General features: G+C 37.7%; 56 protein-coding genes (1 of these 56 only partly in view). 35 read left to right on the forward strand and 21 right to left on the reverse strand.

Going from position 1 to position 57671, the window contains the following annotated elements:
* Window positions 1-291 precede the first annotated feature (291 nt).
* Window positions 292-3099, forward strand: coding sequence for a bifunctional aconitate hydratase 2/2-methylisocitrate dehydratase (locus KO505_RS01205; protein WP_216053614.1), 2808 nt, complete (start codon window positions 292-294; stop codon window positions 3097-3099).
* A gap of 134 nt (window positions 3100-3233) precedes the next feature.
* Here the strand turns inward: KO505_RS01205 and KO505_RS01210 are convergent, their stop codons facing one another.
* Both KO505_RS01210 and KO505_RS01215 read right to left on the reverse strand, forming a co-directional pair.
* Window positions 3234-3701 (reverse strand): hypothetical protein, encoded by a 468-nt coding sequence (locus tag KO505_RS01210; protein ID WP_216053615.1) that lies wholly within the window; start codon window positions 3699-3701, stop codon window positions 3234-3236.
* A gap of 49 nt (window positions 3702-3750) precedes the next feature.
* The gene (locus tag KO505_RS01215; protein ID WP_216053616.1) at window positions 3751-4917 is read right to left on the reverse strand and encodes a lipopolysaccharide assembly protein LapB; all 1167 of its coding nucleotides are present in this window, start codon (window positions 4915-4917) and stop codon (window positions 3751-3753) included.
* A gap of 110 nt (window positions 4918-5027) precedes the next feature.
* On the opposite strand from KO505_RS01215, the gene KO505_RS01220 reads away from it, so the two are divergent.
* From KO505_RS01220 to KO505_RS01265, 10 genes are all read left to right on the forward strand, one after another.
* Window positions 5028-5393 carry a VOC family protein gene (locus KO505_RS01220; RefSeq protein ID WP_216053617.1) on the forward strand — a complete coding sequence of 122 codons (366 nt, stop codon included), beginning with the start codon at window positions 5028-5030 and terminating at the stop codon, window positions 5391-5393.
* Between the two features lie 96 nt (window positions 5394-5489).
* Window positions 5490-6050 (forward strand): LPP20 family lipoprotein, encoded by a 561-nt coding sequence (locus KO505_RS01225; protein WP_216053618.1) that lies wholly within the window; start codon window positions 5490-5492, stop codon window positions 6048-6050.
* A gap of 17 nt (window positions 6051-6067) precedes the next feature.
* Window positions 6068-7504, forward strand: coding sequence for an SUMF1/EgtB/PvdO family nonheme iron enzyme (locus KO505_RS01230; RefSeq protein WP_216053619.1), 1437 nt, complete (start codon window positions 6068-6070; stop codon window positions 7502-7504).
* Window positions 7505-7678: 174 nt separating this feature from the next.
* Window positions 7679-7927, forward strand: a complete 249-nt coding sequence (rpsP, locus tag KO505_RS01235) for a 30S ribosomal protein S16 (RefSeq protein WP_216053620.1) — start codon at window positions 7679-7681, stop codon at window positions 7925-7927.
* Window positions 7928-7953: 26 nt separating this feature from the next.
* The gene (gene rimM, locus KO505_RS01240; RefSeq protein ID WP_216053621.1) at window positions 7954-8493 is read left to right on the forward strand and encodes a ribosome maturation factor RimM; all 540 of its coding nucleotides are present in this window, start codon (window positions 7954-7956) and stop codon (window positions 8491-8493) included.
* A 5-nt stretch (window positions 8494-8498) separates the two neighbouring features.
* Entirely contained in the window at window positions 8499-9248 is a 750-nt protein-coding gene (gene trmD / locus KO505_RS01245) for a tRNA (guanosine(37)-N1)-methyltransferase TrmD (RefSeq protein ID WP_216053622.1), read from the forward strand.
* A 51-nt stretch (window positions 9249-9299) separates the two neighbouring features.
* Window positions 9300-9668: a 50S ribosomal protein L19 gene (gene rplS / locus KO505_RS01250; protein ID WP_216053623.1), complete on the forward strand. Its 369-nt coding sequence runs from the start codon at window positions 9300-9302 to the stop codon at window positions 9666-9668.
* Between the two features lie 242 nt (window positions 9669-9910).
* Window positions 9911-10993, forward strand: coding sequence for a 3-deoxy-7-phosphoheptulonate synthase (locus KO505_RS01255; protein WP_216053624.1), 1083 nt, complete (start codon window positions 9911-9913; stop codon window positions 10991-10993).
* Window positions 10994-11004: 11 nt separating this feature from the next.
* Entirely contained in the window at window positions 11005-12123 is a 1119-nt protein-coding gene (tyrA, locus tag KO505_RS01260; RefSeq protein WP_252731582.1) for a bifunctional chorismate mutase/prephenate dehydrogenase, read from the forward strand.
* 143 nt (window positions 12124-12266) lie between these two features.
* On the forward strand, window positions 12267-13109 hold the full coding sequence (locus KO505_RS01265) for an HDOD domain-containing protein (RefSeq protein WP_216053625.1): 843 nt from the start codon (window positions 12267-12269) through the stop codon (window positions 13107-13109).
* 85 nt (window positions 13110-13194) lie between these two features.
* On the opposite strand, the gene nadE is transcribed toward KO505_RS01265, so the two are convergent.
* Entirely contained in the window at window positions 13195-14028 is an 834-nt protein-coding gene (gene nadE / locus KO505_RS01270) for an ammonia-dependent NAD(+) synthetase (RefSeq protein ID WP_216053626.1), read from the reverse strand.
* 86 nt (window positions 14029-14114) lie between these two features.
* Here nadE and KO505_RS01275 point away from each other — a divergent pair, with 86 nt between their 5' ends.
* Window positions 14115-14453, forward strand: a complete 339-nt coding sequence (locus KO505_RS01275) for a P-II family nitrogen regulator (RefSeq protein WP_216053627.1) — start codon at window positions 14115-14117, stop codon at window positions 14451-14453.
* A 75-nt stretch (window positions 14454-14528) separates the two neighbouring features.
* On the opposite strand, the gene KO505_RS01280 is transcribed toward KO505_RS01275, so the two are convergent.
* Together KO505_RS01280 and tpx are read right to left on the reverse strand one after the other, a co-directional pair.
* Window positions 14529-14966, reverse strand: a complete 438-nt coding sequence (locus KO505_RS01280; protein WP_216053628.1) for an Hsp20 family protein — start codon at window positions 14964-14966, stop codon at window positions 14529-14531.
* Between the two features lie 250 nt (window positions 14967-15216).
* Window positions 15217-15852: a thiol peroxidase gene (gene tpx, locus KO505_RS01285; RefSeq protein WP_216053629.1), complete on the reverse strand. Its 636-nt coding sequence runs from the start codon at window positions 15850-15852 to the stop codon at window positions 15217-15219.
* Window positions 15853-16001: 149 nt separating this feature from the next.
* Between tpx and KO505_RS01290 the strand changes: the two genes are divergently transcribed.
* Both KO505_RS01290 and KO505_RS01295 read left to right on the forward strand, forming a co-directional pair.
* Window positions 16002-17006: a response regulator gene (locus tag KO505_RS01290; protein ID WP_216053630.1), complete on the forward strand. Its 1005-nt coding sequence runs from the start codon at window positions 16002-16004 to the stop codon at window positions 17004-17006.
* Window positions 17007-17008: 2 nt separating this feature from the next.
* Window positions 17009-17998 (forward strand): sensor domain-containing diguanylate cyclase, encoded by a 990-nt coding sequence (locus tag KO505_RS01295; RefSeq protein WP_216053631.1) that lies wholly within the window; start codon window positions 17009-17011, stop codon window positions 17996-17998.
* An 89-nt stretch (window positions 17999-18087) separates the two neighbouring features.
* On the opposite strand, the gene KO505_RS01300 is transcribed toward KO505_RS01295, so the two are convergent.
* On the reverse strand, window positions 18088-18822 hold the full coding sequence (locus KO505_RS01300) for a TIGR04211 family SH3 domain-containing protein (RefSeq protein ID WP_216053632.1): 735 nt from the start codon (window positions 18820-18822) through the stop codon (window positions 18088-18090).
* A gap of 211 nt (window positions 18823-19033) precedes the next feature.
* Here KO505_RS01300 and KO505_RS01305 point away from each other — a divergent pair, with 211 nt between their 5' ends.
* Together KO505_RS01305 and glnE are read left to right on the forward strand one after the other, a co-directional pair.
* Window positions 19034-20593, forward strand: coding sequence for an inorganic triphosphatase (locus KO505_RS01305; protein WP_216053633.1), 1560 nt, complete (start codon window positions 19034-19036; stop codon window positions 20591-20593).
* 42 nt (window positions 20594-20635) lie between these two features.
* Window positions 20636-23458, forward strand: coding sequence for a bifunctional [glutamate--ammonia ligase]-adenylyl-L-tyrosine phosphorylase/[glutamate--ammonia-ligase] adenylyltransferase (gene glnE, locus KO505_RS01310; RefSeq protein ID WP_216053634.1), 2823 nt, complete (start codon window positions 20636-20638; stop codon window positions 23456-23458).
* Here glnE and KO505_RS01315 read toward each other — a convergent pair.
* Window positions 23450-24640 carry a GGDEF domain-containing protein gene (locus tag KO505_RS01315; protein ID WP_216053635.1) on the reverse strand — a complete coding sequence of 397 codons (1191 nt, stop codon included), beginning with the start codon at window positions 24638-24640 and terminating at the stop codon, window positions 23450-23452. The genes glnE and KO505_RS01315 overlap by 9 nt on opposite strands.
* A gap of 23 nt (window positions 24641-24663) precedes the next feature.
* Window positions 24664-25629, reverse strand: coding sequence for a hypothetical protein (locus KO505_RS01320; protein ID WP_216053636.1), 966 nt, complete (start codon window positions 25627-25629; stop codon window positions 24664-24666).
* Window positions 25630-25893: 264 nt separating this feature from the next.
* Between KO505_RS01320 and dnaK the strand changes: the two genes are divergently transcribed.
* Window positions 25894-27819: a molecular chaperone DnaK gene (gene dnaK / locus KO505_RS01325; protein WP_216053637.1), complete on the forward strand. Its 1926-nt coding sequence runs from the start codon at window positions 25894-25896 to the stop codon at window positions 27817-27819.
* 206 nt (window positions 27820-28025) lie between these two features.
* Window positions 28026-29168, forward strand: a complete 1143-nt coding sequence (dnaJ, locus tag KO505_RS01330) for a molecular chaperone DnaJ (protein WP_216053638.1) — start codon at window positions 28026-28028, stop codon at window positions 29166-29168.
* A 74-nt stretch (window positions 29169-29242) separates the two neighbouring features.
* Here dnaJ and KO505_RS01335 read toward each other — a convergent pair whose 3' ends face one another.
* From KO505_RS01335 to KO505_RS01345, 3 genes are read right to left on the reverse strand one after another with little or no spacing between them, the layout of a single operon-like run.
* Entirely contained in the window at window positions 29243-30130 is an 888-nt protein-coding gene (locus KO505_RS01335; RefSeq protein WP_216053639.1) for an FAD:protein FMN transferase, read from the reverse strand.
* Between the two features lie 16 nt (window positions 30131-30146).
* Window positions 30147-31451 carry a DUF3570 domain-containing protein gene (locus tag KO505_RS01340; RefSeq protein ID WP_216053640.1) on the reverse strand — a complete coding sequence of 435 codons (1305 nt, stop codon included), beginning with the start codon at window positions 31449-31451 and terminating at the stop codon, window positions 30147-30149.
* Entirely contained in the window at window positions 31442-31654 is a 213-nt protein-coding gene (locus KO505_RS01345; protein WP_216053641.1) for a DUF4266 domain-containing protein, read from the reverse strand. The genes KO505_RS01340 and KO505_RS01345 overlap by 10 nt, the downstream gene beginning before the upstream one ends.
* 232 nt (window positions 31655-31886) lie before the next feature.
* Here KO505_RS01345 and KO505_RS01350 point away from each other — a divergent pair, with 232 nt between their 5' ends.
* Together KO505_RS01350 and KO505_RS01355 are read left to right on the forward strand one after the other, a co-directional pair.
* Window positions 31887-34433, forward strand: a complete 2547-nt coding sequence (locus KO505_RS01350; protein ID WP_216053642.1) for a DUF748 domain-containing protein — start codon at window positions 31887-31889, stop codon at window positions 34431-34433.
* 68 nt (window positions 34434-34501) lie between these two features.
* On the forward strand, window positions 34502-35464 hold the full coding sequence (locus KO505_RS01355; RefSeq protein WP_216053643.1) for a zinc transporter ZntB: 963 nt from the start codon (window positions 34502-34504) through the stop codon (window positions 35462-35464).
* Between the two features lie 53 nt (window positions 35465-35517).
* Here the strand turns inward: KO505_RS01355 and KO505_RS01360 are convergent, their stop codons facing one another.
* Window positions 35518-35847 (reverse strand): DUF2149 domain-containing protein, encoded by a 330-nt coding sequence (locus KO505_RS01360; RefSeq protein WP_216053644.1) that lies wholly within the window; start codon window positions 35845-35847, stop codon window positions 35518-35520.
* The gene (locus KO505_RS01365) at window positions 35847-36422 is read right to left on the reverse strand and encodes a MotA/TolQ/ExbB proton channel family protein (protein ID WP_252731583.1); all 576 of its coding nucleotides are present in this window, start codon (window positions 36420-36422) and stop codon (window positions 35847-35849) included. Before KO505_RS01365 ends, KO505_RS01360 begins: the two co-directional genes overlap by 1 nt.
* Window positions 36423-36613: 191 nt before the next feature.
* On the opposite strand from KO505_RS01365, the gene KO505_RS01370 reads away from it, so the two are divergent.
* The gene (locus tag KO505_RS01370) at window positions 36614-36973 is read left to right on the forward strand and encodes a MerC domain-containing protein (protein WP_216053645.1); all 360 of its coding nucleotides are present in this window, start codon (window positions 36614-36616) and stop codon (window positions 36971-36973) included.
* Between the two features lie 13 nt (window positions 36974-36986).
* Here KO505_RS01370 and KO505_RS01375 read toward each other — a convergent pair whose 3' ends face one another.
* The 5 genes from KO505_RS01375 to KO505_RS01395 form a co-directional block, all read right to left on the reverse strand.
* Window positions 36987-37508 (reverse strand): DUF6702 family protein, encoded by a 522-nt coding sequence (locus tag KO505_RS01375; RefSeq protein WP_252731584.1) that lies wholly within the window; start codon window positions 37506-37508, stop codon window positions 36987-36989.
* An 83-nt stretch (window positions 37509-37591) separates the two neighbouring features.
* The gene (locus tag KO505_RS01380) at window positions 37592-40075 is read right to left on the reverse strand and encodes a M1 family metallopeptidase (RefSeq protein ID WP_216053646.1); all 2484 of its coding nucleotides are present in this window, start codon (window positions 40073-40075) and stop codon (window positions 37592-37594) included.
* Between the two features lie 239 nt (window positions 40076-40314).
* A complete protein-coding gene (locus KO505_RS01385; RefSeq protein ID WP_216053647.1) occupies window positions 40315-40875 on the reverse strand; it encodes a hypothetical protein in 561 nt (186 codons plus the stop codon).
* Between the two features lie 76 nt (window positions 40876-40951).
* Entirely contained in the window at window positions 40952-43372 is a 2421-nt protein-coding gene (locus KO505_RS01390; RefSeq protein WP_216053648.1) for a TonB-dependent receptor, read from the reverse strand.
* 28 nt (window positions 43373-43400) lie between these two features.
* The gene (locus KO505_RS01395) at window positions 43401-44630 is read right to left on the reverse strand and encodes a sterol desaturase family protein (protein WP_216053649.1); all 1230 of its coding nucleotides are present in this window, start codon (window positions 44628-44630) and stop codon (window positions 43401-43403) included.
* Window positions 44631-44803: 173 nt separating this feature from the next.
* Here KO505_RS01395 and KO505_RS01400 point away from each other — a divergent pair, with 173 nt between their 5' ends.
* The 14 genes from KO505_RS01400 (at window position 44804) to KO505_RS01465 (ending at window position 55668) form a co-directional block, all read left to right on the forward strand.
* On the forward strand, window positions 44804-46159 hold the full coding sequence (locus KO505_RS01400) for a serine hydrolase (RefSeq protein ID WP_216053650.1): 1356 nt from the start codon (window positions 44804-44806) through the stop codon (window positions 46157-46159).
* Between the two features lie 238 nt (window positions 46160-46397).
* Window positions 46398-47117, forward strand: a complete 720-nt coding sequence (trmJ, locus tag KO505_RS01405) for a tRNA (cytosine(32)/uridine(32)-2'-O)-methyltransferase TrmJ (RefSeq protein ID WP_216053651.1) — start codon at window positions 46398-46400, stop codon at window positions 47115-47117.
* Between the two features lie 12 nt (window positions 47118-47129).
* On the forward strand, window positions 47130-47945 hold the full coding sequence (gene cysE, locus KO505_RS01410) for a serine O-acetyltransferase (RefSeq protein WP_216053652.1): 816 nt from the start codon (window positions 47130-47132) through the stop codon (window positions 47943-47945).
* Window positions 47946-48084: 139 nt separating this feature from the next.
* The gene (gene iscR / locus KO505_RS01415; protein WP_216053653.1) at window positions 48085-48558 is read left to right on the forward strand and encodes a Fe-S cluster assembly transcriptional regulator IscR; all 474 of its coding nucleotides are present in this window, start codon (window positions 48085-48087) and stop codon (window positions 48556-48558) included.
* Between the two features lie 64 nt (window positions 48559-48622).
* The gene (locus tag KO505_RS01420) at window positions 48623-49837 is read left to right on the forward strand and encodes an IscS subfamily cysteine desulfurase (protein ID WP_216053654.1); all 1215 of its coding nucleotides are present in this window, start codon (window positions 48623-48625) and stop codon (window positions 49835-49837) included.
* A gap of 90 nt (window positions 49838-49927) precedes the next feature.
* A complete protein-coding gene (gene iscU / locus KO505_RS01425) occupies window positions 49928-50305 on the forward strand; it encodes a Fe-S cluster assembly scaffold IscU (RefSeq protein WP_216053655.1) in 378 nt (125 codons plus the stop codon).
* A 34-nt stretch (window positions 50306-50339) separates the two neighbouring features.
* Window positions 50340-50663, forward strand: coding sequence for an iron-sulfur cluster assembly protein IscA (gene iscA / locus KO505_RS01430; protein ID WP_216053656.1), 324 nt, complete (start codon window positions 50340-50342; stop codon window positions 50661-50663).
* Window positions 50664-50765: 102 nt separating this feature from the next.
* A complete protein-coding gene (gene hscB / locus KO505_RS01435) occupies window positions 50766-51284 on the forward strand; it encodes a co-chaperone HscB (RefSeq protein WP_216053657.1) in 519 nt (172 codons plus the stop codon).
* 90 nt (window positions 51285-51374) lie between these two features.
* Complete coding sequence (gene hscA, locus KO505_RS01440) at window positions 51375-53237, forward strand: Fe-S protein assembly chaperone HscA (protein WP_216053658.1); 1863 nt, start codon at window positions 51375-51377, stop codon at window positions 53235-53237.
* A gap of 43 nt (window positions 53238-53280) precedes the next feature.
* Entirely contained in the window at window positions 53281-53619 is a 339-nt protein-coding gene (fdx, locus tag KO505_RS01445) for an ISC system 2Fe-2S type ferredoxin (RefSeq protein ID WP_105053455.1), read from the forward strand.
* Window positions 53620-53709: 90 nt separating this feature from the next.
* Window positions 53710-54105 carry a DUF2750 domain-containing protein gene (locus KO505_RS01450; RefSeq protein ID WP_216053659.1) on the forward strand — a complete coding sequence of 132 codons (396 nt, stop codon included), beginning with the start codon at window positions 53710-53712 and terminating at the stop codon, window positions 54103-54105.
* 86 nt (window positions 54106-54191) lie between these two features.
* Window positions 54192-54665, forward strand: a complete 474-nt coding sequence (locus KO505_RS01455) for an NYN domain-containing protein (RefSeq protein WP_216053672.1) — start codon at window positions 54192-54194, stop codon at window positions 54663-54665.
* Between the two features lie 36 nt (window positions 54666-54701).
* Complete coding sequence (locus KO505_RS01460) at window positions 54702-55115, forward strand: DUF1801 domain-containing protein (protein WP_216053660.1); 414 nt, start codon at window positions 54702-54704, stop codon at window positions 55113-55115.
* A 43-nt stretch (window positions 55116-55158) separates the two neighbouring features.
* Window positions 55159-55668 (forward strand): GNAT family N-acetyltransferase, encoded by a 510-nt coding sequence (locus tag KO505_RS01465; RefSeq protein WP_216053661.1) that lies wholly within the window; start codon window positions 55159-55161, stop codon window positions 55666-55668.
* Here KO505_RS01465 and KO505_RS01470 read toward each other — a convergent pair.
* The 3 genes from KO505_RS01470 to KO505_RS01480 form a co-directional block, all read right to left on the reverse strand.
* Complete coding sequence (locus tag KO505_RS01470) at window positions 55665-56357, reverse strand: hypothetical protein (protein ID WP_216053662.1); 693 nt, start codon at window positions 56355-56357, stop codon at window positions 55665-55667. The two genes, KO505_RS01465 and KO505_RS01470, sit on opposite strands and share 4 nt — an antisense overlap.
* A 49-nt stretch (window positions 56358-56406) precedes the next feature.
* Complete coding sequence (locus KO505_RS01475) at window positions 56407-56928, reverse strand: peroxiredoxin (RefSeq protein WP_216053663.1); 522 nt, start codon at window positions 56926-56928, stop codon at window positions 56407-56409.
* Between the two features lie 181 nt (window positions 56929-57109).
* A protein-coding gene (locus KO505_RS01480) for a putative RNA methyltransferase (protein ID WP_216053664.1) crosses the window boundary here: on the reverse strand, window positions 57110-57671 show its 3' portion. It continues 254 nt past the right edge of the window; the window shows 562 of its 816 coding nt (coding positions 255-816); its start codon lies beyond the right edge, outside the window — the gene reads right to left on this strand; its stop codon occupies window positions 57110-57112.

The following is a 57671-nucleotide window of genomic DNA, read 5'->3' on the forward strand; positions in this document are numbered from 1 at the left end:
AAGTGTGGCGAAGGCAAATGTGGCGCTGATAAAAAAGCAAAAAAAGAAGGTAAGTGCGGCGAAGGTAAATGTGGCGCTGACAAGAAAACAACTGAAGCAACTTGTGGTGGAATGATCTAATTTAACACTACCCCTCTATTATAAATCACATGAATAGCATCTATTCATGTGATTTATAACATTTATACCGCAAAGCATTCCCTTTATTCTGTATGACATCTATAATAACTATCCAATTTACCTATGGTAATGACATTATCAATAGCATTTTAAGATCATAGAGAGTATCGAATGAGCCTGTATTTAGATTATTTAGCTGAAATTGAAAGTCGTAAAAATGACTTGGGACTAGCACCTAAGCCAATTGATAGCGCAGAATTGTTATCAGAAATTATTGCCCAAATCAAAGACACAGGAAACGAATATCGTGAAGATTCATTAAAATTCTTCATTTACAATACGCTTCCAGGGACAACAAGCGCGGCAGGCGTTAAAGCTAAATTCCTAAAAGAAATCATTTTAGGTGAGTCTGTTTTAGCGGAAATAACACCTGAATTTGCATTTGAATTACTTTCTCACATGAAAGGTGGTCCATCAATTGAAGTGTTACTTGACCTTGCATTAAGTGATGACACTGCATTATCAGTACCGGCTTCTGACGTATTAAAAACACAAGTTTTCTTATATGACGCAGATACAACTCGTCTTTTAGAAGCTTATAAAGCAGGCAACGCGGTAGCTAAAGATTTATTAGAAAGTTACGCAAAAGCAGAGTTCTTTACAAAACTACCAGACATTGAAGAGAAAATTGAAGTGGTCACTTATATTGCCGGTGAAGGTGATATATCAACTGACTTACTTTCTCCAGGTAACCAAGCGCATTCTCGTGCAGACCGTGAATTACACGGAAAATGCATGATCTCCCCTGAAGCTCAAGACGAGATCCAAGCTTTACAAGCAAAACATCCAAATGCGAAAGTGATGCTTATTGCTGAAAAAGGCACTATGGGTGTTGGTTCTTCACGTATGTCTGGTGTGAATAACGTTGCGCTTTGGGCTGGTAAACAAGCTAGTCCATATGTACCATTTATAAATATTGCACCAGTAGTTGCTGGTACTAATGGTATTTCACCAATCTTCCTAACAACGGTTGACGTAACTGGTGGTATCGGTCTTGACCTTAAAAACTGGGTTAAGAAAGTAGATGCTAATGGCAATACAGTTGTTGATGAAAATGGCGATGCTGTTTTAGAAGAAGCGTATTCAGTTGCTACAGGCACTGTGCTTACGATTGATACTAAAGCTAAGCAGCTATTAAACGGTGATAAAGTGTTAGTTGATGTATCTTCAGCATTTACGCCGCAAAAAGTAGAATTTATGAAAGCGGGTGGTTCTTACGCGGTAACATTTGGTAAGAAACTACAAACTTTCGCAGCAGAAGCGTTAGGTATTGAAACTCCTAACGTTTACGCTCCATCTAAAGAAATTTCACATGAAGGCCAAGGTCTTACTGCCGTTGAAAAAATATTCAATAATAATGCAGTAGGTGTTGCATCTGATAGTCCATTACATGCGGGTTCAGATGTTCGTGTGAGAGTTAATATTGTAGGTTCTCAAGACACGACCGGCCCTATGACTTGCCAAGAGTTGGAAGCAATGGCAGCGTCAACTATTTCACCTTTAGTTGACGGTGCATACCAATCTGGTTGTCACACGGCATCAGTTTGGGATAGTAAAGCACAAGCAAACATTCCTAAGTTAATGAGCTTCATGAACAAATTCGGTTTAATCACAGCACGTGATCCGAAAGGCGTTTATCACTCAATGACTGACGTAATCCATAAAGTACTAAATGACATTACGGTAGACGACCGCGCTATCATCATTGGTGGTGACTCACATACTCGTATGTCTAAAGGTGTAGCATTTGGTGCAGACTCGGGTACGGTTGCAATCGCCTTAGCTACCGGCGAGTCAGCAATGCCAATTCCTGAGTCAGTAAAAGTGACGTTTAAAGGTAAAATGCAAGGCCACATGGATTTCCGTGATGTTGTACATGCAACTCAAGCGCAAATGCTTAAACAGTTTGGTGGCGAAAATGTGTTCCAAGGTCGCATCATTGAAGTGCACATTGGTACATTATTAGCTGACCAAGCGTTTACTTTCACAGACTGGTCTGCAGAAATGAAAGCCAAAGCTTCTATCTGTATTTCAAATGATGAAACGTTAATTAAGTCAATTGAACTTGCTAAGAGCCGTATCCAAATCATGATCGACAAGGGTATGGAAAACGAAGCTAAAACACTTAACGGTTTACTTGCATTAGCAGACAAACGTATTGAAGAAGTTAAATCTGGCTCAAACCCAGCATTGTCACCAGACGATAACGCTAAATACTATGCAGAAGTTGTTATTGACCTAGATGTTATCGATCAGCCGATGATTGCTGACCCTGATGTTAACAATGAAGATGCATCTAAGCGTTATACGCATGATGTCATTCGTCCGGTATCTTATTATGACGGTAAATCTGTAGATTTAGGTTTTGTTGGTTCTTGTATGGTTCACAAAGGTGACATGCAAATCATCGCTCAAATGTTACGTAACATTGAAAAGCAAAATGGCAAAGTTGAGTTTAAAGCGCCACTCGTAGTCGCGCCACCAACTTACAACATTGTTGATGAACTTAAAGCTGAAGGCGATTGGGATATTTTACGTAAATACTCTGGTTTTGAATTTGATGATGCTCATCCTAAAGATGCAGCACGTACTAAATATGAAAACATCATGTATTTAGAACGCCCAGGTTGTAACTTATGTATGGGTAACCAAGAAAAAGCGGAACCTGGTGATACTGTTATAGCAACGTCAACTCGCTTATTCCAAGGCCGTGTTGTAGCTGATACTGCTGAGAAAAAAGGTGAGTCGTTACTTGGTTCTACTCCGGTTGTTGTACTTTCAACTGTTCTAGGTCGTTTCCCTACAATTGAAGAGTATAAAGCTGCGGTAGTCGGTATTGACCTAACTCGTTTTGCTCCTCCTGTAGAAGCAATGACAACTAAATTTGTTGGTAAAGCGGTTCCTGTTAAACGAGTTTAATCTCATATAACAGCAACAACTAAATAAACGCTAAAGGCCACTCATTGAGTGGCCTTTATTATTAAGGGGAGAAAAAACTGAAATTGCAGAAACCCCAGGTGTATTTATGAGACTCGTTTAAACTTAAATGTTAGCTAACCACATAAATAGTATTCTATCGAATCTTTACACATTAAAAGTGAAAACCTGCCTTTAGTCGTTTCTTCAATGGTTTCTATTTGATAAGTGCCTTCAATGTTGTTAAATAATACCTGCTCTATTTCTAGAGACATTTGGCCGTCTTGTACACAGTCGCCAATTTCATCACAACGGGTTACTTGTGAAATATTCCCATAGTTATGAGGGTAAAGTCGCAAGCTAGGCACAAATGCATCCATATTCATACCTTCTAGATTCGTTGTGATATGTGCCTCAGCGAGTTGTGTATCACATTGAAGAATTTTCCTATCTGTCATTATGACTTCAAGTACAAGTTGATCTGTTGGACCACATTGATAAGAAATTCGGCCGTAATAAAAATCGCCATCAACAAATGAATCCGAATTACAGCTGATCACACTAGTTAAGCTAATGACTAAACAGATAGATTGAATTAATTTCATTATAACTCACGCCAAATTACAAAAAACTAACGTTACTTTACTTTGGCCGTTAATGCACTTTTGCTGTGATATTATTTAACGCGTTGATTTTGCTTTGGTATTGTTGTTTTTGTTTATTTTCAGTGCTCATTGATTTTGCTCTGGCCAAATATCTATCAGCATTATCAAAATCATTTAGCATTAAGTAACTCTTAGCCAGACCAAAATAAAAATTATGTTCTGTTTTCTTTAGCCTAATAGCTTTTTTGTAATATGAGATAGCGGCTTTATATTCATTTTTATAGTAGCTCTCTTCAGCTAACATAGATTGATAATAAGGATTAAGCTGACGTTGCTTGTTTACTTCATCTATTATTTGATTAGCTTGTGCGATACGGTCTGTGTTTTTATATAACACCGCTAAATTTTCTCTTAAGTTAAGACTGTTAGGGTCTAGTTTCATGGCGTGGTTGTAAATGGTTTCGGCTTCAACTAAATGACCACTTTGTCTGTACAAACTTGCTAAGTTACCCCATATAGCTGCGTTTTCTGGTGCGTATTTTGTCGCTTCTGACAAATAGACATAAGCCTTGTCTATATCACCCAAGGCTAAAGACTCACCTCCTATATTGTTGTAATACAGCGCGATGATTTGATCTTTTGTTAATATTTGTGAGGATATGACTGGAATGTTAATCAAAGGAACAAAATCAATGGTGACGGTACGATCTAAGAAGTCCGTTAAATGGGATTGTTTTTTTGCAAATACGCGTAAGTTAACATGTCCATTTAACATGCTGATGCCATTAACTTGATTCCAATTCTCTTCTATTTCGACATCAATAAAAGAAGCAGATAAACCGGCTTCTTTAACCAATACATATGAAAGTATGGTCAGTGATAAACAATTAGCAATTCGTTTTTCAAACGTTTGTGAAGCGGTAAAATTCGCATCATGTGCATAACCAATATTCATTTCTTGTTCAGAAAAATAATCTTTGATCAATTGTTTTGCTTTTAGCGAGGTGCCGCTTACGGGTAACAGTCGTGTTTTAACATAATTGCGCATTGGCTTCGAGACAAAAAATATATCTTCAGGTGTCTCTATTGTTATGTCTTTTTCGAATTGGTCATCTAAATAAATAGAATGAGGAAGTGCACTCAGTTGTTGATTTGTTTGAGCGCAACCAGTAATGACAACGATACTTAAAAATAAAATGCAACCTAGATACTTCATGTTAACGTCCCCTATATTAATCAAGTTGAAATAATGATTAATACCTATAGTGTAGTCTAAATTGATAAAGTACTTATACGTACTGTAATTTGGTTTGAAGGGGATTTCAAATGGCAAAAGTTTTAGGCTTAGGTGGTGTGTTTTTTAAAGCAAAGGACACAAAAAAGTTATCAGATTGGTATCACGATGTACTTGGCATTGATATGGGAGAATATGGAGCTTCTTTCAAACCTGAATCTATGCCTGAAAAGGGCTATACGGCATTTTCCCTGTTTAAACAAGAGACGGAATACTTTGCCCCTTCCAAACAAGAATATATGATTAATTTCGTTGTGGACGACCTACTTGGATTATTAATTAAGATAGAAGCGAACGGTGGTGTTATTTGTGGAAAACCAGAAGAGTATGATTATGGAAAGTTCGGTTGGTTTTTAGATCCAGAAGGAAATAAAGTAGAACTATGGCAGCCTTTGTAATTCAAAGTATAAAGTGCCAATTTCTTGTTTAGTTTTTGGCATATATAGTGCTAATACAAAGTTTATCTGTGTTGTATATTTAATAGGGCGAAAAATATGTTGGTAAAGAATAAAACGAAAGCGGCATTAGGAGTGTTTAGTTGTTTTTATGTTGCGACCTCGTTTGCTTATTCAATTCCAGAATGGTTATCAAACCCTACAATTAAAGATGGCTTGGCTGCGGTAGATTGCGTGAAGTTTTCAGGAAATTGGTCAAGTGATTCTAAGATATCCTCAGCCAACGCCAGAATAGCTCTTGCTCAGCAAATCGATGTAAAAGTAGAAAGTTTAGATAAAACTTATGATTCTAGGCAATCAACTCAAGACGGTACTCATATTTCTACTCAATTTAGCTCTGTTTCACAGCAATACACTAAACAGGCACTAGCAGGTTCAAGAATTGTTAAAACCGAAATTGTAACAATCTCAGGCACCGAGTATTATTGTGCTCTTGCAACACTTGACCCTGGTCAGACAGAACAAGTGTTTGAATTAATTATCAAGGCCAGTAATAAAAAAGTTGATGACGAGCTGCAATCGGAACTATTTGAGCAGTTCAAAGACAATAAAATACAAAGCTCTGCCAAAATAGATAACTTACTTAACAACCCTCAATAGGGATTGGTGTATTAAAAATGAAGTTAGTTGTGTATTTGATTATTACATTGCTTTTAATATCGACCAATGTACAAGGCGCTGATATTGAAGAGCTACAATTAAAAGCTAAGAACACTCAAATTAAATGGCAACAATTACAGTTAGCTCTAAACTCATCGGAAGATGATCAAAATAAAACACAAAAAACGGTCGCCATGTTACGTGCTGAATATCAACAGGCGTTAACAAAAGAGTTAAATACCTTTGATCAATTAGTCACAAATAAAGCGCAACAAGAATATCAAGCTTACCTCGCAGAGCGTGTGTTTGAAATTGAACATCAACATTATTGTAAACGCATGTCTAGCCAAAAGGAATGTGAAGAAGAAGCCAGAATTACCGCGCTTGATAAAGCCGGAAAACAAGGCAGTTCTATCATTATTAACTCCACTACAGATATTACCACGACACGTAAACAATTGAACGAAGATGTAGTAAGTGGCTCTGATTTTAAAGAGAAAACAAGTATGCGGGCGTTTACTAACATAAGCTCTTATCAAGTTGTAGAGTCCTATAAACTCGACAAATCAAAAAATCATGAACGATTGTGGTTTATTAAAATTTCAGTGCATGTTTCAGCCAAACAGAATGACTATTATTACCAACAGTTACTAAATAAATATAAACAGAGATTGATTATTCACTTATCCCAATCAAAACAAATAGAACATACACAGGACCTCCAAACTACACAGTATATTGAAACGGTAGGCGGTATACCTTTTGTGATGGTTAAGTTACCGGGCGGTCAATTTATAATGGGTTCTGAACGGGGGGAGTTTAACGAGCAACCAACGAGTGTTGTACAAGTAAAGTCTTTTTATATTGCTGATACTGAAGTCACTAAGGCACTTTATCAGCAATGTATAAAATCAAAACATTGCAACGACAAATGGAAAAGTAGCAGTGTTTTAACGCGTGAAGAGTTTAATCAACCAAAGGCGGATATCAGTTGGTATGATATCAAACAAGAGTTTTTGCCTTGGTTAAATAAAAAAACCGGTAGAAAATATCGATTGCCAACTGAAATAGAGTGGGAGTTCGCCGCACGTTCTGGCAGCCAAAGCGATTATTACTATGGTGATAGAACCGATCAAATTTGTTTATATGCCAATGGTGCCAAAGCCAAAGATGTTAGTGAACAATGCGACGATGGCCACAACAAAAAATTAGCAGCCGTGAAGCAATACAACCCTAATAAATTTGGTTTGTATGACATGTTAGGTAACGTAGCTGAGTGGACTAATACTTGCGGTTCACTTTATAGTAAAATGTCGCAGGATTGCTCACAAGCCATGATAAGAGGCGGGTCTTGGTATGATCAGCCATTTTATCTTCGGACATCAAGCCGAATCGGTAAGAACAAAAATACACGTTTGGATACGTTAGGTTTCCGCTTAGCCTATAGCGAATAACAAAATCCTAACGGTAAAACCGCTTATAACTAATATTTCACCTTATCTGTTACACAAAAGCTAAATACAGCTTGAAATTTACGCTCAGATCCGTACAATTGCGCGACCTTTTTTGGGGTGTCTAAAAAAGGCCGGTGAAGTTCACCGTAAACTTAAGTAATAATTGAGGTAATTATGGTTTCTATTCGTTTAGCTCGCGGTGGCGCGAAAAAACGTCCATTCTACTCAATCGTTGTTGCAGACAGCCGTCGTTCACGCGATGGTCGTTTCATTGAGAAACTAGGTTTCTTCAACCCGATTGCTAATGGTCAAGAAGAAAAGATTCGTGTCGATTTAGATCGTATCGAACATTGGGTTGGTGTTGGTGCACAACTTTCTGACCGTGTTGCTAAAATCGTTAAAGACGCACAAAAAGCGGCTTAAATGATCAGCATAAGTGAAGGTGTTTTATGAGTCAGTCTAATTCGACAGAAGAATTAATTTTAGTTGGAAAAATTGGTGCCCCTTACGGTATCAAAGGCTGGTTTAAGATAAATGCTTACACTGAAATCTCGGAAGGGATTTTTGATTACAGTCCATGGTTTATAACCTTAAATGGACAGCAACATCAAGTGAAGGCAGTCAATGGCCGCCGACACAACAAAGGCTTAATAGCTAAGTTTGATAATGTTGAAAGCAGAGATGACGCAGAAGCTTGGCTTCATGGCGAAATTTATGTTGCAGCGAGTCAATTGCCTGAATTGGCAGGTGACGAGTTTTATTGGCGTGACCTTAATGGCATGACAGTAAAAGCAATCAATGGTTATGACTTAGGTATTGTTTCAGGCCTAATGGAAACGGGTTCAAATGACGTACTGGTTGTTGATGCAAAAAGAAATGATGCATTTGGCAAGACAGAACGACTTATCCCATATATTCAGGACGATGTAATTATTTCAGTTAACAAGGAAGAAAACACCATTACGGTGGACTGGGATCCGGGATTCTGACAAGCATGAATTGTCAGTTATGGATTGGTGTTATTACACTTTTTCCAGAAATGTTTGATGCAATTACCCAACACGGTGTAATTGGCAGAGCCATTCAAAAAGGCACTATCGAGTTTAACACTTGGAATCCCCGAGCGTTTACACACGATAAGCACAACACTGTTGATGACCGACCATATGGCGGTGGTCCAGGAATGTTGATGATGGTTCAACCTTTGACAGACGCTATTCGCGCAGCGAAAGAAGCGGCTGGAGAAGGGGCAAAGGTTATTTATCTTTCTCCTCAGGGTAGAAAGTTAGATCAAACTGGCGTTAAACATTTAACACAACATAAGAAAATTGTGTTGGTTGCGGGTCGTTATGAAGGAATAGATGAACGAGTTATTCAATCGGAAGTCGATGAAGAATGGTCGATTGGAGATTTTGTTTTAAGTGGTGGTGAACTACCAGCCATGACACTGATTGATGCAGTGTCGAGAATGATTCCTGGCGTGTTGGGGCATAAGCTTTCAGCAGAACAAGATTCTTTTTCAGATGGTTTGTTAGATTGCCCACATTATACAAGACCTGAAGTTTTGGCTGGTCAGCGGGTTCCAGATGTATTACTTAGCGGTAATCATGAAAAAATCCGACAATGGCGGTTACAACAATCGCTTGGCAGAACCTGGTTACGAAGACCTGATTTAATTAAAAATCTAGCTCTGACTGACGAACAGAAAAAGTTACTTGATTCGTTCCTCGCGGAACAGAAATAAATAACCTTAGACGTTTTGCTATTCAGTGAAATCTAGAAAAGTGAGAATATAATGAGCAAAGTAAGTCAAAACATCATTAAGGCTCTAGAAGACGAGCAAATGAAAACTGATCTTCCGGCATTTGGCCCGGGTGATACAGTAGTTGTAAAAGTACGTGTAAGAGAAGGTAACAAAGAGCGTCTACAGGCGTTTGAAGGTTTCGTTCTAGCGAAGAGAAATCGTGGATTACACTCTGCATTTACAGTACGTAAGATTTCTAACGGTGAAGGTGTTGAGCGTACATTCCAAACGCATAGCCCTGTTATCGACAGCATCGAAGTTAAACGTCGTGGTGATGTACGTCGCGCTAAACTTTACTACATGCGTGAACGTTCTGGTAAGTCAGCACGTATCAAAGAAAAGTTGGACTTTAAAAAGTAAACTTTTTTACTTGATGCCAAAAAGGAGCACATTGTTGCTCCTTTTTTTGTGCCTGAAATTCAAGCATAGTTTAGACAGGATTCTCCTTGTTAGTTCGGCGCAAGATAGTCTTGCAAAAAAATCAATTCATATTCCTGATTAAGCGTTGACACTGGTGGCTCATTTTTATAATGTGTAACTAAAGGTGTACGGGGTGTAAAGTTAATGTTACATAAATCCTCGCTTAATGAATTGAGGTTAATATGAATAAAGATAGTTTGAATAATGTGAACGTAAAAGCTGAAAAGCTTTTAGTTATGCCTAGTGCGCTTAAGTCTGCGTTACCACTTAGTGAAAAAAATAAGACATTTATAGCTGGTGCTCGAAAAACGATCTCCAATATAGTGCACAAAAAAGACCACAGAACGTTAATAATTTCAGGGCCATGTTCAATCCATGATCTGAGTGCGGCCAAAGAATATGCATTGAAGTTAAAAAAGCTACAAGAGCAATGCAAAGATTCTGTGTATCTAGTGATGCGTGTTTACTTTGAAAAACCTAGAACAACAGTAGGATGGAAAGGCTTAATCAATGACCCTCATTTGGATGGTTCATTTGATATCGAAACTGGTTTGTTAAATGCTCGTGAATTATTACTGTGGTTAACCGACCAAGAAATTCCAATTGCTACTGAGGCACTTGATCCTATTTCTCCTCAATATTTATCTGATTTAATTAGTTGGTCGGCAATTGGTGCTCGTACCACAGAATCACAGACTCACAGAGAAATGGCCAGTGGTTTGTCTATGCCTATCGGATTTAAAAATGGCACTGATGGTAATGTTGGTATTGCAGTTAATGCGATGGGAGCAGCTGAAAGTGGGCATAACTTTATTGGGATAAACGATAAAGGTCAGGTTGCTATTATTCAAACTCAAGGCAACCCAGATGCGCATTTAATATTACGCGGCGGTAAGCAACCTAATTATCAAGCTGAATTTGTGGATGCCGCAGAAGCTGATATTGCAAAATCTGGATATAATCCTGCAATTATTGTGGATTGCTCACATGCCAATACAAATAAAGATTATACTAGGCAGCCAATTGTCGCTAAGGACATCTTAGAGCAGTTAGAGCAAGGGAATCGTTCTATTGTCGGGATTATGTTGGAAAGTCATATTAATGAAGGTAACCAAAAACTAACTGATGACCTTAGTACGTTAGAGTATGGTGTTTCTATTACAGACGCTTGTATAGATTGGGCCGCCACAGAAACCTTAGTATTAGAATTTGCACAGCGATTAGAAGCTGTCATTAAATCAAAACAATTAAATACAGCAGCATAACGGAGCTTAGTTTGGCGTTAAATAATCTGAGAGATGAGATCGACAAGTTGGACACCCAACTTGTTGAGTTACTTGCAAAAAGACAAGTAATTACCACCGCTGTTGGTAAATATAAACAAGAAGTTGGTAAGCCAATTTATGATCCCCAGCGAGAATCTGAGCTTATTGCTAAACGCCGTGAACTAGCCTCATCGTTAAATGTACAACCTGATTTAATAGAAGATTTGTTACGCCGTATCATGCGGGAGTCATATCAAAGCCAGCATGATGCTTATCGACGTGTTTTACCAGAAAATAGTAAGGTGGTGATTGTTGGTGGTAAAGGGGCGTTAGGTGCGCGTTTCTTTGATATGTTTACTCGCTCTAATTATGTAGTTGAAATATTAGATCAGCACGATTGGCCGCAGGCACAAACCATACTAAAAGATGCAAAGTTGGTACTGATCACCGTTCCAATTAAATTGACTGAACAAGTTATTGCTCAACTGCCAGAGCTACCTAATGATTGTGTATTAGCGGATTTAACTTCGTTAAAACAATCCCCATTAAAATCCATGTTAGACAAACATTCTGGCCCAGTCGTGGGGTTACATCCTATGTTTGGCCCAGATGTACCAAACTTTGTAAAACAAGTTTTTGTGGTATGTGAAGGGCGATTTCCTGAACAATACGACTGGTTGTTACAACAAATCAAAATTTGGGGCGCCGTTCTACAAGTTGATGATGCAGCAGAGCATGATTCCAGTATGGAGTTGATACAAGCAATGCGACATTTTACTACATTTGTATATGGCCGATTTTTGTCAAATGAAAAACCCGATCTGGACCAGTTATTACGACTCAGTTCACCGATATATCGATTAGAGCTAGCAATGACAGGACGCCTATTTGCTCAAGATCCAAACCTTTACGCAGATATCATTTTTGGCGCTAAAAACGCATTGGAACTCGCCACTCGATTTAGACAAGAGCTTGACGATGCAATTACGCTTTTACAACAGAATGACAAAGAAAGTTTTAAACAAAGTTTTGAATTAGTGGCGCAGTGGTTTGGTGGAAAATCGAATGAATTTTTAGCTGACAGCCGTACCCTGTTGAAATCTGCACAAGACTCTCGGATTTTAAAATAGATATAATTTTACGATTGATCACTTTTCAAGCTAGTATTGATGTAATTGTAGTAAAAAAGTAGTTGTTTAATCATCTATTTAGTTTAACAATAGCTCTATAAGTATAAGACTTTTATACCAAATATATTTTTGAAGGAAATAATATGTCTACAGAAAATGCCTTACTGACGATCCTTGTTGAAAAAATTCAAAGTGACTCTCTTGTCTTACCCACTCTTCCAGAAATAGCTATTAGAATTCGTGAAACTGCAGATGACCCAGATGTTAATTTACAAGCAATGGCTCATGTTATCGCTCAAGACCCTGCGTTATCAGCTCGTATGGTAAAAGTGGCAAACAGTGCATTTATGGGGCGCTCTGTAAAAGTCGAAACACTTAATCAAGCTGTAACTCGTATTGGTTTACGCCAAATTAAAAATATTGCTACGGCCATTGCGATGGAACAACTTTTTGTTTCCAAGAATGAATTAGTTCGTGAGTACATGGGCAAATCATGGCAAAAAACAGTGAACGTGGCTTGTGTGGCTATGGCTGTGTTACAAATTTGGTTAAAAGATAACAAACGTACTTCATTAAATATCGATACCTTAACTTTAGTTGCTTTAGTGCATAGTATTGGTGTACTTCCAATATTATCGGAAGCTGAACGTCATGAAGAAGTATTTGCTAATCCAAGTTTCTTAGAAGCGGCAATCAAGCGTATGGCCGGTAAACTGGGGGGCGCGATAATGCGCTCTTGGGAATTTACAGGTGAGTTTATCGATGTGACTGAAAACTGGAATAACTTAACGTTCCAAACTGAACAAGTGAGTTATATAGACTTTGTTCGTATCGGTGCAATATATAATAAAGTTCTTGGTAAGAATGTTGATACTAACGAGTTATTAACGCCATATATTGAAAAAGGTATTTTACCTGACTTAGATTTCTTAAGTTCAGATGAATTTACTGAAGCTTTAAATGATGTGAAGTCAGTATTCTCTTAATCTTTTGGTAGTAAACGTTTTATAACGTGTTGTTAACCAATAAAAAAGCTAGTCATGGACTAGCTTTTTTTATATCTAAAATTTATCAATCATAGACGGTAGGGATTGGTTCACGTTTATGTTGTGTTCGATTAAAAATCGCCACTAATTTGTTACTTGCGTCAGAACCGATGTTTTTGCCTTCCAGAAAGTCATCTATTTGATCGTAACTTAGACCCAACGCTGACTCATCTTCTTTACCAGGGTCTAACTCTTCAAGGTCGGCCGTTGGAGCTTTGGTCACTAATGCTTGTGGAGCTCCAAGGTGACTGGCTAATGCTCTTACTTGACGTTTGTTTAAGCCAAATAAAGGAATAAGGTCACATGCACCATCACCGAATTTAGTGAAAAAACCTGTGATATTCTCTGCAGAATGGTCGGTACCTAACACTAAACCGCCGAGTAAACCTGCCACTTCATATTGTGCAATCATGCGCATTCGGGCTTTAACATTGCCTTTAACGAAATCAATATTATGATCAGATAGTTGGTCTTTTAATTGATTGGGTAATGCATCGATTACTTGACCATGTATACCTTCAACACCAGGTTTAACGTTTATCGTTAATGCATGGGTCGGATTAATAAAATCTATTGCTAATTGGGCTTCATCTTCATCAGCTTGGATATGATACGGTAGTCTTACTGCAGCGAAGATGTACTTATCCGTGTTATGTTCTTTGTTAAGTTCATCAACAGCTAACTGAGCCAGCTTGCCACAAGTTGTAGAATCAATACCGCCACTAATACCTAGAACCAAAGAAGTTAAATTGGAATCAATTAGTCTTGTTTTTATAAAGTTAACTCGTCGTGCGATCTCTTGTTCAACATCAATGACCGGTTTAACTCTCATTTCTTTAATTATTTGTTCTGCATCCATAACTTAACACTTCTATTGTTAATCTAGAGTGGTTATTCTATTCGAAAATTTAACATTGAACTAGCGCTAAGTTTAGCGAGGAAAATATGAAAAAAGTAACCGCTATTATTAAACCATTTAAATTAGACGATGTGAGAGAGTCTTTATCTGAATTAGGTGTAAATGGTATGACCGTCACTGAAGTCAAAGGCTTCGGTCGTCAGAAAGGGCATACGGAGTTATATCGTGGCGCAGAGTATATGGTTGATTTTTTACCAAAAGTAAAATTGGAGCTGATCATTACAGATGAGTTATTGGAACAAGTTTTAGACAGTATTTTAGAAACGGCTCAAACTGGAAAAATTGGTGATGGCAAAATTTTTGTTGAAGAAATAGAAAGAGTGATCCGAATTAGAACCGGTGAAGAAAACGATCAAGCTATTTAAATTAGATTAACCTATACAGAAAAACCGGAAGTTTTCACTTCCGGTCTCACAACAATAATCAGGAATTTTTATTTGTTACTCTTTATTAAGTAACTTTCGACCTATTTCAATTTTTCTAGGTTTTAATGCCTCAGGAATCTCTCTTTCCAAGTCAATGTGTAATAATCCATTTTCTAAATCAGCACCAAGTACCTTAATGTAATCGCCTAATTGAAAACGACGTTCAAAGTTTCTTTCTGCGATACCTTGATATAGGTATTTTGTCTGTTCTGTTTGTTCGGCTTTTACCCCTTTAACAATCAGAGTGTTTTGTTCTGATTTTATTTCAAGCTCGGAGTCTTGAAATCCGGCGATAGCCATTGTAATTCGGTATTTATCATCGGCGACGGCGGCGATATTATATGGAGGGTAACCACCATTTTTTTCAGTGCGATTAGCGGTATCTAATAATGATGCTAAGTGATCAAAACCAATGAATGAACGGTATAGTGGAGATAAATCTACATTTCTCATTTTTCTTATCCTTTCTTTATAAGCAATAAGTTAATAAACAATCAATCGAAATTAAAACGCATTGTTGTTTATTTTGTTTAGTAAGTGCCTTCCAAATGGACAGGCTAATTGGTCAACTTGAACCCTACTGGCGAACAATGTCGTTGACTTAACTAATATATAGGGAGGGTGAGATTGTTTATCAAGGATAAAAATAAAAAAAGTCAGAGCTTTCTGACTTTTTTATTATAAAACAATAAGATATGAGTTTTTAATTTTTTACATTTGTTTCTGGAACAGATTCAACAACGCCAGTTTGCTCTGAAACTGATGTTATAGCAGCAAGTGCAGCTTCGTAATTTGGGTGTGCTGATAATTTACTTACTATCTCTTTATAAACAATGTTTCCTTCCGGAGATATGACAAAAATGGCTCGAGCTAAAAGGCCCATATCTTTTATTAACACACCATAATTCATACCAAAATCACGCCAAACAGAATCAGATAAAGTTTGTATTTTATCTATATTTTCAGATTGGCAAAAACGCTTTTGAGCGAAAGGTAAATCCGTACTGATAGTTAACATCACGATATCTTGTGGTAAATTAGCAAACTCATCATTAAAGCGTTTAGTTTGAATACTACAAATACCAGTATCTAAACTAGATACAACACTGATTAATAAAGGTTTACCTGAGAAATCAGCTAATGTTTTTACACTAAATTTATTATCTACCACTTTAAAGTTTGGCGCTGGTTGATTTAATGTAACTTGGCTGCCTAATAAGGCGACAGGTTTATCACCGGCTTTAACTAAATCAAATCGAACAGGAAGATCTTTTTGGATGTCATAAGCAAAAGAAAAAGAACTTATGAAAGTCAGTAGTATATAAAGAGAATATTTCATATGTGGATTTGGCCCGCTTATATTTTTTTTTAAAGGTATAGGGGGTATTGTCCACTAAGTGCTATAGTTTTGAAAGCAATAATAAAATTCACCTTCGTGTGTTTTTATATATAACTAAACATTATTCAAATACGGTCGATAAAAGTTGTATGCAAACTCCAGTAATTATATGTGACGACTCAAACTTAGCCCGCAAACAGATGGCTCGTTCTCTTCCAGAGGATTGGAATGTTGAGGTGATCTTTGCCAATAATGGTGAAGATGCGATGGATAAAATTCATCAACATAAAGCTCAGATACTCTTTCTCGACCTTAATATGCCCGTTTTAGATGGTTATGGTGTATTAGAGGCGATTAAAGCGGAAAACCTTTCTATTATTACCATTGTTGTATCTGGTGATATTCAACCTGAAGCACATGCCAGAGTGAAATCTCTTGGTGCTTTGGATTTTATAAAAAAACCGATAGACAAAGATAAACTACAAGAGCTATTAAATAAATATGGCATAACCGAACCAAGTAAATTACAGGCATTAAAACCCCAAGCTGAAGATCTACTTGATGCTGAAACCAGAGATATATTGCAAGAGATCACCAATGTTGCAATGGGACAAGCAGGCAGCTTGTTAGCAAAAGTATTAAATGTTTTTGTTAAGTTACCTATCCCTAATGTGAATTTATTAGAGGTGAGTGAGCTCTCTATGGCTCTGCACTCAGTTGAGAGCAGCGACGCTACTTCAGGTGTATGTCAAGGTTTCATTAGTGGCGGTGTCGCTGGTGAAGCGTTATTAATTCTAAATGACTCTAGCTTTGTCGATATTGCACGTTTGTTGAACTACAACAAAAAAATTGATGACAGTGTTGAGTTAGAATTGTTGATGGATATTTCTAATATATTAATAGGTTCAATATTAAAAGGTTTGTCCGAACAATTAGATCTTAACTTTAGCCAAGGTCACCCAGTGGTATTAGGACAACATTGTAATGTATCCGATTTGATTTATACCAACTCGACACATTGGAAAAAATCTCTAACGATAGAGATTAGTTATGGTATCGAAGATTACGATATTCACTGTGATTTATTATTGTTGATTACAGAAGATTCTATTCCAACGTTGAAAAATAAACTTAATTTCTTATTTGATGTTTAATTATGACTGAAAAAGCAACAGTAGAAGTATCAGAAATTCATTGGTTAATGGATATGTTCCAGTCTGTAGATGTTGGGCTGGTTGTATTAGACCGTGAATATAAAATACAAGTATGGAATGGTTTTATGGAAAACCACAGTGGTTTATTACCTTATGAAGTTAGGGATAAATCACTATTTGAAGCATTTCCTAATTTGGATAAAGAATGGTTATTGCAAAAAACGGATCCTGTTTTTGTATTAAAAAATAGAGCGTTTACCATTTGGGAACAACATGCACATATTTTCAAATTTAAAAACTATCGGCCGATTACCAGTGTTGCGCCATTTATGTACCAAAACGCAACTTTCATACCTTTAACCAATACCACAGGTGATGTGACTCACCTTTGTATCATCATTTACGATGTTACTGATGTTGCTATTTCTAAAATTGAACTGCAAGAAGTGAATAAAGAATTACAGCGATTAAGTCGAACGGATAGACTGACCAACTTAAATAATCGTGGTTACTGGGAAGAGTGTTTGCAAAGAGAGTTCTTACGACAACGCCGAGGGCATAGTGTAAGTTCATTGTTAATCTTTGATATAGACCATTTTAAGAAAGTAAACGATACCTATGGTCACGCCGGTGGCGATGAAGCAATTTTACACCTTGCTAAGATATTGAAAAAAAGCTTACGAGAAACTGATATTGGTGGCCGTTATGGCGGTGAAGAATATGCGGTTATATTAACCGGAACACAAGCTAAAGATGCTTATGTTTTTGCCGAGCGTTTAAGAATTATGGTCGAAAAATCAATAGTTTCTTATAACGAGTTTGAATTCCAATTTACCATCAGTCTAGGTATTGCAGAATATACCGACGAATTAAATTCACACCAAAATTGGATTGAAGTGGCAGATTCAGCCTTATATAAAGCAAAAGTTGGTGGCCGAAATCGAGTTGAAATATATGCTCACCCAGATAAAAGTGAAGCTAAAGAAGACTAACTGCCACGTTTAAATATGCAAAAAGCTCAATATCATTGAGCTTTTTTAGTGTTTAGCGTTTCAATTTAAGCCTTAATCTACTAAGTCATTTATACCCATTGGTTTTTCTTACGACGGGTTAACAACCAACCAACAAACACACCAATAACGATGGCGCCAACATCATATAACTTGGCTAAAATACGTTTGGTTTCGTCACTTTCTTTAATCGATGCACGTAACGTTTCGCTTTCTTGGGTTGCGGTAATTAATTGCTGGGATAACGCAGCGTTTGTTTCTGTTAACTTAGTAATTTCATCTTCTAAATTTTTGAGGTCATCGGTAGACACCGAACCTAATTTAGAAATCTTAACATTCAGCTCATCAATTTGCGCGTTTGCTGATGCTAACTTAGCTTTCACTCCGGCTGTTTTCTCTAACATAGTTGAATCGATCCAACCTGTTTTACCATCTTTTAATTTAATTTCTAACCAGCCAGTACTTTCATCTTTTGACAAAATAGTGACTTGTTCACTTGCCGCAACTCGAGCAATGATCCGATAGCGGTTACTACTGCCAGAATGGAGGAAAACGAATAGTTGGTCAGTAACGTACATTTGATAGGGCGTAACTTGCACAATAGAGCTCACAGGTTCTGCAGTTTGCTCAATCGTTGTTGCCACATCGGTTGCAGCTTGAGGTTCATCGTTCGTTTTTTCTGTAGGAGTGACCGTTTTAGGTGTAGGCTCTGTCGGTTCAACTGTTGGGGTTGCAAATATAAAATTTGATAGTGTTAAACCACAAACTAATATAGTTAAACTCAGCTTTATTCGTTTCTTATCCATTGAGAGTATTCTTATTGTTATTCTACGATATTTTTATCCATAATTGATGTTAGGTTTTTACGCATGTTAGTTCAAGTACTTATTGCTGCGCAGACCAAAGCAAATAGGTTTTATAACTCATTATGTGGCTTCTAAAATATTGAGTTTACCTTGATGGTTAGGTAACCTGCTCAATACTTAATTTTTCATCCCACAAGACAAAGACATTTTAATGGAAATTGAATTAAAGTTTTTAGTGTCAACTGACGAAATTTCGTCTTTGAATTCAGCATTAGATAATAGTCAGTATCAAATACAATCTAAACCAACCTTATTGTTGTCCAATGCTTATTACGACACCCCGGATAATGCATTACGAGAATGGGACTTTGGTTTGAGAACTCGGTGTAGTGAAACCCTCGACGGGTCTCGTGCTATGGAGCAAACCATTAAATTGTCAGGTGGCGATATTGGTGGTTTACAACAACGCCCAGAATATACGGAGTCACTACCGAATACCCAAACTGAGTATGTATTTGCCGACTTAACTCTGTTCTCTCCATCAATTTGGCCGTCAGGATTTTTAGCCGAAAAAGTACAACCTAAACTGCTCAAAGTATTTGAAACTAATTTTGAAAGGAAAATTTGGCTAATTACCACAGCAAATGGTGCCATTATTGAGTGTGTTTTAGACCAAGGACAGGTCGAAGTTACTGATAAAAATGGTCATAGACAGCAAGCTATTTCTGAATTTGAGTTGGAATTACAATCTGGTGACGTGTCAGATCTTATTGAGGTCGCAACCTACTTAACTTCAAAAGTGAATGCTAAGCTCGGTTATTTAAGTAAAGCGGCTAGGGGTTACATGTTAGCCCAAGAAGTGGTGTTAAAAAGTAAAAATTTAGAACCTTGTCGATTAAATAACGATAATCAGTTAGAGCCTGCCTTTATTAAACTGTTAACCAATGCCGTTAATTTTGTGCAACACCATGAAGTGGTATTTGCTAATACTAAAACTTTAAAATCATTACGCCGTGTACTCGATGGCATCTCTTTAATTATTCACATATTACAGCTTTTCTCTGAATATTTACCTAATAGTCAATGCCAAAAGTTTATCGATTTGTTTAAACAATGGCGTGGCGAACATGGCTGGATTGAAGCCTTTTATCAGCTTGATCAATTAACGGATCGTAAAAGTCCATACCGCAAAGATATTGATAAAAGTGAGTATTTAAGAACCACTTTAGCCTCAATAAAAATGCCAGAAGATAAAATTGAAAAATCTATTACACAATTTAGTTCGACTCAATATAACCATCTATTCCTAAGTTTTATTCAATGGATAAACATAAAACAGTGGCGTACAGAGATGCCATTAGAAAGTTTAAAACTGTTAACTATTCCTATTTCAGAGTTGTCTGAACATTGGCTGGACTATCACTGGTTATCATTAAAAGAAGCATTAACAGTATTAATAAAACAAGGTAATAATTTAAATATTGAATCCGCGTTTTGGCCGTTAACTAAAGTATTGTTAACGGGTGTGTGTGTAGATAGCTTATTTGATAACGATGAACGGAAACTGTTCCGTAGCCACTTATTAAACCTAATGGTCGGGTTTGAAGAAACTATTTTATTACAAAAATCCGAACTGATTTTGTCTACTAATGCAGCGGACGATGTCGATGAAAAAGAGGCAATAAAATGGTTGCAGTCTAAACAGCAAAGCCTACAGATTGCTCTTGATGCATCAGTAACTGCAATAAATAAACTCAAGCCATATTGGTAAAATACACAGCGGTTAATGATGGATTTTATTTTGGAAAAGCAAATGGAAAACCTACCTAAAGAGTTAATGACGTTGGCTGAATCTCGGCTCAGTTCTTTATTATTAAAATGGCCAGAGATTCAACCTACAGATGTAGGAACTGAGATAACAAACATATTGTTAGCTCATAGCGAATTTATTTACCAATCTTGCCAACGATACTCTCATTTAGCTGAATACTTCTTAACGTTGAATTCACCGGGTGAACTGTTAACCAAAATCCCTTTTCTTGAGCAGTCGGTGTTGTCTCTGGATGAACACAGCTTCGTACAAAAATTAAGAAGTTTCAGACAGTGGGTTATGTCTGTGATTGCAGCTAAAGATTTCTTGAAATTACAATCCATTGAAACAACAATGGATGAATTATCAGCATTGGCGGATCAATTTTATACGTTAGCTCGTGAGTGGGTTAAACACCAAATGGCGCCTCGTTGGGGAGTAGCGCTGGATACTCATGGTAAAGAAATTATATTAATTGCGCTTGGGATGGGAAAACTTGGTGGCAAAGAACTGAACTTTTCATCCGATATCGATTTAATATTTTGTTATGCTCAAAAAGGCCAAACGAGCACAGGTCGCAGAAGTGAAGATTACCAAATCTATTTCACTAAAATGGCACAAAAAATCATCCAACTTTTGGACTCTGTCACTGCTGACGGCAGAGTATTTAGAGTTGATATGCGCTTACGACCGTTTGGCGATAGTGGACCACTTGTCAGTAGTTTTGACGCTTTAGAAGATTATTATCAAGATCAAGGCAGAGAGTGGGAACGTTATGCTTTATTAAAAGCAAGGCCATTAGGGGTAAGTACAGACATAACCAACTCGGAACTAACTCAGCAACAATTATTAATGCAAGTGTTAAAACCCTTTGTTTATCGTCGTTATATCGATTACAGCGTTATTGATGCCCTTAGAAAAATGAAACGTCAGATCCAACAAGAAGTGAAACGTAGAAATTTAACACTAAACATCAAGTTAGGTGAGGGCGGTATTCGTGAAGCTGAGTTTATTGTCCAAGCATTACAAATGTTACGTGGCGGTAAAGATCCACAGTTACAAAAACAAAGTTTATTAAAAACCTTACCAGAACTCGTGGCGTTATCGGTTTTTAGTGAGGAAGAATCACAACAACTAAGAACTAGCTACTTATGGCTGCGTCAGTGTGAACAATACCTTCAAGCGTTTTCAGACGAACAAACTCAAACACTTCCACAAGATATAGTTAAACAGTTAAGTTTAGTCACACTGTTCGGGTTAGCTGATTGGACGGAATTTTTAACAACGTTTGAACACCACAGCCAAAACATTAACCATATATTTGTGAATGTTATAGGTGAAGCGCCACAAGATTCTGCAAAACAAGAAGATCACCTTATTAATAAATGGCGAGATATTTGGTTACTAAAAGATGAAATGGCCGAAAACCAAGACGATAATATTGTGATTCAAGGTTTAAAAGAAGATCTAACCAATGTTGTAAGCGGAGGGCGTGGCCAAGATAAACTAGATTTATTAATGCCTTTACTATTTGCTGAGTGTGAATCACAAAAAATTCAACTAAATCAGGCGACTGCCGTATTTAACTTAGTTAAAAAAATAGCGTCAAGGACCACTTACTTAGAGTTACTAGTAGAAAATCAGGGGGCAAGAACTCAGTTGGTTAAGTTAGTTACCTCTTGTCATTTTATTGGTAAAGAGTTAACAAAATTTCCGCTGTTGTTGGATTTATTAATTGACCCTAAATTACTATATTCACCTGCGGAGTTATCTAGTTATCATTCTGATTTAAGACGAAATTTACTGCGAGTCGAGCCGGATGATTTAGAGTTACAAATGGAAGTGTTACGTCAATTTAAGTTATCGAACCAATTGGCAATTGCCGCTTGTGACGTACAAGGTGTAATGGATTTAATGCAAGTGAGCGATCACTTAACTGAATTGGCCAGTGTTTGTTTATATTTTGCAGTAGAAATAGCCTGGACTCAGATGGTTGCTAAGTACGGATATCCTGTTGGAAGTTCGATAGATAATAAAAACTTTGGCGTAATAGGTTACGGCAAGTTAGGGGGATACGAATTAGGTTATGGTTCAGATCTCGATATCGTATTTGTGCATAACTGTGATAGTTCACTACCAACCGATGGTAAAAAGCCAATTGATTCTAGACAGTTTTATTTAAAGTTAGCACAACGAATTATGCATATTTTCACCACTAGAACCTTGTCCGGTGAACTGTATGAAGTAGATACTCGTTTAAGGCCTTCTGGCGCTTCGGGCTTGTTAGCAATCAACATAGAAACCTTTGCCCAATATCAACAAACAGAAGCGTGGACTTGGGAGCATCAGGCTTTAGTTCGAGCAAGATATATTATTGGGGATGACTCGTTAGGCGAGCGGTTTAATCAAATTCGTAGTGATATATTAACTACCAATCGAGATGTTGAAGCACTTAAACAAGAGATAGCTTCAATGCGGGTTAAGATGTATGAAAATTTGAATAAAGAAAAAGATGGTTTATTTGATTTAAAACAATCACGCGGCGGTATTGCTGACATTGAATTTATTAGTCAGTTATTAGTGTTATCAAAAAGCAAAGAGTACCCTGAATTAACGCAGCTGCCTGATAATGTCAGAGTATTACAATTAGCTAGCCAATTGGATTTAATTTCGGTAGAACATTATAAACTATTAGTTGATGCATATTTGTTATGCAGAAGGCTTTATCATAAAGCCTCATTAAACGGGGATGAAAAGTTAATCCTAATGAGCGACATCGAACAAAGCCGAGACCAAGTTATTCAAATTTGGCAACGTTTATTCTAACCGTTCTTGGTTTAACATTAAGTCTTCTGTGAATTGTTTTACTTGATTTTTACCATGCTCTTTAGCGAAATATAACGCTCGATCTGAATGAATAATAGTGGTGTTTAGTGGTTCACTTTTATCAAATGTGGCCACGCCAAAACTAGCCGTATACCGAACATCACATATGTGTGATGGGATGATGGTTTGCATTATTTCGAGCCTAATCCGTTCGGCTAGTTCGTTCGCCCCTTTTTGATCGGTATAAGGCAACAACAAACAAAACTCTTCGCCACCAAACCTTGCGGTGATATCGGTATCCCGTGTTAATTTTTTTATAATTGAAGCAAAGTTAGCGATAACCTGATCTCCAAGATCATGACCAAATACATCATTGATGAATTTAAAATCATCAATGTCACCCATAATAACCGCAACCTCGAAACCTTCACGTTTTGCCATTTTGACTATTTGGTCTGAATTTACAAAAAAGTGACGTCGATTTAATAAGCCTGTTAAGAAATCGATACTTGATTCTTTTTGGTATAAGTCAGCCACTTCCGATAAAAACATGATCAACGTTGAGCCAAATAAAATCATGATCACTAAAGTAATCGCAATGGTAATAGCAAAAAGATAATGAATTTGATTGTTTAACACCAAGATAGCAATGATTAAAATGCTAAGGATTAACATCGTTAGTTTTATTGAGTTAATTGCTAATTTTTCACCAGGTGAAGGTTGTTTAGGGATACGTGCGATATAAGGAATAATAGTGAAAAGGATAATGTTGATAGCAAACATAGTAACTATCATTCTTGCTAATTGCGATTTGTCGACAAAGTGAAATAAACACAGGTTTATTGATGTACATATCAATAAAACTAATAAAATGGGTTTCTCTAATAAAATGCGCTTTTGTTTTGGATGGCGACTTTTAAACGCGGCTTTTAAATAAGCAAAAGCCATAAGAAATAAAGTGTTATTGATCACAACTAATAGAGTGTTTTGTCTGGTAAGAGTTAAGCTAAAAACAACAAATGCGGTCGCAAATAATAAAAAGAATAATGATAAGTATTTATCAGCATCAATATTATGTTCTACCTGTCTTAATGGTCTAAGGAAATAAAACGTTGAGGCGACCAGACTTATCATAATCATGATAGAAGCATAGGTTATTTTGGTTATTACAAAGGTACTCAAATCAACTGCCTTAAGTGAATAGTTTAGTTGTGTTTATTACTGATTTTTAATTGTAATTCTTTTACATATTTTGACAGGTTAGTTTCTAGAGTCCTTCCTTTTAAATGACCTAAAGTTCGATGGACGAGCTCTATTTGATTTAAATTGAAATAAATGTCAGCCATCTGATAATAACAAAATAGTTCGACAATCTCATCTTTGGCATTAATTGCGGCCTGTTTTGCTAATTCAAATTCTTTTAAAGCTTTATCGAAGAACTCCAACTTTTGGTAGGCTCTTGCAACGTTATAAATGGAAACCGATAGTTGTTGCAGGTCAACTCCCTGACGAGCCCAAAATAAGCCTGTTTGGTAAGCTTGTAGTGATTCGACATGTTTATCAAGCCTGGCATAGGTATGACCGATATTGCCATACAGCTCTCGATTAAAAATAGGGTCATAAGAATTGTGAAACTTTTCTCTTAGTGATTCTAAAGTTGATAAAGCATTTAATAATTTTTCAGTATAAGCAGCCTCGTTATCTGAAAGCAGCTCTAATTTAGCATGGTACAACTTTAGGTTTACTAAAGAGATAATCTTTCTGGGATCCGGGTATGTCTCAGTTACTTGTTCAATTAAATTAAATACAATTTCAGAATAATGTTCCGCGGATTCAAATTCTTTATAAAAATAGGCGTTTTTAGCTAAATATAAGTAAGCGGTGATTTGAAATACAATTGGTGCAGCATCAACGGGGTGCAGATCAGCTAACACGGCCCGTTGTTTTTCTGTTTGTTGTAAAACAAATAAACTTTCTAATTCATATAGTTTGAGTTTATACCAAGCATTGGAACGAGGCCTTAACTTAGCTAATTCATCAGGTAAAAGCTCTAGGCAAGAGGAAGCTTGAGAAGCACACACTTTATGAATATTGTTTGTGTTTTTAGCTTGGGATTGTTGAGTGATGTTCATGATAAGAAATAAAATAAGAACAATAGCCTGACTTTTCATTATTTACCTATAAGTCTTACTATTAATATATTTGAAGGTTGAAAATAAACCATAGTTACAGCGCTGTAATATCTTACCAAGTATGTATTTATAACATTCATTGAGCACAAAGTTTATAAAAACCATGAAAAAATGGAAACATCAGTAAAAATTTACATATTTTTGTAAAAAAAATTAAAAATTGAGTTGAAAAGCATTCACATAACCCCACTTAGTTAGCAAGAAAATTTAAACCCCTATTAACTGAATTTTGGAGAGTATCCCATGGGTAGAATGATTGGTATAGATTTAGGTACAACTAACTCTTGTGTTGCAGTATTAGATGGTGATACACCACGCGTAATTGAAAATGCGGAAGGTGATCGTACAACACCTTCTATCATTGCTTATACAGAAGACGGTGAAATACTTGTTGGTCAACCAGCAAAACGTCAAGCAGTGACAAACCCGACAAATACATTATTCGCTATCAAGCGTTTAATTGGTCGTCGTTGGGAAGATAAAGAAGTACAACGTGACATCGACATCATGCCTTTTAAAATTGTTAAAGCTGACAATGGTGATGCATGGGTTGAAGTTAAAAACGAAAAAATGGCTGCACCTCAAGTTTCTGCTGAAGTTCTTAAGAAAATGAAAAAGACAGCAGAAGATTACCTTGGTGAAGCCGTAACTTCTGCAGTAATCACTGTACCAGCATATTTCAATGACTCACAACGTCAAGCAACTAAAGACGCTGGCCGTATTGCTGGTTTAGATGTTAAACGTATTATCAACGAACCAACTGCGGCAGCATTAGCATACGGTCTTGGTAAAAAAGGCGGCGACAATATCGTTGCTGTATACGACTTAGGTGGTGGTACATTTGATATCTCTATCATCGAAATTGATGAAGTAGATGGCGAGCAAACTTTTGAAGTACTAGCAACAAATGGTGACACTCACTTAGGTGGTGAAGATTTTGATAACCGTGTTATCAACTACTTAGTTGAAGAATTCAAAAAAGAGCAAGGTGTTAATCTTAAAAATGATCCTCTTGCTATGCAACGTGTTAAAGAAGCGGCAGAAAAAGCAAAAATTGAATTATCTTCAGCTCAAAACACAGAAGTAAACTTACCATATGTCACAGCGGATGCTTCTGGTCCTAAACACATGAACATCAAATTGACTCGTGCAAAATTAGAGTCTCTTGTTGAAGATATGATCAACGCGACTTTAGAGCCGTTAAAATTAGCGCTTAAAGATGCAGACCTATCAGTAAGTGATGTCAATGACATCATCTTAGTTGGTGGTCAAACACGTATGCCTAAAGTACAAGCGGTTGTTTCTGAATTTTTCGGTAAAGAACCTCGTAAAGATGTAAACCCTGACGAAGCGGTAGCCGTAGGTGCTGCTATCCAAGCTGGTGTTTTATCTGGTGACGTAAAAGACGTATTATTATTAGACGTAACACCTTTATCTCTAGGTATTGAGACTATGGGTGGCGTAATGACTGCAGTAATCGAGAAAAACACAACGATTCCTACAAAACAGTCACAAACATTCTCAACTGCTGAAGATAACCAAGCAGCCGTAACAATCCATGTGTTACAAGGTGAGCGTAAACAAGCAGCAAGTAATAAATCTCTAGGTCAATTTAACTTAGAAGGTATACGTGCAGCACAACGCGGTACGCCTCAAATTGAAGTGACATTTGACGTAGACGCTGATGGTATCTTACACGTATCTGCAAAAGATAAAGACACTGGTAAAGAGCAGAAGATCACAATCCAAGCATCTTCAGGTTTATCAGATGACGAAATCGAAGCAATGGTTCGTGACGCAGAAGCAAATGCAGAAGAAGATAAAAAGTTTGCAGACTTAGCTCAAGCTCGTAATCAAGCTGATGGTCTAGCACATGCGACTGAAAAACAAATCACTGAAGCCGGTGACGACTTACCAGCTGAAGACAAAGAAGCAATTGAAAAAGCAATTTCAGATCTTAAAGATGCATCTAAGTCAGGTTCAAAAGAAGATATCGAAGCTAAATCTCAAGCGCTTATGGAAGCGTCTCAAAAGTTAGTTGAAATCGCACAAGCGAAAGCCGGTGCTCAACAAGCTGGTCCAGATGCAGGCGCTGAACAAGCTCAATCTGCACAAGATGATGATGTAGTAGATGCAGAGTTTGAAGAAGTGAACGACGATAAGAAATAATTTATATCGTCCTATTTGACTCCATGTCGTTGTCGGAAGTGCTCAGGTGGTAAACCACATTGCGCGCTTCCTCCTAGACCTGAAGCCAACTAGAACATCTAAATCCTTCTTAGTATTAAGATCATGATTTAGTTAAAATATTACACATGGGCGGATTCCGCCCTTGTTTGTTTCAAAAATTTAAAAGCTAAGGTTAATTTTTAGTTATGTCTAAAAGCGATTATTACGAAGTTCTGGGTGTTGATAAAAGCGCAACAGAGCGAGAAATCAAAAAAGCGTATAAACGCTTGGCGATGAAATATCACCCCGACCGCACTGAGGGTAATAAAGATTTAGAAGTCAAATTCAAAGAAGTTAAAGAAGCTTACGAAATCTTATCTGATGCTGGCAATCGTCAAAAATATGATCAATATGGTCATGCTGCATTTGAACAAGGGCATGGCGGCGGTCACGGCGGATTTGGCGGAGGCGGTGACTTTAGCGATGTATTTGGTGATGTGTTTGGTGACATCTTTGGTGGCGGAGGTCGTCGCGGAGGTGGTGGTCAACGTCAGCAACGTGGATCAGACTTACGTTATAACTTAGAGATGAGTTTAGAAGACGCGGTACGTGGCAAAGAGTTAGAAATCAAAGTACCTACTTGGGTAAGTTGTGAACCTTGTCATGGCAGTGGTGCGAATAAAGGTTCTAAACCTAAGACATGTTCAACTTGTCATGGTCAAGGTCAAGTTCAGATGCGCCAAGGCTTTTTTGCCGTTCAGCAACCATGTCCAACTTGTAAAGGACAAGGGCAGATTATTTCTGATCCTTGTAAGTCATGTTATGGCCAAGGCCGTGTTGAAAAGACCAAAACATTATCCGTTAAAATTCCAGCCGGTGTTGATACAGGCGACAGAATTCGCCTAGCAGGTGAAGGTGAAGCTGGGCCGAATGGTGCCGGCAGCGGTGACTTATTCGTTCAAGTGCATGTTAAAGAACATAAGATCTTTGAACGTGACGGTACTAACTTATATTGTAATGTCCCAATTGGCTTCACAACGGCAGCCTTAGGTGGCGAGATTGAAGTGCCAACACTGGATGGTCGCGCTAAACTTAAAGTGCCTGCTGAAACTCAATCGGGTAAAATGTTCCGCTTACGTGGAAAAGGTGTTAAGTCGGTACGCGGTGGCGCTACTGGTGACTTGTTATGTAAAGTGGTTATTGAAACGCCTGTTAATCTTAATGACAAACAAAAAGATTTACTAAATCAATTTGAAGAAAGCATGTCAGGTAAAACCTCTAAATATCGTCCGAAGGAACAAGGTTTCTTCGATGGTGTTAAAAAGTTTTTTGATGACTTAACAAGTTAGAAACTTGTAATTAAATGAGAACCGGCCAAGTGCCGGTTTTTTTATACTTATTAAAGGATCGATGATGCTCAGAACTATTTATTTACAACGTATTTAATGCCTTTTTGCGTGGATAAAAAAGCCTCAGTATTTTTGCCATGCAATAAAGCAAGCGTTGCAATGGAACCGGCTTGAATACAAGATCTTGCTGTGACGGTAACGGTAGAAACGGTTTGTTTAATAGGCCAACCTGTCATGGGGTTGAGAATATGGCTGTACCTTTGATTGTTAATAATAACAAACCTATGCGTGTCACCACTGGTTGCCATTGCGCCTTTATTTAGTTGTACAACTTGCGGCTCTTGGTTGCGTCGTTCAATACCAATGGTCCACTTTTTGCCGTCAGTACGTTCTTGGCTTATTTCTATATCACCACCCAAGTTAATTAAAATAGAATGATTTGGTAATTGTTTACGGCCAATTTCGGCAATGTAACTCACCGCGTATTCTTTTGCGATTCCACCAAAATCTACTTCCATGCCATTTTTTAAAGTGATGGCATCCAACTCAAATTTCATTTTTTTCCAGCCCACAAAAGGCAATATCTTGTCGATAGTTGATTGTGATGGCGTGACCATTTCATTACTAAATGTCCAAGCTCGTCGTAATACGCCAGAGGTGATATCGAATAACCCCTCGGATATCTCATATAATTCTTTGGCGTATTTAAATAAATTGTAGGTTTCAGGATCAATTTTTACCGGTTTACCGTTTGAGGCATTTATTTTGGAGCAGACACTGTCAGGTAAATAGCGAGAAAACTTTTGTTCTAATCGTTGTACTTCGCGTAACGTTTGTTTGATAAAGTCTTGGTGCTGTTTGGCGTCTTGGCCTTCTATTAATAAATAACAAGGGGAAGCCATAGCAGTAAAAGCAACCTGTATACAATCTTCCTTTTGCGTTACTTTTACTTTACTCGCCATTATTTAAATACTCATTTTAAAAACGATAATTATACTGCACGACAATAGCACTAACACTCGGGTACAAGTCTTGTTGCTGTAATACCCCTGGGCGCGCATGCCCACTATCTTCAGACGTTTGAAAATAATACTCTAAACGAATCGAATACGGGTTACCAGCTTGAGTTTGATCACCGTATTTTAAACCTAAGGTAATAGCGTTTAAATCGCCTATTCGGTAATCAGCGCTAACGTAATTAGGCGTTTCATTTTGACTTAAAATAAACGGAGCATAAAACTCTGCCGCCGATTGCTGATAAATTCTGACATGCGGTTGCCAATAACTCGTCAACTTAGATGGAATGTGAATCCTTGATTCTAACGTGTGTGAATTAATCTCCCAATCATCGGTTGAATATCGATAAGATACATCAAAGATGGCCCAATCAAAGTGATACTTTGATTGCATGAAATAGCTTTGTTTATTTCTGGAATCAGGACGGCTTTCATTAATATTATCAAGAGTATAACCGTCTGATTGTACTCGACTCACTATTTTGAATGGGTCGGTTATATATCCATCTACTTTCGATATGCCGACATTAATTAATGTGATTAGCCTTTTGGTCCAAACTTGTGTGACACCAAATAACATATCAAATGTTTGTTTATCAGAAGACGTTGTTGCAATAGTACTACTGTATGCTTGATCAAATAGCGCTTGTGACGCAAATAAAGCCGGGTCGGAATAATGTTTCGTCAAGGCAATGGGAATACCGCCTTCTGGTTCTATTTCGTCATAAGCATATGAACCACCCAATGAATAACTGGTGTTGTTAAAATTAGTGTCCCAAGATATAGAGCCGTTAACTGACAAAGACAAATAATCGTACTCTTTGGATAATTGACCACCAAAACTAGTCGTGATATCTGCGGAGAAAGGGCTCGTCCATTGTCCGTTAATTTGTACTCTGGTATCTTTAAAAGTGTCATCCAACGGTGTTTCATTTGCCTTTACCGTATATTGCGCATTACCTGATGGGCGAGTAAATGTTTGCACTATAGGTTGAGATACCGCGCCATTTGCTGAGGCGCCCGTTAATGAATCTATAACCAATTTGCCACTAAAGATGTGTTCATCTTTGAAGTCTTTTTTAAAAGAGAAGACCGCTTCCAACGCACTGACACGGTCTACTTCGCTGTATAACATTAATGCAGAGTCAATTTGCCAATCATCCAACCAATCAGATTCGGTGTTTATGCTCTCATTCGCTATGACATCGGCTGAAATTAAACAACAAGCCGCACTCGCAATTAAGCCTGATACATCTTTTAGTTGCATCCACATCCTCCACCGGCAAACGAACGTCCACCACTCGTACCTTCTTTACTAAAATATATATGGTCGTCCAAACCCATATCGATGGCATTTGCTTCTAATGTCATCTGTTCTTCGGCCAGTAGTCCTTTTTCCCAGGGCTTAGGGCCAATATTTGCACAAGCTGATAAGGTTATTGTGAGCAATATTGAAATGATAATTTTCATGCGTTATGTACTTTTTCTGTTGGATTAAGATAACTATAGATAGTTATTATGATAGAAACCAGAAATGATAGAAATATGTTTTAAAACAGCAACTAAATTTACAGATTAAAGGTAATAAATAACGTTTATTGTGTATACAATTGATGTTAAATTAAACGCAACTAACCTGCTATTTATTTCAATACGGCCTTTTTAATTAGGCTGAATAATAAACTTCCAAAAAAGTTGAGTCATGTCGAATATATATACCCGCATAATTAAAGTAATTCTGATTTGTTATTTATTGCTAAATGGAGCAATTTGGGCATTTTCACCATTAATAGTAGATAAGTATTTAACCGATTTTTTAGCAAATAAAAACTTACAGCTTAATGAAACCTCGTCCGTTAGATATAACCCTTTTATCTCACAAATTTATATAACTGATTTACAAGTGTTTGTGCTTAACAAACAAGAGTCAAATGAGACGGACCCACAAACAAAGGTAGTCAATGAAGACGTTGAATTAATTTCAATCCCAACTGCTACAATCGAATTTAGCTTGTTCAAGTTATTTGCCAAAAGAGTGGTGATTGAAAAATTTGAAATATCGGGGTTGAAAACCGATGTCTCTAGAACATTAGCTCATATTAACGCTTTACCTGCGCAACCTGACAATATTAAATCAGAAGCGGCTAAATCAGAGCAAAGTAATCATGATTGGCTGTCATCTTTATCATTTGAAATGCCACTATTTTCGTTTTCAAACGCGACATTATTGTTTGATTTAGAAGGGCAGGAGCAAGTTGTCGAGTTTTCACAACTGACTTTAACTGATCTGTTAGTGTCACAACATAAACAATCTGCTGATATCGATATTAGCTTGTTATTCAACCAAGCTTTGATTGAATTGGACGCAAGTTTTGGCTTAGGTAAAGGCGTGGGTGAGCTACAATATGACTTAGATATTCAAGAAGTCAGTCTTGGCACGTTAAACTCACTATTAATGAAGTCTACAGGTAACGCGTTTAGAAATATAGCTGGATTGGTTTCTCTTAATTTAAAACAAGAAGTGGCATTTAGTAAAACTGAGATATCTTCACAAATACAAAATATCAACTTTCTCTTGGCTAATTTTGTGGTTGAACAAAACGGCCAACAAAACGTGAGGTTAAACCTTGCGGATTTAGGTATTAAAGAAGGGGTAGTGGAAATACTGTTGCCACATTCTGTTGAAAGTATTTTAAATCCCGAACATGTTTCTACAATGAATGTTATGCAAGACTTAACACTTCGTTCAAACCTAAACTTTCAGCAAAATGACTTACTGGTTACCTTGGCAGATAATGATAGGGGCGCTGTTAACGAGTTGCTAAAACTAACCAAACTCGATATCCCAGACATTGATATTTTGTTAGAAGGTGGTGAGAGTTTAATCCAAGCGAGTTTACTTGAGTTAAATAATATTACCTTGGTTAACTCCCTTGATGATGTGGCATCTCAGAAAGAACCTCAACCGACGCAACAAGCTGAATTACCGCTGCTCGAGCTTGAAAAGCTCACGGTTGCTGATATTCAATTAACTAAAGATAGTTTACATATCGCGAACATTGACTTTTCTAAAATCAAGGCGGCAATCACTAAGTTAAAAGATGGGCAAATAGTACAACTGAATTCTGTGTTACCGCCTGCTAACACACCGACTAATGATACACAGGTGTCATCGGAAAGTAATTCAGACAAAAAGCCTGAAATCGTTGAGCAAAAAGTGAATGAGAATAAGTTTGATATTTATATCGGTAAGATAAGTCTGGAAGACAGTTTACACTTTGCTATCTCAGATACATCGGTCTCGCCAAGTTATGAAAATATCATTCAAGTAACATCATTTTCTGTTGAGCCTATTGATAGCTCAATGCCAAATGATATGTCAAAAATCCGTATGACTGGCGATCTAGATCAGTACTCAAAATTTACCTTAGATGCTGAAATAAAACCATTTAGTAGTAAAAAATACATAAAAGCTGATATCAATGTCACTGAGTTTGATCTGTCGACAATAACGGCTTACATCAAAGAGATCATGGCGATTGAAAGTGGCCAATTAAACACGGTCACCAACTTTATAATTGATGATGACATTATTAAAGGAAATGCCAAGCTTAACATAGCGCGTGTTGAGTTAGCCGAAGCGGTGGAATACGACGAGTCCAATACGGTGGATACTTTTATTCCCGTTAACGTTGCTTTGTCTATGTTAAAGGATGGGAAAGGTAATATAGAGCTAGATGTACCTGTTGAAGGCAGTTTAGATTCCCCTGATTTTCGACTAAGTGGATTTATGGCTTTGTTAATTCAAAGAGCGACCATGTCAGCGACCAAAAAGTATTTAATGAACGCGTTTGTTCCTTACGCCAATATTATTCAAATTGGCATGCAAGCTGGCGAGTTTATTCTTAAAGTCAGATTCCAAGATCTAATTTTAGAGACAGGTGAAGATGAATTGCCTAAGTCTGCCGACGTGTTCTTAAATCAATTTTCAGCGTTAATGTTAGATAAAAAATCGACCCAAATTACAGTTTGTGCTGTCGCCACAAAAACCGATATTGATGTGCAAAATTCAGAAAAGTTAACAAGTAATCAGTTGGATAAGTTAAATAAGCTGTCGTTAAAACGGATGAAAAACTTTAAAGATTATATGATTGAAAATCATCAAATAGACAGTGCACGACTGTTGTTATGCGCACCTAAAATTGACACAGCAGTAGATGCTAAACCAAGGTTAACCTTTACTAATTAATTATTTATGTCATGACCAAAAGATGTAGGTCATTTCCAACCCTTGTTATGAATGTGGGAGTAACGTTTATGCAATCAGAACAGTTTATTTACGGCTATTATTTTGGTGCACAAACATCAAGTAATGATATTCATCAGCTTGAGCAACTGCAGAACGACAAACCTTATTGGTTACACTTTGATTACAAAGCTGAGGGGACATCAAAATGGTTGCAGGAACAAAGTGGATTAAACCAAGTAGTTATTGACGCTTTACTTAATGATGAAACTCGGCCAAGAGCATCCGTGTTTAATGATGGCATTCTGATCTCGTTACGAGGAGTCAATTTAGCCGCCAATAGTAATCCTGAAGATATGGTTTCTATCCGGTTATGGTTTTCAAAAGATAAAGTTATTAGCACACGTCACCGCACCTTATTATCAGTTAAAGACATAGCGAATGAATTATCTATTGGTGAAGGACCTAAAACGCCAGCTCAATTTGTTAGTTTATTGGCTGAACGCTTAATTGCTCGGATGTCAGGCACTATCGAAGAAATTGAAGATAAAGTATCTGAAATTGAAGAGTCAATTTTGTTATCGAGTAATTACAGTCTTCGCAATGAATTATCTGACCTACGACGTCAAATAATCTCATTACGTCGTTATTTATCACCACAACGTGAGGCAATGCAGCAATTATTAAGCGAAAAAGTAACCTTATTTAGTAGTGAAGAAAAAATACAATTACGTGAAACGACCGATCATTTAATACGTTTTATTGAAGATTTGGACTCAATAAAAGACAGAGCCGCTGTAAGCCAAGAAGAATTAAGTAATAGATTGGCTGAGCAAATGAATGGCCGCATGTATGTACTTTCAATTGTGGCTGCTATCTTCCTTCCTCTTGGATTCTTAACCGGGATGTTAGGGATTAATGTGGGAGGCATACCTGGGGCCGATAACGAATATGCTTTTGCAATCTTTGCTCTCATGTTAGGGCTTATTGTTTCGTTACAAATTTGGGTATTTAAAAAGAATAAATGGTTTTAATAAGGCGATGATAATTGAACACAGCGCTCATTATCAGAACGCTGTGTTTAATGTTACTCACCAGTGGTCTTTTTATCGTCGTTTGGAACGTAAACCATTGAGCCGTCGGCCATTTTGTAAGCAATACCCGCTTTGGTACCTTCGCCTGAACCAATAGCACCGTTAGATTTATATTGTTTGATTTCTTTACCTTCTTTCACTATTACCTCCATGTTGGGCTCACCAGCGTTTTTAATGACGGTGACATTTTCAGCGTTAAAGGTATTAAGTGGATTTTGCGCAATCGCAATTAACAACGCGGCGATGATCACTAAAAATACATCCACTAAGTTAACTGCACTAATGATGGGGTTTAGCTCCTCATCTTCATTTAAAAATTTCATTACGCTGCACCTTCCAACTTAGGTGTCGTTTCTGTTTCGGTTGTTTTTGATTGGTGTTCTTTGATTTTTCTAATATTGATGAGTTCGTCTGCGTACCAACGCTTTTTAACCGTAGCAGGCCAAAAAGTAAGGGTTGATACCACTAATCCCCAAATAACGGCAGCAAAGGCGATGATAAGGTTCTCACTGATGCCTTGAATGTTACCATCCGCTAAAGACTTCAATGCAGGACCCATTGGGATCATAGTTGCAATAAGGCCTAACATTGGGCTCAATCGAGTTACAATTCGTAAAGTCTCTAACTTCTTAAGAGCAACGACCTCTAATTCATCTTCAGATGCATTTTTATTCTCTACAAAGTAATTGTGGATTTCATAACCAGGGACTTGTTCAGTGTCATGCTGCTTGGTTTGTTTAAAATACGGAATGACGTTTTTTCTACGGATCAAGGTTTGGGAAGAAAAAGCACCGAGTGCAAATAAAGCATAAATAAACATGATTAATATTGCGATGATCACAGGTGCAATAAATAACTCTGACACATCAGCCATAAGGTTTTCAATAAATGTTAACAAGACAAACTACTCCGCAAGTAAAATAAATTTTGATTTGGCGTAGTGTAAACAAATATTAAAAAAAGTAAATGTAAATAGGAATGATTATCATTTAATGGTTGTGAGTTTAGTTAGATATAGAATTAAAATGTGGCGCAAAAAAATGTAATGTTATATTATATCAAATCTTGATTTTTAGAGTTGGAATTATAATGCGTGATGTATTGGGTGCATGGCTGTCAGTTTTATGCATGATCCATTGTTTTTTACCTATATTGTTAGTGGCGTTTGGCGCCAGCTTAGGCTTAAGTCATATGGCTGAATCAATACATGAAGGTTGGATGCATACAGCGTTACTAACGCCAATTATTATTATTTTAGCGGTGAGCTTACCAAAAGCCTATGTTGCGCATCGTAATCGTAACCCTGCAATATTAGCCGTCCTTGGTGTGATTACATTATCAATTGCGATTTTAATTGGTGATACGACAGAAACCGTATTAACAATAATTGGCAGTGTTTTTGTAATTAGTGCTCATTTAATTAATCGTAAAAAATTAAAATCAGTTTAATTTAAAACTGATTTTAATGGGCTATATCGGTAGATAACCAAGTATCAGATCCGGAAAAGCTCAAGGTAACAACTTGCTCAAAACCTTCAACATTGACAACGTTAAATTGTTCATCCCAAATATCTCGTAACGCATCATCACGTATTTGCAATTGAGTTAGTCCCGTTGGTTGTTTAATTTCTTGGTATACCCAGAAATAACCAGCGTCGTTCTGAAAGCCCACTAAATCTAAATTGATGTCATCACCATTTTGATCTTTTAAACCAAAACGCTTAATAACGTATTCAGCAAATTTTTCTTGCGTATCAGGGTTACCAATAATATCGGCTTTTTTGTCTATAAGCTCCCAAACGGCTTCCTCAGCATCATGCAAATAAAAGCGGTGCATGACTTCTAAGTTATCAGTACGTTCGTTAAACAGAATGACAGTGAATGCGGTTTTTAGTTTGTGTGCACTTTCTTGTTTGCTTATGCTTGGTGAACTAAATGCAGCGGTAATTACTATAAGGGTAATTAAAGTTAATCGTTTGAACATAATAATCTCATATAAAAATGCCCGAGGTAAGTCGGGCATTTTATTCAAAGTGTATGACTAAAAGAAGTACTATTTAAGATTTACTAATCTTTTTTATCTTCTTCTTTTTCACCATCTTTTTTATCTTCGTCAGTTTTTAGCTTAGTTGTGATGTCATGCATGATGTCACGGCCAGCACTGTTTTTACCAACAGAACGTTTGTATTTATAAGCTTCAACACGTGAAGGAATAATACGACGTGGGTAAATGTTGTTTTCATTGTCTACGTCAGCAGTTTCCCAAGTTGGGTCAACAGCAACGCTTACCAATTCTTTATCAGTAACAACTAAACGTTTAACTTCTTTTGGAGTACGACGCCAAATTTCAGCCGGAATATATTGATCTTCAACCGTACCGTCTGCAAAAGTAAGTTGCAGAAGGATTGGCATCACTAGGCCACCTTTATTTGAGAAATCAATTACGTAGTAATTTTTGTTTTCTTCAATAGCACGTTCAAAAACACGTTTTTCCCAAGGCTTAAGACCTTTAAGGAAGCTGTTGTAAGAATTTCTTTCTTTATTAGTTACTGTGAAACGGTCGTTTTCGTCATAAAAGTCAGTAATGTCAGGGTTAGACTCAACCCAAGTTTTCTTACCTTCTTTTTTGTTTTGCGTGATGAAACGAGCCGTTGGCTTGTTGTTTTCGATATCACGGAAACGTGGGTAATCGATATCTGGGTTTTTAGAATCTAGTTCCATTTTATGAACGGCATCAACAGAGATATCAACGTGATCAGTAGTGTAGAACCAACCATGCCAGAACCAATCTAAATCCACACCAGAAGCTTCTTCCATTGTACGGAAGAAATCAGATGGAGTAGGGCGTTTGAATTTCCAACGTTGTGCATATTCTTTAAAAGCAAAGTCGAATAAGTCACGGCCAAGGATAACTTCACGTAAGATGTTTAATGCAGCAGCAGGTTTTGCATACGCATTTGGACCTAATTTTAATACGCTGTCAGACTGAGTCATGATAGGAACTTGAACATTACCTTTCATATAGTCAGTGATATAACGTGGCTCAACACCCCATGGGATATTTTCGTCCCATTCACGACATGCAACAGCATCTAAGAAACTGTTTAAACCTTCATCCATCCAAGTCCACTGACGTTCGTCAGAATTTACAACCATTGGGAAATAAATGTGACCAATTTCATGGATAACAACACCAATTAAGAAACGTTTTTCAGCTTGAGTATAAGTACGAGTACCGTCATCTTGCAGTTTAGTTCTTGGGCCGTTAAAGGTGATCATTGGGTATTCCATTCCACCAACTGGTCCGTTTACAGACTGTGCAGTTGGGTATGGGTAATCAAAAGAGTAACGAGAATAGGTTTCCATAGTGTGAACGACCGCTTCAGTAGAATACTTCTTCCAAAGATCGCCACCTTCTTTAGGGTAAAAAGACATTGCCATTACGAATGGTTGATCTTTGCCACCTTGGTTATAACCTTTAGCATCCCACATGAATTTACGTGATGAAGCCCAAGCAAAGTCACGAACGTTTTTGGCTTCAAACTTCCAAGTTTTCTTCTTGTTTGTGCCTTCTTTTTCGTTTTCTAATGCTTCTTCAGCCGTTACAACAAATACAGGGCGTTTAGCATTTTTTGCTTTTTCTAAACGGTTACGCTGTTCTCTAGTTAATACGTCACTAGCGTTATCTAACTCACCCGTTGCAGAAACAATGTGGTCAGCAGGTACTGTGATTTCAACTTCGTAATCACCAAATTCAAGAGTAAATTCACCACGGCCGATGAATTCTTTGTTATGCCAACCTTCATAGTCAGTATAAGCATGTAAGCGAGGGAACCATTGAGCTAACAAGAAGATGTCGTTGCCACCTTCACGTGCATCATCTGGAAAATGTTCATAACCAGCACGAGCTGAAACGGCATCTTCTTCAACAATGTTAAAGCCGAAGTCCATTTGAAAAGTAACTGATTTACCAGGTTTTAATGGTGTTTTTAAATCGATACGTAAGTTAGTACCTACCACTGTTGATTTTAATGCTCTACCGTTATCATCTCTTACGGCTAAAACATCATAACCTAGTTCATTGTCTTCAAGGAATTGTTGACGACGTAATTCACCTAGGCTTAATTTTGCTGGTTTGCCTGAACCGCCAGCTGAAGTTGCTGGTCCACGACGACCGATACCACCGAATGAAGTACCCGCTTCTGCAATAGAATCAGCGTGGTATTTATTTTGCTCTAATTGTAACCAAAGGTACTTAAGAGTATGAGGAGAGTTATTTTTGTAGTCGATAGTTTGAGTAGCATCAAGACGACGTTTTTCTTCATCAAGTTTAACTTTAATTTTATAGTTAACTTGTTGTTGCCAATAATTTTCACCTGGCTCGCCAGCTGCATTTCTGTATACATTTGGTGTTGGAAGAATTTCGTCTAATTGACGGAATTTATCTTCAAAATCACCTTTAGTTTGTTTGACTGCGCTTGCATTAGCCGTTGCACTTACTGCTACCGCAAAAGCAAACGTCAACAAACGTCGAAAGTTATGGTTTTTCATACGCATATTCCAGGCTGTTTTATAATAATTAGTTTTTTTAATTTCTATGTACAAACATAGGTTTATCCATAGAAATTTTCACACAATAGACTAACAAATAATTTCTAAAAATAGTAATTCTTGGTCTTACTGTTCGCGTCGTTCATCGTATTGAAAACGTGACAGGAACGAACGACTTTTTGTATTAGGTTTTAATGGTACCAATATGGTGCAAAGTTAGTCCTAAAAACAGTCTAAAGTTAATCGAGATGTTGGTTTTTTTGTATTTTTATAGACAGTGCGATAAAGAAAAAATGCAATGCTAACAACAAATGAAATAACCCCATTTTAAAGTCATAAGATACCGGAAGTATTGCGGTAGTTGGTACCAATAACAGTGCAATTAATGCAAAAATACTGGGTGGTTTAACCTGAGTGAAAAAGGCATAAAATAATAAGCTCACAAATAACACAAGATCAACACCTAACGTGCCCAATAACTGACTCATGGCAACCAATACTATGACAGCTAGGACAATTTTAGCTTTATAATTAATCACAGTATAAGCCAGCCCAGCAGCGTAAAGCAGCATGGCGATATGTTTAGATATCCATGACAGGGTGTCATGTGTTGGAATCACACTATTTACCCCAGCAAACCGTGCACTGCCCAATAATGCGGTAATGGCAATCAATGCAAAACAAACTAACGTAATGTGTTTGAACAGTGGGGGGATTGTTACTGATTTGTGCCATATGTAGCTGATATAAATCAACGAACATACTAAAATTAGCTCACCAAAGGTGCCATAGTAAGTCATTATTTTTCCTAATTGATAGAAGCAATAAAAAAGCCCTAAAGTAATTAGGGCTTATATAAACCTTTATATCACAGGACTAGAAGTCCATCCCAAATTCAATGCCGTACATTTTAGGCAATCCAGGTGTAGCAATCGGCGAGCCTACCGCCATTGCCTGTCCGCCGGTTTGCATAAGATATTTTTCATCAGTTAAGTTGTTAACAAAAAACGCTAAATGAATTGGGTGATTATCGCTTTCCCAACTTAAACGAATATTGGTTAATCCATAACTCGAAATAGAATTTAACTCGTCATCATTCAGTCCGGTCACAGAACCTTGTTCAAATGGTAATACCGCTAATGCTGGTCCATCTATATCTTGCGTTCTATCGCCAGTATAGGCATAACTTAAATGGAAGTTCATTTGTCCGTCTAGGCCCTCAAAGTAATAATCCATGCGGATATTACCCTGATCTTCTGGCATTCCTGAGATTGGCTCTCCGACTTTACTAACCCCCGAGTTGTTTGCTATTTCAGCATCAAAAAATTGCCATTTAGTGTATTCAGTTTGAGTGTTGCCGTAATTTGAGGTGAAGATTAAATCTTCAGTCGCTTGCCAAATTAACTCAACATCAAAACCAGAACCTTCTGCGTCAACATTACGTAAATTATAGGTAGGCACTGGCGAACCAAATAATTCAAGTTGTTGTAAGTTGGTGTAGTCGTATTGATACGCTGACAGATTCAGGCGTACTTTGTTTTCAAACCAAGAAGACTTGATGCCGACTTCTGTATTCTTTACGGTTTCAGCTTCTACCGGTGGCGCTTCACCTAATGTATTAAAACCTCCCGATTTAAAACCTTCAGAATAAGAAACATAAGTCATGATGTCATCATTCCATTGGTAATCAATTACAATACGCGGAGTAAACTTTTCCCAACTGTTTTCTTGTGTTGCTTCATCAGGGATGAACGCTACCGCAAGCGGAATGTTATCTATGCCATCAAATGGCATGATGATTTCATTGGTTGGTGCTGTTTTTAAGTAAAACTCTTTGTCATCATAAGTGTATCTGGCACCAAGAGTGATATCTAAACTGTCTGTTAGCGCATAAGTCCCATCAAAATATATAGCGGCGCTGTTAGTTGTACCTTCATTATCAAATCGTTCGTGATGCGGATTATAAATGTTAACACTGACAATCGCGCCCATGACTTCTTCAAACGATAAACCTGTACCTACCATTATTTGGCCCAACGTTTGTTGAGGTATAAATTGTTGTGCATAAACGCCAGCGACCCCCATGCCAAAAGGCAGCCCTAGAATGTCACGAGGGTCTGCACCGGACTGAACTAAGGCTAATGCGTCAAAGGTTCGTGTATTAAAATGAGCATGGGTTTGTTGGGTAATATTTTCATGGAATAAGGTTGCACCTAATGTCCATTTAAAGTCATCACCATTTTGAGTGACTCTAAATTCTTGACTGAACTGGTTTTGATCTTCAATTAAATTACTGGTGAAATAAGCTCTGGCATAAGCAGAACCATCATCTTCCATATGGTTTGTTCTTTCAAACTGTCGATATGCGGTGATTGAGGTTAATGCCATTTGATCCGTTAACTGATAGTTAACTTCCGCTGATATACCGCCCGCTTCGCGAGTTTCTTTACCTTCAAAATCATATTCAATAGGCGCAAACGGATCGCCACTGCCGTAACTGGTATTTAAAGTTACAGCCGGACGACCTTGTTGGTTTGTGTCTGTGTAATCCGCGCGGATTATTGTTTCTACATCTGGGCTAACATCCCAATGTAATGCACCTCTAGCAGACCAATCTCTCTGGTTGCCATACATTTTTACACTGTCTTTTTCTTCTAGGTAACCACCACGATGGTTTGAATTAAAGCTACCACGGAAGTTCATGTTTTCGTTGATCATGAAATTGGTAGAAAATTCAACTTTTCGTTTATCATGGCTTCCTAAAGTAAACTTAATCGCGCCTTCATTATCGGCGGTGGCGTCTTTGGTAATTATATGGATTGCACCGGCTGCAGAGTTACGACCAAATAATGTACCTTGAGGACCTTTTAATACTTCAACACGTTCTACATCGTTAAAATTCATATTAGACGTACCTCGACGACCAACATAAACACCATCAATATACACCGCTACTGCAGCATCTAAACCAATACCAAAGTCGTTGGTCGTGATACCGCGAATGTTAAAAGAGGTTTGTGTTGCGGTTGCGTTATTGGTTTCTAATCCCGGCGTTAATAAGCCCAAATCATTGACATTAGCTAAGCCCATTTTTTGGATATCGCCTTCTCCAAAGGCGGTTATTGCAATCGGAACCGTCTGAATACTCTCGCTGCGTTTTTGAGCCGTTACTTCAATAACTTCCAGACCTTTTTTCTTTTCATCAGCTTCAGCGGCTGTCACAGTATATGTGGACATTAAACCTAACATGATGGCCATGTTTACTTTTGAGCGAAGCCAATTATTGTTATTCAACATAAATAAATCCTTTATTTGATATTAGTAATTATTGTTCTTGTTGTAATTTAACTGCAAATGTTGACTTACTTAACCAAAGTAAGAAATTACTCAACACAAACCAACTAATGCCAATCAAGTAAGGAGAAGGCAAATTGGTTATGTCAGAGCAAATTAATACTGTGATTAGGCAATTTTTTATAAATTCAATTAGGTAAGCGTTTGGCTGTTGTTGTTGAAAGCGACCTAGGCTAAAAAGAAAAAATAGAAAAGCGGCACTGATCACTATAATGGTTTGCATAGTCATACTGGTGGCACTTAACAATAAATAAACAACAATAGCGATGGCAGAAATATGCTGGAATAAAATGTAGTACTTTTGCGTTAACCTTAAAGCAACATCAAATTTAATTTGTTTATATGGGTCAAAGGTTGGGTAAGGATGTTTCTCATTCATATCTGCAGGTCGCCAACCTGTAGATTTGAACCAAATGCTGACTTTATCTTTCCAGCTCTTTGTCCGAACCGCATCTAATATGAGATTCCAATAAAACTCAGCGTTCGCCCATAATGGGTTCCAACTTGCGAGTGGTTTGGTAATACCAAAAATAACTGGCTCTTCTTTTAACTCTGGGTGATAGGTGTTGAACAATCTATCCCACAAGATAAACACGCCACCATAATTTTTATCTAAGTAAACCGGGTTTTGAGCATGATGCACCCTATGATTACTCGGCGTGACAAACATAAATTCATACCAGTTAGGCATTTTATCTACGTGTTTTGTATGAACCCAGAATTGATAAATTAAGTTAAGTGAACCAACCGCGACAATAACTAAAGGATCCAAACCAATAAAGGCCAAAGGCAAATAGAATATGAAGTTTAAAAAGCTACCACTGGTTTGTCTTAATGCTGTGGTTAGGTTGTATTCTTCACTTTGATGATGCACAACATGTGAAGCCCAAAAAATATTCATTTCGTGCCCCATTCTGTGTGACCAGTAATAACAAAAGTCGTATGCGATAAACGCAAAGATCCACATGTAGGGAGAATTGATATCAAATTGAAAAGCAGCAAAACTTTGAAACACAATGGCATAAATACTAAATTGCAGTGTTTTTTTAATTAAGCCAATAACTTGGCTCATCATGCCGAGGTTAATTGAGTTAATCGCGTCATTAAATTGGTAAGTTTTTGATTGTTTACGCCAATCAATCACCAATTCAATAAGGATCAAAATCAAAAATAACGGGATAGCGAGTACGATTAAATTCATTGGAACACCTTTTGTATTTATTATTGTTTAAGGTTAATTCACAACACATCCGTCCAGATGGTTTACAGGAGATTATCACAGTAAAATAAAAATACAATTGTAGTTAACTTATTGGTTAATTAGCTTTAACATGCATTCAATTGTTTGTAACTTACATGTTTTGGTTGTTTTAAATGAAAAAAATATTGTACACATTTGTAGTGTTTATTGGCTTGTTGTTTGCGCTAGCGCCTTCAATTCTAGGTTTCTCTTTGCTTAACCTTGGACACGCTATCAATGTTAGTACTGCGTTAGGTGCTAAATTAGGTTGCTCTAGTTATTTTGTTTCTGGTTTTAGTAAAGAACAAACAGTGAAAGATTTAGCGTCGTATTCGCCAGTGGCAAATATTGTCACTATGGATTACCAAGAAGATAATAAAAGAGTGACAGCCTCTTTATATGGCATGGCAGAAACATCAGCCACTTACCGAGAAGGTTTAGGTTGTGCTTTAGATGCAGAGGGAGCAGAAAAATTAGACTTGGTAACGGTTAAAAAAGTAGTAGTGTCAGACTCAGATGAGTGGCCGTTAGGTAGTTTAGTTAGTCATAAAGCACCCGTTATTCAAGATAAGGTGGATGAGATTGTTCGTGCCGATAATGAGAAAGGTTATAACACACGCGCTTTATTAGTGATCAAAGATGGACACCTACTGGCAGAAACATACGGCCCTAATGTCAATAAAGATACGCCGTTGTTAGGGTGGTCTATGGGCAAAAGTTTAACCGCAATCATGATAGGGCATCTGCAGCACAGCAAACGAATTGAAAGTAATCCCACTCATTTATTTGAGCAATGGCAAGATGACCAACGTGCAAATTTAACGCTTGTTCAACTGTTACAAATGAGCTCTGGGTTAGAATTTGATGAAACCTATGCACCAGGCAGTGACGCCACCCATATGTTATTTACTGCACCAAGTGCTTCAGATGTTGCCATTACCAGCCCGTTAACAAAAACACCCGGTTCAGAGTTTTCGTATTCTTCAGGAACGACTAACTTATTGTCTCGTTATGTTCATGAGAAACTGGGGAATACTAGTCAACAAAGTTACGACTATTTAATACAACAATTATTTGAACCATTAGGCATGGCAAACAGTGTATTCGAAGTGGACGATAGTGGGATATTTGTTGGCAGTTCATATATTTACGCATCAGGGCGAGACTGGGCCAGGTTAGGTTTGTTGATGTTGAATCAAGGCGAAATAAATGGACATCGACTGTTAACTAAAGACTGGGTTGCAGCAGCCTCTATGCCAAACACCAGCGAAAATGACAAACGTTATGGTTATCAGTTCTGGCTTAATGCCGGTGAAGATGAACTGCGTTGGCCTGCATTGCCAAGTGATGCTTATGCCATGATGGGGAATCGAAAACAGACTGTGATGATCATTCCGTCCCAAGGCGTTGTATTTGTTAGATTAGGTTGGACCGCAGGTGATTATCCAATGGAAAAAAATTACCGCCAACTGTTGGATGTTATAAATTAACCTTTGGGGAATTCATGTAATAACACATCGCCTTAACGGACAAAGTTAAGGCGAAACTCTTCTATGAAAATCGGCTTTGATTGATATTCAACAACCACAATTCAGCCAATCCTTATTTTCTTATATTTAAACGTAGGTATTTATTCAATTTTGTATTAGCAAGACTCTGAATATTACTTAAACCGTATAAGGGTTTTGTGCTAACATCTGGCCAAATTTTTGGGTAAGAAAAATAAAGATGTTAGAAAACGTAAAAATCGTATTAGTAAATACCTCCCATACTGGCAATATCGGCTCTACCGCTAGAGCGATGAAAACCATGGGATTGTCTAATTTAGTTTTGGTCGATCCTGTTCAGGCACCGGATAGTCAAGCTTCAGCGTTGGCTGCTGGCGCTACTGATATCTTAGGAAACGCACAAATTGTCTCTACGTTACAAGAAGCCATAGCCGATTGTGGTTTATCAATCGCTGCAAGTGCGCGTTCTCGTACTTTATCTTGGCCAATGGTTGATCCAAGAGAGTGTGGTGCAAAGGTGGTATCTGAAGGTCAAAAACATAAAGTTGCTTTGGTATTCGGTCGTGAAAACTCGGGTTTAACCAACGAAGAATTACAGCAATGTCAATTCCATGTGCACATACCTGCAAACCCTGATTATTCATCTTTAAACTTAGCTATGGCGGTTCAAACATTAAGTTATGAAGTTCGTATGCAGTTTTTAGAACATCAAAATAAAGCCTATGAAACCATAGAAACGGATTACCCTAACGGTGAGCAGTTAGAAGGGTTTTATACCCATTTAGAAGAGTCATTAATGCATACCGGGTTTATGATCAAACAACACCCTGGACAAGTCATGCCTAAACTACGTCGTTTATTTAATCGTGTTCGCCCTGATGCACACGAATTAAATATTTTACGTGGAATATTAACCTCAATCACTAAGTTGAAAAAGTAGAGTTAACGCCGAATGTTTGAACGAATGAAAGAAGATATCGCCAGCGTATATAATCGTGATCCCGCAGCGCGCAATAATTTAGAGATATTATTTAATTATCCAGGTCTTCATGCCATTTGGTTTCAACGTGTCGCCAACAAACTTTGGCGTAATAACTGGAAATCAACGGCTCGTTTTATTTCTACCATCACTCGCTGGTTAACTGGAGTAGAGATACATCCCGGTGCAACCATAGGTCGCCGATTTTTTATCGACCATGGTATGGGGGTAGTCATTGGTGAGACGGCAGAAATAGGTGATGACGTCACTTTATATCATGGGGTGACTTTAGGTGGAACAAGCTGGAATGCGGGCAAACGTCACCCTACGTTAGCGGATGGTGTTGTCGTTGGTGCTGGCGCTAAAATACTTGGGCCAATACTCATTGGTAAAAACTCGCGTGTTGGTTCCAATTCGGTCGTGGTAAAAGAAGTTCCAGAAAACTCAACGGTTATCGGGATCCCTGGTCGAGTGGTTGTTAACAAAAAAGACATCGCGGGCAGTGAAAAACGTAACAAAATTGCCCAACGTTATGGGTTTGATGCGTATGCCGTTTCTTATGACAATCCAGATCCGGTTGCTAATGCGATTGGTCGTATGCTTGATCATATTTCAGTGATGGATGAAAAATTAAGTTCAGTCTGCTCGGAAGTCACTAAAATGGGCGGCGAAGTCTGCAATAAAGATTTACCGGATATGGATATTGAATCGGAAGATTTTGTTGCCGCAGAACAACAATCTGCTGAAAGCCGTAAAGCCGGTATGACCTCATTCGATCCAGAAATATAATTAAACAAACCCTATACCTGACTAAATTAGTCGGGTATAATTACTTGACTAATTTAGTCAGGATTGTAAAATGCGCGTCATTAAATTTAGTGTCTCAATAAATCCTATTTATTTTACCCATTTTACATGAGGTCTGGTTATGAAACTTACATCTAAAGGTCGGTACGCAGTTACAGCTATGTTAGATGTTTCTTTGCATACAGATTCAGGCCCTGTGCCATTGACGGATATCTCAGAACGCCAAGGTATTTCACTTTCTTATTTAGAGCAGTTGTTTGCAAAGTTACGTAAACATGAATTAGTAAGTAGTGTAAGAGGTCCAGGTGGCGGGTATTTCTTAAGCCGAGACGCAAAAGAAATTTCAATCAGAGAAGTGATAGCTGCAGTCGACGAAAGTGTTGATGCAACTAAATGTCAGGGCAAAGGTAATTGCCAAAGTGGTACAACTTGTTTAACTCACCATTTATGGTCTGATTTAAGTGAACAAATTGAGAGCTTTTTAAGCGAGATTAGTTTGGGTGAATTAGTTGAACGTAACAATGTTCAAGATGTGGCAAGACGACAAGATAAAACTTGTGCAACAAAAGAACAGTTAGCCGTTAATAACATATAAAATATTTAAAGAATTTGTTTCGCTTGATAAAATTCGAGCGCAATTATTATACGTGGAGAAATTAATGAAATTACCAATTTACCTAGATTACGCGGCAACAACGCCTGTTGATCCTCGTGTAGCTGAGGAAATGATGAAGTGTCTGACTATGGATGGCACGTTTGGTAATCCCGCTTCTCGTTCTCACCGTTACGGTTGGCAAGCAGAAGAGTTAGTAGATATAGCTCGTAATAACATTGCAGAATTAGTTAATGCTGACCCTCGTGAAGTCGTATTTACATCGGGTGCAACTGAATCAAATAACTTAGCAATAAAAGGTGCTGCACACTTTTATTCTAAAAAAGGCAAACACGTCATTACAGCTAAAACTGAACATAAAGCGGTTTTAGATACATGTCGTGAATTAGAACGTGAAGGTTTTGAAGTAACGTATTTAGACGTTATGTCAAACGGCCTTGTTGACTTAAACGCGTTAGAAGCAGCAATGCGTGACGACACTGTTTTAGTCAGTATCATGCACGTGAATAATGAAATAGGTGTTATCCAAGATATCGCTAAAATCGGTGAGTTATGCCGCGAACGTAAAATTGTATTCCATGTCGATGCGGCACAAAGTGCAGGTAAAATTGCCATTGACCTTAGCGAGTTAAAAGTAGATTTAATGTCTTTTTCTGGTCATAAAATTTATGGCCCTAAAGGTATAGGCGCATTATACGTAAGCCGTAAACCTCGCATTCGCTTAGAAGCACAAATGCACGGTGGTGGTCATGAGCGTGGTTTCCGTTCTGGTACACTACCTGTTCATCAGATTGTTGGTATGGGTGAAGCATTCCGTATCGCTAAAGAAGATATGGCAAAAGATACTAAACACATTGAAGCATTACGCGCTCGTTTATGGGAAGGTGTAAAACATATTGAAGAAACCTATATTAACGGCGACATGGATCACCGTGTACCAGGTATCTTTAATGTTAGCTTCAACTTTGTTGAAGGCGAAAGCTTGATCATGGCATTAAAAGATATGGCTGTATCTTCTGGTTCTGCATGTACTTCAGCCAGTTTAGAACCTTCTTATGTTTTACGAGCTTTAGGCTTAACGGACGAGTTAGCACATAGTTCAATTCGTTTCAGTATTGGTCGCTTTACAAAAGAAGAAGAAATTGATCACGTAATTGGTCAAGTAAATAATTCAATAGATAAACTTCGTGAAATGTCTCCACTTTGGGAAATGTTTAAAGACGGAATTGACCTTAGTACGATTGAGTGGGAAGCCCACTAGTACTAAAGATAGTAGTATGCAGCGTTACATAAGTACGCTGCAAACCAGCACTCATTTTATACTAACCGATTGGCGGTTAAGGAGCTTCAAATGGCTTATAGCGAAAAAGTAATCGATCATTACGAAAACCCTCGTAACGTTGGTTCGTTTGATAAAAACGATCCTACAATAGCAACGGGTATGGTTGGCGCACCAGCATGTGGTGACGTTATGAAACTTCAATTAAAGATCAGCGAAGGCGGCATCATTGAAGATGCTAAATTTAAGACTTACGGTTGTGGTTCTGCTATTGCTTCATCTTCTTTGGTAACAGAGTGGGTTAAAGGCAAATCAATTGAAGAAGCACAAAAGTTAAGTAACACTGAAATCGCAGAAGAATTAGCGTTACCTCCAGTTAAAATTCATTGTTCAATTTTGGCTGAAGACGCAATTAAAGCAGCGATAGAAGATTATAAATCAAGAAAGTAATAAACTGACTCGTTTGGTTTGGGAGTAGTAATACATGGCCATCAGTTTAACTGACGCAGCAGCAGATCGCGTTAGAACGTTTTTGGAAAATCGTGGTAAAGGGTTAGGATTAAGACTAGGTGTGAAAACCACCGGTTGTTCTGGCTTAGCTTATGTTCTTGAGTTCGTTGATGAACTACAAGAAGGCGACACTGTGTTTGAACATCAAGATGTTAAAGTGATCATTGACGCTAAAAGCTTAGTTTATTTAGACGGAACACAACTCGATTTTGTTAAAAATGGCTTAAATGAAGGTTTTGAATTTACTAACCCAAATCAAAAAGACGAATGTGGTTGTGGTGAATCTTTCACTGTATAAACTAAACGTTTTGATGCCAGGTTAAATTACTGTTTTGTTAAGGCCATGATCTATTATCGTGGCCTTATCTATTTCTGATAGACCAAATTCATAGGACTATAAATGCGATTTTTTGACTTATTTGAATTACCCGTCAGTTTTCAACTCGACAATGAGTTACTCCTTGAGCGTTATCGAGAAATTCAAAAAAAAGTGCATCCAGATCATCACGCCAGTGCCTCAGATAACGAAAAGTTATTGTCGGTGCAAAAAGCCTCAGAAGTAAATGATGCCTACGAAACGTTAAAAAAGCCGTTAACCCGTGCCGAATATATGGTTGCCGAACATGGTTTTGACGTCCGTCATGAACAACACACAATACGTGATGGTATGTTCTTAATGCAGCAAATGGAACTACGTGAAGAGTTGGAAGAGATTGAATCTGCTACTGATGTTGAAGCTGCATTTGACCGTTTTTACAGCGACGTAAAACAATTGATCAATGAATATACGGCAAAGTTTGAGTCTGAGTTTAACCAATCATCGTTTGAGTCTGCGGCCGACGCCGTTCGTAAATTAAGATTTATTTACAAGTTAAAAGAAGAAGCGCAATTGTTAGAAGACAAACTTTTAGACTTTTAATTTTAAAGCTTGGTACAAGATAAGTTAATGAGCTTTTAAACATAGCTTATAAATTAGCTCAGCAAATAAAGAAATACAGGTAAACGACACATGGCATTATTACAAATTGCAGAACCGGGCCAAAGTACTAACCCTCATGAACATAAGTTAGCTATTGGCATCGACTTAGGAACTACTAATTCATTAGTAGCATCAGTAAGAAGCGGACAAGCTAACGTATTACCCGATGCACAAGGCCGATATCATTTACCCTCTGTTGTGCATTACGGTGCAAACAGAACGATAGACGTTGGCTTTGACGCCAAAGCCAATGCTGAAAATGACCCAGAAAATACCATAGTTTCGGTTAAACGTTTTTTAGGCCGTGGTCTTAAAGACATAAACGAAACCTACGGTAAATTGCCTTACACCTTCGTTGAAAAAGAAAACACAGTTAACTTGTTAACCAGCCAAGGCGAGAAAAACCCAATTCAAGTATCTGCTGAAATCTTGTACGTATTAAAAACTCAAGCAGAACAAACATTAGGTGGCGATTTAATGGGCGCGGTTATTACCGTTCCTGCTCACTTTGATGATGCACAGCGTCAAGGTACCAAGGATGCAGCTCAACTTGCAGGTATAAAAGTATTAAGATTAATCAACGAACCTACTGCCGCAGCTGTTGCTTATGGACTAGATTCAGGGCAAGAAGGCATTGTTGCTATTTATGATTTAGGTGGTGGTACATTTGATATTTCTATACTGCGCTTAAATAAAGGTGTATTTGAAGTGCTGTCTACCGGTGGAGATACCGCGTTAGGTGGTGATGATTTTGATGGTAAAATTGTTCAACGTATTTTAGCCAATGCAGGCGTTACAGAAGAATTATCGGCCAAAAGCTTACGTAAACTTGCTGATTTAGGTCGTAAAATAAAAGAACAGTTATCCGATGTTGATTCTGTTGATTTTAATATCGACATTGAATCACAACAGTTAACAGGTAGCTTTAGTAAAGCTGACTTTGAAGCGGTCATCGCTGATTTGGTTAAGGCCACATTACGCAGTTGTCGCCGCGCATTAAAAGATGCCGATGTTGAAAAAGAACAAATTTTAGAAGTGGTCATGGTGGGCGGTTCTACGCGTGTTCCTTATGTGCGTGAGCAAGTTAAAGCCTTTTTTGGTAAAGAACCATTAACCTCAATCGACCCTGACCAAGTCGTAGCAATAGGTGCCTCTATTCAAGCGGATTTATTAGTGGGCAATAAACCAGATTCTGACATGCTGTTGTTAGATGTTACGCCGTTATCACTTGGTTTAGAAACCATGGGTGGCTTAGTAGAAAAAGTCATTCCAAGAAATACCACGATTCCAGTAGCCAGAGCACAAGAGTTTACCACCTATAAAGATGGTCAAACTATGATGGCCATTCATGTATTACAAGGTGAACGTGAATTGGTGGATGATTGTCGTTCATTAGCAAGATTTGTATTAAAAGGTATTCCTCCGTTAACCGCTGGAATTGCGGTGATCCGAGTTACTTTTAATATCGATGCAGACGGATTATTAAGTGTTACGGCACTGGAAAAATCCACTGGTGTTGAGTCATCTATTCAAGTTAAGCCGTCATATGGTTTAGAGCAAAATGAAATAGCCGACATGATCACCGCATCCATGACCAATGCAAAAGAAGATATCCAAGCACGTATGTTACGTGAGCAACAAATTGATGCAGTGCGTATGATGGAAGCATTAGAAACCGCCATGACAGAAGATAATGCCATCGTATTAGACGAAGAACGTGTAGTGATTGAACAAGCCATTGAGCAATTAAAACAAGCAACTCAAGGCATTGACGGTCAAGCGATTAAACAAGCAATTAAAAACCTAGATGATACGAGTCAGCCATTTGCGGCAAGACGCATGGAAAACAGTATTAAAAGGGCACTAACTGGTCATTCAGTAGATAAAGTGTAAAAACAAATTATATTAATTAAGTCGATTTATAGAGATTAAAAACATGCCACAAATTATATTTTTGCCAAACGAAGATCTTTGCCCTGACGGCGCTGTTGTAGAAGCCAAAAAAGGTGAAACTGTTTTAGATGTTGCTTTAAGAAGTGACATTGACGTTGAACATGCATGTGAAAAAGTATGTGCTTGTACAACTTGTCATATGATCATCCGCGAAGGTTTTGATTCACTTGATGAAAGTGATGAATTGGAAGACGACATGTTAGACCGTGCGTGGGGATTAGAGCCTGAGTCACGATTAAGCTGCCAAGTGATCATCAAAGATGAAGATTTAGTGGTAGAGATTCCAAAATATACCGTGAATCACGCCAAAGAAAACCACTAGTAATTCACTCAGTTAGGCGTATAACTTAGCTATATTTGGTCTTTTTAGTCATTATTAAAGCAAGCTTAGGCTGAGCTATTAAGGAATCGTATGAGCAGTCAACCATTAGAACCAAGCCGTAAAACCGAAATACTTAACTTTGATGCTGAACAAAGATGTAAGTACTTGTTAAAACAAGTAGTGGCAAATCAACAAGTATGGATTTTAACCGATGAACATGGTTCTGTCATGGTGACCACAGATGAAGAAGATTGTATTCCTGTTTGGCCAAATGAAGAGTTTGCACAAATGTGGGCGACTAACGAGTGGGAAGGATTTGAACCTAAAGCTATTCCGTTAACTCAGTGGCACAAGAAATGGACTAGCGGTTTGGAAGAAGATGAATTGTCAGTAGTTGTATTTCCATTACCAGACGATGAAGGCGCTGTTTTATATCCAACCGAGCTAGATGATGAAATTAAACAAATGGCAAATAAGGTCAAATAGTGGAAGATTTAGATGCGCCATTTGAATATGAAGAGCCTGAAGGTTTTGATAAAAATGCTCCGGTAGTTGATACCAGCAAAGATGGGATGCGCAAAATAGGCATATTCGTCGATATTCAAAACATTTATTACACCACCAAACAAGGGTTTAACCGTCAGTTTGATTATCGCCGCTTTTGGCAAGAGATCAGTTACCTTGGTGATATTCAAATTGCCAATGGCTATGCCATTGCCAGTAATAATGACGGGCAACGTAAATTCCAAGACGCGTTAAGACATATAGGGTTTGAAATTAAACTTAAACCATTTATTCAGCGCAGTGACGGAAGTGCCAAAGGCGATTGGGATGTGGGGATTACGGTTGATATTATGGAAGCTGCAGAGCAGTTAGATCATATTATTTTATTATCAGGCGATGGCGATTTTGATCTGTTGATGCACAAAATAAAAGAAAAATACCAAGTCAAAACCCAGGTATTTGGTGTGCAAAAATTAACGGCGCAATCACTTATTAAAAGTGTTGATCTGTTTACCGCCATTGAACCCCCTTTGTTAAAGTAATCATAAGAGCAACAAAGGAAAAAGTAAGGATTCAAGATGACGGATAGCCGAAAACATAAGTTTGACCAATATCCGCCATTGGTCAAACCGGTTTTAGAGTCCTTACGGCAAATGATTTATAACCTTGTGTTAGAGCTGAACTTAGGTGAAATAGAAGAAACGTTAAAATGGGGAGAACCTAGTTTTAACGTTAAAAGCGGTAGCCCAGTGAGAATCGATTGGAAAGACTCAACACCGGAAAATTATTATGTATTTGTAAATTGCCAAACTAAGTTAGTAGACACGTTTAGAGAGTTATACTCAGACGTATTGCAGTTTCAAGGTAACCGCGCCATTATTCTTAACCTGACCGAAGCAACAGATGAAAAGATTAACCATGCACTTAAACATTGCTTAGCCTTGGCGTTAACCTATCAAAAAGTAAAACACTTGCCATTGTTAGGTGCATAACCTCGGCTTTAATGTCATATCAAGGTTTAAAGAGTAAAAACGCATGATCACACTTAGACATTTTAATACCTCTGACGTTGGTCAGTTAGTGACTTATTTAAATGATAAAGAGGTGACTCAATACATTACAGGGGCTATCCCTTCGCCTTATACAAACGCCGATGCATTTTGGTGGATTGAACACGCTAACCAATCTGAATACATTCAAGCGATTGAATACCAAGGTGACTTTGTGGGTTGTATTTCTGCCACCGTCGGGCAGTTTGAATACGCAAACAGTGCAGAGTTAGGTTATTGGATAGGCAAAGGCTTTTGGAACTTAGGCATAACCACAGAAGCGGTGAAACAGTTTTGTGAGTTACTGTTTAACACCAATAAACTAAACAGATTATATGTCTCAGTGGTGGCGCAAAATATAGCGTCTGTTAGGGTATTAGAGAAAAACGGTTTCCGCTGTGAAGGAATATTACAAAGTGCCTCTTGTAAGCTTGATCCTGTCACAGGGGAGAAGCAATATTATGATGAATGTTTAATGGCTATGGTGAGTCGTTAATAATACACAGCTTCAAATAAACAATTTTCAATTGGCGAATTATTATCTTGAGATTTAATAACAAGATGATCCGCTTTTTTCACTCCTGAGTAGGTTTGTATTTTCGTTTCATTTATTGCTAAATAATCGGTTTTAAACTCAATAAAATCAAGCTGTATTCGGTTATTTATTAAAGTGTATTTTCCAGTATGTTTTCGATAGCTATTCTTTAAAAGCTTGCCCTCACGATAAAGTTCTACCTCAAGTATGACCTCGCCACTTCGTCGAAACTCTAGCGTTGCATCAACTGAATCACCATTAACAAAACATGAAATATCGCCCATGATAGGTGGCATTATTTTTTGGTAACCGTTTCGTAAATATAGGCCAACACTGCCTGCTGAATAAAAGTGATTCCCTTGCGCAAACTGGTAATAACTTGGCGTGGGGAATTCAGATTCTTTGAGTATATTTTCAATGATTGGCAGATCAGCTGGCGCTGCTACGACAGGATGAGTTGCGATAGCGGTATCGCTAAACTCTGCTGGAATTTCAGCATTTACATGTTCAACATCATAACCTAGGTTAATTAATTTTACGGCCACCTCATCAACGGACTCTTGAGGATAACCATTGTTAAATAAATAAACCGTTTTATTAGTACAACCAGTTAACAATAAGATTGCAGTAATAAAAACGGTTAACTTCAAATGATTCAACATGTAAATATAGGAACTAGGTTAGTTTTTTTTATCTATTTTATATTTTTTCAAATCCAAGTCTACCCATATGTTGCGCCATATCTTCAGCCGACGTTTTAGGACGAACATTACGGTCAATCATGACAATCTTACCCGACTTATCAATATAGAAAGTATGACGTTTTGCATACCCCATAAAACTCACACCATAGGCTTCTGCTACATCGCCGGTTGGGTCACTTAACAGTGGGAAATCGGCTTTAGTTTCTTTGGCAAACTCTATGTTTTTAGACAACTCGTCAGTACTGGCCATAAAGTATTGAGCGTTAAACCCCTTTAATAGATGCCCATTATCAGCCATAGACTTACATTCAATGGTACAGCCTGATGTGAATGCTCTTGGAAACCAAGCCAACACAATGCTTTGTTTGCCTTTAAAGTCTGACAGTTGATAGGTTTTACCATCACTGGCCTGCAGCTTAAAGTTAGGTGCTTGATCGCCAACAGAAAGCTCAGCAGTGGCTAAGTTACTGAATAACAATAAGCTAATAGTAATAAATGACGTGATTAATTTGTTCATGAATTGTTCCATGTTTTAGGTCCATGTTGGTAAGGTTAAGAACGTCTTTATATACGTTCTCATTATTAATTTGGTTCACAAATATTACAGACGTACCAAGTTAACTTGTATTGGTGGTTTTCACAACGGCCGCTATCAAAAATACAGCGCTAACTTACAGAGCGTGCACAATGACTATACGTTAAGATTTTGCCAAAACAAATTGGTTTAGGGTAAAGCTCAAGGTCAATTGAAATGGTAATTGTGATAACAAACTTTGTTTATTTTGCTCAGATATCTTCCAGCCAAAAGGCGTCATGGTTAACAAGTTTTCAATATCACCCTTGTTGTCTAATACAATGACTTGTTCAATATCATGTTGAACCGCCAGCTCAAATCCATCAGGTGGTGTAGCCGAATCATGTAATTGGGGGGTGTCGTAGATGATTTTTTTTAACTCTATTAGATGTTTCGCCCCCGGGGAAACCGACAATATACGACCTTGTTCTGTTAAAACACGCTGGCATTCTTTACCCACTAAAGGCGCAAATACATTCACTATTAAATCAGAGAAGTTATCGCTAAATGGCGTATGTGAATTGGTTGCAACACAGTAGTGCACTTGTTTGTTTCTTTTCGCGGCATACTTAACGGCAGACTTAGAAATATCCACACCATACACATTAGTATTAACAACCTGGCTTTGGATACTGTCTGTGTAATAACCTTCACCGCAGCCTAAGTCGATAATATTATTGTGCGGC

Origin of the sequence: Psychrosphaera sp. F3M07 (assembly GCF_018860345.1) — a bacterium.
GTDB classification, from domain to species: domain Bacteria; phylum Pseudomonadota; class Gammaproteobacteria; order Enterobacterales; family Alteromonadaceae; genus Psychrosphaera; species Psychrosphaera aquimarina.

Excerpts from the sequence above, each read along its gene's own strand:
- KO505_RS01205 (WP_216053614.1), top strand. The coding sequence starts at position 292 with ATGAGCCTGTATTTAGATTATTTAGCTGAAATTGAAAGTCGTAAAAAT.
- KO505_RS01210 (WP_216053615.1), bottom strand. The coding sequence starts at position 3,701 with ATGAAATTAATTCAATCTATCTGTTTAGTCATTAGCTTAACTAGTGTG.
- KO505_RS01215 (WP_216053616.1), bottom strand. The coding sequence starts at position 4,917 with ATGAAGTATCTAGGTTGCATTTTATTTTTAAGTATCGTTGTCATTACT.
- KO505_RS01220 (WP_216053617.1), top strand. The coding sequence starts at position 5,028 with ATGGCAAAAGTTTTAGGCTTAGGTGGTGTGTTTTTTAAAGCAAAGGAC.
- KO505_RS01225 (WP_216053618.1), top strand. The coding sequence starts at position 5,490 with ATGTTGGTAAAGAATAAAACGAAAGCGGCATTAGGAGTGTTTAGTTGT.
- KO505_RS01230 (WP_216053619.1), top strand. The coding sequence starts at position 6,068 with ATGAAGTTAGTTGTGTATTTGATTATTACATTGCTTTTAATATCGACC.
- rpsP (WP_216053620.1), top strand. The coding sequence starts at position 7,679 with ATGGTTTCTATTCGTTTAGCTCGCGGTGGCGCGAAAAAACGTCCATTC.
- rimM (WP_216053621.1), top strand. The coding sequence starts at position 7,954 with ATGAGTCAGTCTAATTCGACAGAAGAATTAATTTTAGTTGGAAAAATT.
- trmD (WP_216053622.1), top strand. The coding sequence starts at position 8,499 with ATGAATTGTCAGTTATGGATTGGTGTTATTACACTTTTTCCAGAAATG.
- rplS (WP_216053623.1), top strand. The coding sequence starts at position 9,300 with ATGAGCAAAGTAAGTCAAAACATCATTAAGGCTCTAGAAGACGAGCAA.
- KO505_RS01255 (WP_216053624.1), top strand. The coding sequence starts at position 9,911 with ATGAATAAAGATAGTTTGAATAATGTGAACGTAAAAGCTGAAAAGCTT.
- KO505_RS01265 (WP_216053625.1), top strand. The coding sequence starts at position 12,267 with ATGTCTACAGAAAATGCCTTACTGACGATCCTTGTTGAAAAAATTCAA.
- nadE (WP_216053626.1), bottom strand. The coding sequence starts at position 14,028 with ATGGATGCAGAACAAATAATTAAAGAAATGAGAGTTAAACCGGTCATT.
- KO505_RS01275 (WP_216053627.1), top strand. The coding sequence starts at position 14,115 with ATGAAAAAAGTAACCGCTATTATTAAACCATTTAAATTAGACGATGTG.
- KO505_RS01280 (WP_216053628.1), bottom strand. The coding sequence starts at position 14,966 with ATGAGAAATGTAGATTTATCTCCACTATACCGTTCATTCATTGGTTTT.
- tpx (WP_216053629.1), bottom strand. The coding sequence starts at position 15,852 with ATGAAATATTCTCTTTATATACTACTGACTTTCATAAGTTCTTTTTCT.
- KO505_RS01290 (WP_216053630.1), top strand. The coding sequence starts at position 16,002 with ATGCAAACTCCAGTAATTATATGTGACGACTCAAACTTAGCCCGCAAA.
- KO505_RS01295 (WP_216053631.1), top strand. The coding sequence starts at position 17,009 with ATGACTGAAAAAGCAACAGTAGAAGTATCAGAAATTCATTGGTTAATG.
- KO505_RS01300 (WP_216053632.1), bottom strand. The coding sequence starts at position 18,822 with ATGGATAAGAAACGAATAAAGCTGAGTTTAACTATATTAGTTTGTGGT.
- KO505_RS01305 (WP_216053633.1), top strand. The coding sequence starts at position 19,034 with ATGGAAATTGAATTAAAGTTTTTAGTGTCAACTGACGAAATTTCGTCT.
- glnE (WP_216053634.1), top strand. The coding sequence starts at position 20,636 with ATGGAAAACCTACCTAAAGAGTTAATGACGTTGGCTGAATCTCGGCTC.
- KO505_RS01320 (WP_216053636.1), bottom strand. The coding sequence starts at position 25,629 with ATGAAAAGTCAGGCTATTGTTCTTATTTTATTTCTTATCATGAACATC.
- dnaK (WP_216053637.1), top strand. The coding sequence starts at position 25,894 with ATGGGTAGAATGATTGGTATAGATTTAGGTACAACTAACTCTTGTGTT.
- dnaJ (WP_216053638.1), top strand. The coding sequence starts at position 28,026 with ATGTCTAAAAGCGATTATTACGAAGTTCTGGGTGTTGATAAAAGCGCA.
- KO505_RS01335 (WP_216053639.1), bottom strand. The coding sequence starts at position 30,130 with ATGGCGAGTAAAGTAAAAGTAACGCAAAAGGAAGATTGTATACAGGTT.
- KO505_RS01340 (WP_216053640.1), bottom strand. The coding sequence starts at position 31,451 with ATGCAACTAAAAGATGTATCAGGCTTAATTGCGAGTGCGGCTTGTTGT.
- KO505_RS01345 (WP_216053641.1), bottom strand. The coding sequence starts at position 31,654 with ATGAAAATTATCATTTCAATATTGCTCACAATAACCTTATCAGCTTGT.
- KO505_RS01350 (WP_216053642.1), top strand. The coding sequence starts at position 31,887 with ATGTCGAATATATATACCCGCATAATTAAAGTAATTCTGATTTGTTAT.
- KO505_RS01355 (WP_216053643.1), top strand. The coding sequence starts at position 34,502 with ATGCAATCAGAACAGTTTATTTACGGCTATTATTTTGGTGCACAAACA.
- KO505_RS01360 (WP_216053644.1), bottom strand. The coding sequence starts at position 35,847 with ATGAAATTTTTAAATGAAGATGAGGAGCTAAACCCCATCATTAGTGCA.
- KO505_RS01370 (WP_216053645.1), top strand. The coding sequence starts at position 36,614 with ATGCGTGATGTATTGGGTGCATGGCTGTCAGTTTTATGCATGATCCAT.
- KO505_RS01375 (WP_252731584.1), bottom strand. The coding sequence starts at position 37,508 with ATGTTCAAACGATTAACTTTAATTACCCTTATAGTAATTACCGCTGCA.
- KO505_RS01380 (WP_216053646.1), bottom strand. The coding sequence starts at position 40,075 with ATGAAAAACCATAACTTTCGACGTTTGTTGACGTTTGCTTTTGCGGTA.
- KO505_RS01385 (WP_216053647.1), bottom strand. The coding sequence starts at position 40,875 with ATGACTTACTATGGCACCTTTGGTGAGCTAATTTTAGTATGTTCGTTG.
- KO505_RS01390 (WP_216053648.1), bottom strand. The coding sequence starts at position 43,372 with ATGTTGAATAACAATAATTGGCTTCGCTCAAAAGTAAACATGGCCATC.
- KO505_RS01395 (WP_216053649.1), bottom strand. The coding sequence starts at position 44,630 with ATGAATTTAATCGTACTCGCTATCCCGTTATTTTTGATTTTGATCCTT.
- KO505_RS01400 (WP_216053650.1), top strand. The coding sequence starts at position 44,804 with ATGAAAAAAATATTGTACACATTTGTAGTGTTTATTGGCTTGTTGTTT.
- trmJ (WP_216053651.1), top strand. The coding sequence starts at position 46,398 with ATGTTAGAAAACGTAAAAATCGTATTAGTAAATACCTCCCATACTGGC.
- cysE (WP_216053652.1), top strand. The coding sequence starts at position 47,130 with ATGTTTGAACGAATGAAAGAAGATATCGCCAGCGTATATAATCGTGAT.
- iscR (WP_216053653.1), top strand. The coding sequence starts at position 48,085 with ATGAAACTTACATCTAAAGGTCGGTACGCAGTTACAGCTATGTTAGAT.
- KO505_RS01420 (WP_216053654.1), top strand. The coding sequence starts at position 48,623 with ATGAAATTACCAATTTACCTAGATTACGCGGCAACAACGCCTGTTGAT.
- iscU (WP_216053655.1), top strand. The coding sequence starts at position 49,928 with ATGGCTTATAGCGAAAAAGTAATCGATCATTACGAAAACCCTCGTAAC.
- iscA (WP_216053656.1), top strand. The coding sequence starts at position 50,340 with ATGGCCATCAGTTTAACTGACGCAGCAGCAGATCGCGTTAGAACGTTT.
- hscB (WP_216053657.1), top strand. The coding sequence starts at position 50,766 with ATGCGATTTTTTGACTTATTTGAATTACCCGTCAGTTTTCAACTCGAC.
- hscA (WP_216053658.1), top strand. The coding sequence starts at position 51,375 with ATGGCATTATTACAAATTGCAGAACCGGGCCAAAGTACTAACCCTCAT.
- fdx (WP_105053455.1), top strand. The coding sequence starts at position 53,281 with ATGCCACAAATTATATTTTTGCCAAACGAAGATCTTTGCCCTGACGGC.
- KO505_RS01450 (WP_216053659.1), top strand. The coding sequence starts at position 53,710 with ATGAGCAGTCAACCATTAGAACCAAGCCGTAAAACCGAAATACTTAAC.
- KO505_RS01455 (WP_216053672.1), top strand. The coding sequence starts at position 54,192 with ATGCGCAAAATAGGCATATTCGTCGATATTCAAAACATTTATTACACC.
- KO505_RS01460 (WP_216053660.1), top strand. The coding sequence starts at position 54,702 with ATGACGGATAGCCGAAAACATAAGTTTGACCAATATCCGCCATTGGTC.
- KO505_RS01465 (WP_216053661.1), top strand. The coding sequence starts at position 55,159 with ATGATCACACTTAGACATTTTAATACCTCTGACGTTGGTCAGTTAGTG.
- KO505_RS01475 (WP_216053663.1), bottom strand. The coding sequence starts at position 56,928 with ATGAACAAATTAATCACGTCATTTATTACTATTAGCTTATTGTTATTC.